Annotated in this window: 46 protein-coding genes and 1 pseudogene (1 of these 47 running past the window's edge); 23 read left to right on the forward strand and 24 right to left on the reverse strand. The window is 35.7% G+C overall.

What is annotated here, in order from left to right; genetic code table 11:
• A pseudogene (locus tag H8B04_RS09490) lies at positions 1–511 on the reverse strand (IS4 family transposase); the annotation flags it as partial.
• A 190-nt stretch (positions 512–701) separates the two neighbouring features.
• Here H8B04_RS09490 and H8B04_RS09495 point away from each other — a divergent pair.
• The 8 genes from H8B04_RS09495 to trhO all read left to right on the forward strand — a co-directional run bounded on the left by H8B04_RS09495 (position 702) and on the right by trhO (position 8,118).
• Positions 702–2,021: a hypothetical protein gene (locus H8B04_RS09495; protein WP_190302211.1), complete on the forward strand. Its 1,320-nt coding sequence runs from the start codon at positions 702–704 to the stop codon at positions 2,019–2,021.
• Positions 2,022–2,053: 32 nt separating this feature from the next.
• The gene (locus H8B04_RS09500; protein WP_190302212.1) at positions 2,054–2,797 is read left to right on the forward strand and encodes a DeoR/GlpR family DNA-binding transcription regulator; all 744 of its coding nucleotides are present in this window, start codon (positions 2,054–2,056) and stop codon (positions 2,795–2,797) included.
• Positions 2,798–2,806: 9 nt separating this feature from the next.
• Positions 2,807–4,273 (forward strand): lipopolysaccharide biosynthesis protein, encoded by a 1,467-nt coding sequence (locus tag H8B04_RS09505; RefSeq protein ID WP_190302213.1) that lies wholly within the window; start codon positions 2,807–2,809, stop codon positions 4,271–4,273.
• Positions 4,248–5,141, forward strand: coding sequence for a glycosyltransferase (locus H8B04_RS09510; RefSeq protein ID WP_190302214.1), 894 nt, complete (start codon positions 4,248–4,250; stop codon positions 5,139–5,141). Before H8B04_RS09505 ends, H8B04_RS09510 begins: the two co-directional genes overlap by 26 nt.
• 4 nt (positions 5,142–5,145) lie before the next feature.
• Positions 5,146–6,054 carry a glycosyltransferase gene (locus H8B04_RS09515; RefSeq protein WP_165292531.1) on the forward strand — a complete coding sequence of 303 codons (909 nt, stop codon included), beginning with the start codon at positions 5,146–5,148 and terminating at the stop codon, positions 6,052–6,054.
• 5 nt (positions 6,055–6,059) lie between these two features.
• Positions 6,060–6,812, forward strand: a complete 753-nt coding sequence (locus H8B04_RS09520; RefSeq protein ID WP_190302215.1) for a glycosyltransferase family 2 protein — start codon at positions 6,060–6,062, stop codon at positions 6,810–6,812.
• Positions 6,793–7,032, forward strand: a complete 240-nt coding sequence (locus H8B04_RS09525) for a DUF3820 family protein (protein WP_165292529.1) — start codon at positions 6,793–6,795, stop codon at positions 7,030–7,032. Before H8B04_RS09520 ends, H8B04_RS09525 begins: the two co-directional genes overlap by 20 nt.
• A gap of 93 nt (positions 7,033–7,125) precedes the next feature.
• The gene (trhO, locus tag H8B04_RS09530; protein ID WP_190302216.1) at positions 7,126–8,118 is read left to right on the forward strand and encodes an oxygen-dependent tRNA uridine(34) hydroxylase TrhO; all 993 of its coding nucleotides are present in this window, start codon (positions 7,126–7,128) and stop codon (positions 8,116–8,118) included.
• A 56-nt stretch (positions 8,119–8,174) separates the two neighbouring features.
• Here trhO and galE read toward each other — a convergent pair whose 3' ends face one another.
• Entirely contained in the window at positions 8,175–9,209 is a 1,035-nt protein-coding gene (gene galE / locus H8B04_RS09535) for a UDP-glucose 4-epimerase GalE (RefSeq protein WP_190302217.1), read from the reverse strand.
• 260 nt (positions 9,210–9,469) lie between these two features.
• Here galE and H8B04_RS09540 point away from each other — a divergent pair, with 260 nt between their 5' ends.
• Entirely contained in the window at positions 9,470–10,714 is a 1,245-nt protein-coding gene (locus H8B04_RS09540; RefSeq protein WP_190302218.1) for a 3-deoxy-D-manno-octulosonic acid transferase, read from the forward strand.
• A 2-nt stretch (positions 10,715–10,716) separates the two neighbouring features.
• Here the strand turns inward: H8B04_RS09540 and hemW are convergent, their stop codons facing one another.
• Both hemW and H8B04_RS09550 read right to left on the reverse strand, forming a co-directional pair.
• Entirely contained in the window at positions 10,717–11,850 is a 1,134-nt protein-coding gene (gene hemW / locus H8B04_RS09545) for a radical SAM family heme chaperone HemW (RefSeq protein WP_190302219.1), read from the reverse strand.
• A gap of 51 nt (positions 11,851–11,901) precedes the next feature.
• Complete coding sequence (locus H8B04_RS09550; RefSeq protein ID WP_149912363.1) at positions 11,902–12,927, reverse strand: helix-turn-helix transcriptional regulator; 1,026 nt, start codon at positions 12,925–12,927, stop codon at positions 11,902–11,904.
• A gap of 896 nt (positions 12,928–13,823) precedes the next feature.
• Here H8B04_RS09550 and H8B04_RS09555 point away from each other — a divergent pair.
• From H8B04_RS09555 to H8B04_RS09570, 4 genes are all read left to right on the forward strand, one after another.
• Entirely contained in the window at positions 13,824–14,912 is a 1,089-nt protein-coding gene (locus H8B04_RS09555) for a slipin family protein (RefSeq protein WP_149912364.1), read from the forward strand.
• Positions 14,913–14,986: 74 nt separating this feature from the next.
• Positions 14,987–15,751: a nucleotidyltransferase domain-containing protein gene (locus tag H8B04_RS09560; RefSeq protein ID WP_188347317.1), complete on the forward strand. Its 765-nt coding sequence runs from the start codon at positions 14,987–14,989 to the stop codon at positions 15,749–15,751.
• Positions 15,726–16,781 carry a DNA polymerase beta superfamily protein gene (locus H8B04_RS09565; protein WP_190302220.1) on the forward strand — a complete coding sequence of 352 codons (1,056 nt, stop codon included), beginning with the start codon at positions 15,726–15,728 and terminating at the stop codon, positions 16,779–16,781. The genes H8B04_RS09560 and H8B04_RS09565 overlap by 26 nt, the downstream gene beginning before the upstream one ends.
• Positions 16,782–16,794: 13 nt before the next feature.
• Positions 16,795–18,216, forward strand: a complete 1,422-nt coding sequence (locus tag H8B04_RS09570; RefSeq protein ID WP_149912367.1) for an RtcB family protein — start codon at positions 16,795–16,797, stop codon at positions 18,214–18,216.
• A gap of 237 nt (positions 18,217–18,453) precedes the next feature.
• Here H8B04_RS09570 and H8B04_RS09575 read toward each other — a convergent pair whose 3' ends face one another.
• The 5 genes from H8B04_RS09575 to H8B04_RS09595 all read right to left on the reverse strand — a co-directional run bounded on the left by H8B04_RS09575 (position 18,454) and on the right by H8B04_RS09595 (position 25,098).
• Entirely contained in the window at positions 18,454–20,196 is a 1,743-nt protein-coding gene (locus H8B04_RS09575; RefSeq protein WP_190302221.1) for a BACON domain-containing protein, read from the reverse strand.
• Position 20,197: 1 nt separating this feature from the next.
• Positions 20,198–22,225, reverse strand: coding sequence for a Kelch repeat-containing protein (locus H8B04_RS09580; RefSeq protein ID WP_190302222.1), 2,028 nt, complete (start codon positions 22,223–22,225; stop codon positions 20,198–20,200).
• A 580-nt stretch (positions 22,226–22,805) separates the two neighbouring features.
• The gene (locus H8B04_RS09585; protein ID WP_149912360.1) at positions 22,806–23,633 is read right to left on the reverse strand and encodes a nucleotidyl transferase AbiEii/AbiGii toxin family protein; all 828 of its coding nucleotides are present in this window, start codon (positions 23,631–23,633) and stop codon (positions 22,806–22,808) included.
• 1 nt (position 23,634) lies between these two features.
• Positions 23,635–24,645 carry a type IV toxin-antitoxin system AbiEi family antitoxin gene (locus H8B04_RS09590; protein WP_149912361.1) on the reverse strand — a complete coding sequence of 337 codons (1,011 nt, stop codon included), beginning with the start codon at positions 24,643–24,645 and terminating at the stop codon, positions 23,635–23,637.
• A 237-nt stretch (positions 24,646–24,882) separates the two neighbouring features.
• Complete coding sequence (locus H8B04_RS09595; RefSeq protein ID WP_190302223.1) at positions 24,883–25,098, reverse strand: cupin domain-containing protein; 216 nt, start codon at positions 25,096–25,098, stop codon at positions 24,883–24,885.
• 153 nt (positions 25,099–25,251) lie between these two features.
• Here H8B04_RS09595 and H8B04_RS09600 point away from each other — a divergent pair, with 153 nt between their 5' ends.
• From H8B04_RS09600 to H8B04_RS09610, 3 genes are read left to right on the forward strand one after another with little or no spacing between them, the layout of a single operon-like run.
• Entirely contained in the window at positions 25,252–26,400 is a 1,149-nt protein-coding gene (locus H8B04_RS09600) for an Sb-PDE family phosphodiesterase (RefSeq protein WP_190302224.1), read from the forward strand.
• Positions 26,401–26,452: 52 nt separating this feature from the next.
• Positions 26,453–29,650, forward strand: coding sequence for a SusC/RagA family TonB-linked outer membrane protein (locus H8B04_RS09605; protein WP_223815352.1), 3,198 nt, complete (start codon positions 26,453–26,455; stop codon positions 29,648–29,650).
• Between the two features lie 10 nt (positions 29,651–29,660).
• Positions 29,661–31,406 (forward strand): RagB/SusD family nutrient uptake outer membrane protein, encoded by a 1,746-nt coding sequence (locus H8B04_RS09610; RefSeq protein ID WP_190302226.1) that lies wholly within the window; start codon positions 29,661–29,663, stop codon positions 31,404–31,406.
• Between the two features lie 525 nt (positions 31,407–31,931).
• On the opposite strand, the gene H8B04_RS09615 is transcribed toward H8B04_RS09610, so the two are convergent.
• Positions 31,932–32,660 (reverse strand): Abi family protein, encoded by a 729-nt coding sequence (locus tag H8B04_RS09615; protein WP_190302243.1) that lies wholly within the window; start codon positions 32,658–32,660, stop codon positions 31,932–31,934.
• Between the two features lie 12 nt (positions 32,661–32,672).
• Entirely contained in the window at positions 32,673–32,810 is a 138-nt protein-coding gene (locus tag H8B04_RS09620) for a hypothetical protein (protein WP_190302227.1), read from the reverse strand.
• Between the two features lie 390 nt (positions 32,811–33,200).
• Here H8B04_RS09620 and H8B04_RS17335 point away from each other — a divergent pair, with 390 nt between their 5' ends.
• A complete protein-coding gene (locus H8B04_RS17335; RefSeq protein ID WP_317170653.1) occupies positions 33,201–34,238 on the forward strand; it encodes a TlpA disulfide reductase family protein in 1,038 nt (345 codons plus the stop codon).
• Between the two features lie 328 nt (positions 34,239–34,566).
• Positions 34,567–35,727 carry a Na+/H+ antiporter NhaA gene (nhaA, locus tag H8B04_RS09630; protein ID WP_165291565.1) on the forward strand — a complete coding sequence of 387 codons (1,161 nt, stop codon included), beginning with the start codon at positions 34,567–34,569 and terminating at the stop codon, positions 35,725–35,727.
• A 43-nt stretch (positions 35,728–35,770) separates the two neighbouring features.
• Here the strand turns inward: nhaA and H8B04_RS09635 are convergent, their stop codons facing one another.
• From H8B04_RS09635 to H8B04_RS09655, 5 genes are all read right to left on the reverse strand, one after another.
• On the reverse strand, positions 35,771–37,063 hold the full coding sequence (locus H8B04_RS09635; protein WP_165291564.1) for a DUF389 domain-containing protein: 1,293 nt from the start codon (positions 37,061–37,063) through the stop codon (positions 35,771–35,773).
• 197 nt (positions 37,064–37,260) lie between these two features.
• Complete coding sequence (locus tag H8B04_RS09640; RefSeq protein WP_165291563.1) at positions 37,261–37,476, reverse strand: heavy-metal-associated domain-containing protein; 216 nt, start codon at positions 37,474–37,476, stop codon at positions 37,261–37,263.
• Positions 37,477–37,510: 34 nt separating this feature from the next.
• Positions 37,511–39,730, reverse strand: a complete 2,220-nt coding sequence (locus H8B04_RS09645) for a heavy metal translocating P-type ATPase (RefSeq protein WP_190302229.1) — start codon at positions 39,728–39,730, stop codon at positions 37,511–37,513.
• 90 nt (positions 39,731–39,820) lie between these two features.
• The gene (locus H8B04_RS09650; RefSeq protein WP_165291561.1) at positions 39,821–40,384 is read right to left on the reverse strand and encodes an AraC family transcriptional regulator; all 564 of its coding nucleotides are present in this window, start codon (positions 40,382–40,384) and stop codon (positions 39,821–39,823) included.
• 147 nt (positions 40,385–40,531) lie between these two features.
• On the reverse strand, positions 40,532–41,512 hold the full coding sequence (locus H8B04_RS09655; protein WP_190302230.1) for a hypothetical protein: 981 nt from the start codon (positions 41,510–41,512) through the stop codon (positions 40,532–40,534).
• A gap of 795 nt (positions 41,513–42,307) precedes the next feature.
• Between H8B04_RS09655 and H8B04_RS09660 the strand changes: the two genes are divergently transcribed.
• On the forward strand, positions 42,308–42,457 hold the full coding sequence (locus tag H8B04_RS09660; RefSeq protein ID WP_165291559.1) for a hypothetical protein: 150 nt from the start codon (positions 42,308–42,310) through the stop codon (positions 42,455–42,457).
• 45 nt (positions 42,458–42,502) lie between these two features.
• Here H8B04_RS09660 and H8B04_RS09665 read toward each other — a convergent pair whose 3' ends face one another.
• The 3 genes from H8B04_RS09665 to H8B04_RS09675 all read right to left on the reverse strand — a co-directional run bounded on the left by H8B04_RS09665 (position 42,503) and on the right by H8B04_RS09675 (position 45,781).
• Positions 42,503–44,365: a M1 family metallopeptidase gene (locus H8B04_RS09665; protein WP_165291558.1), complete on the reverse strand. Its 1,863-nt coding sequence runs from the start codon at positions 44,363–44,365 to the stop codon at positions 42,503–42,505.
• Between the two features lie 98 nt (positions 44,366–44,463).
• Positions 44,464–44,877: a DUF983 domain-containing protein gene (locus tag H8B04_RS09670; protein ID WP_165291557.1), complete on the reverse strand. Its 414-nt coding sequence runs from the start codon at positions 44,875–44,877 to the stop codon at positions 44,464–44,466.
• A 19-nt stretch (positions 44,878–44,896) separates the two neighbouring features.
• On the reverse strand, positions 44,897–45,781 hold the full coding sequence (locus tag H8B04_RS09675; protein ID WP_223815353.1) for a helix-turn-helix domain-containing protein: 885 nt from the start codon (positions 45,779–45,781) through the stop codon (positions 44,897–44,899).
• 109 nt (positions 45,782–45,890) lie between these two features.
• On the opposite strand from H8B04_RS09675, the gene H8B04_RS09680 reads away from it, so the two are divergent.
• The 3 genes from H8B04_RS09680 (at position 45,891) to mfd (ending at position 50,851) form a co-directional block, all read left to right on the forward strand.
• On the forward strand, positions 45,891–46,442 hold the full coding sequence (locus H8B04_RS09680) for a hypothetical protein (RefSeq protein ID WP_165291556.1): 552 nt from the start codon (positions 45,891–45,893) through the stop codon (positions 46,440–46,442).
• A gap of 160 nt (positions 46,443–46,602) precedes the next feature.
• Positions 46,603–47,028 (forward strand): nuclear transport factor 2 family protein, encoded by a 426-nt coding sequence (locus tag H8B04_RS09685; protein WP_190302231.1) that lies wholly within the window; start codon positions 46,603–46,605, stop codon positions 47,026–47,028.
• A gap of 487 nt (positions 47,029–47,515) precedes the next feature.
• On the forward strand, positions 47,516–50,851 hold the full coding sequence (mfd, locus tag H8B04_RS09690) for a transcription-repair coupling factor (RefSeq protein ID WP_190302232.1): 3,336 nt from the start codon (positions 47,516–47,518) through the stop codon (positions 50,849–50,851).
• Positions 50,852–51,046: 195 nt separating this feature from the next.
• Here mfd and H8B04_RS09695 read toward each other — a convergent pair whose 3' ends face one another.
• Positions 51,047–53,545 (reverse strand): M14 metallopeptidase family protein, encoded by a 2,499-nt coding sequence (locus H8B04_RS09695; RefSeq protein ID WP_165291553.1) that lies wholly within the window; start codon positions 53,543–53,545, stop codon positions 51,047–51,049.
• Positions 53,546–53,668: 123 nt separating this feature from the next.
• On the opposite strand from H8B04_RS09695, the gene H8B04_RS09700 reads away from it, so the two are divergent.
• On the forward strand, positions 53,669–54,853 hold the full coding sequence (locus tag H8B04_RS09700) for a trans-sulfuration enzyme family protein (RefSeq protein ID WP_165291552.1): 1,185 nt from the start codon (positions 53,669–53,671) through the stop codon (positions 54,851–54,853).
• A gap of 61 nt (positions 54,854–54,914) precedes the next feature.
• On the opposite strand, the gene H8B04_RS09705 is transcribed toward H8B04_RS09700, so the two are convergent.
• From H8B04_RS09705 to H8B04_RS09720, 4 genes are all read right to left on the reverse strand, one after another.
• Positions 54,915–56,036 (reverse strand): TlpA disulfide reductase family protein, encoded by a 1,122-nt coding sequence (locus H8B04_RS09705; protein ID WP_190302233.1) that lies wholly within the window; start codon positions 56,034–56,036, stop codon positions 54,915–54,917.
• A 108-nt stretch (positions 56,037–56,144) separates the two neighbouring features.
• On the reverse strand, positions 56,145–56,909 hold the full coding sequence (locus H8B04_RS09710) for a TPM domain-containing protein (RefSeq protein WP_223815354.1): 765 nt from the start codon (positions 56,907–56,909) through the stop codon (positions 56,145–56,147).
• Between the two features lie 78 nt (positions 56,910–56,987).
• Positions 56,988–57,422 carry a TPM domain-containing protein gene (locus H8B04_RS09715; protein ID WP_165291549.1) on the reverse strand — a complete coding sequence of 145 codons (435 nt, stop codon included), beginning with the start codon at positions 57,420–57,422 and terminating at the stop codon, positions 56,988–56,990.
• 89 nt (positions 57,423–57,511) lie between these two features.
• Positions 57,512–57,671, reverse strand: partial view of a LemA family protein gene (locus H8B04_RS09720; protein ID WP_165291548.1) — the 3' portion only. It continues 419 nt past the right edge of the window; the window shows 160 of its 579 coding nt (coding positions 420–579); the start codon falls outside the window, past its right edge — the gene reads right to left on this strand; the stop codon is at positions 57,512–57,514.

Genomic DNA, 57,671 nt, shown 5'->3' on the forward strand with positions numbered 1-57,671 from the left:
AAACTTCTACTCCCGAAGGTAAAATGCCGTCAAACGAAAAACTGAATTTCACTAATTTCTTACCGCTTTTCTGGTCAATACCTTCTTTTAGCTTCGCGCAGGCATCAGCAACAATAGTGCTGTCAACTCGTATAAGATTATACTTTTCGATTTCAGTCTTCGAATAAAGCCCGGAAAACTGCTGGTACATCTGTTCATAGATTTCTTTGAAATAACGGGGGTCAATCTTGGAAAGTCTCTCGGAGATAGAACTGCTGCGAACCTTTTCTTCTTCTCCCAATCCAAACAGGGCTTTAAAGCCACTACTGTTAAAAGTATCTTCTAATGTTCGCTGACTCAATCTTTCGTTATCGAAAATACAGAACAAAAGAAGGTAAAACATCTTTTTCCCATGAAGAACCTTGCTGTAATGATCCACTTTAGTGGTTGCTGAAAGATGGCTTAAAAGGGCTTCTGGTATAAAAGCTAAAACTTGGCTGAGGGAGATTTTGTGATCTTTAAATACTGACATACCTATATAATTATCAATGATAAAGATACAAAATTAAAACAATAAAAACAAGACAACAATCTGATATTCAGATGATTATGTGGATATGCTCATCTATATAAAACACAAAAAAGTCGGAAGAAAAATCTTCTACCCATGACTAGGCATAGCCCTCTTTTTTATTATCTGTACAAAATCATTAACTTTGGGAATGCTCACGTTCGAAGAATTTTTCACAAAGAAAAAAATTGATTTAGTTGCTTTAAAAAAAGCAGATGAATCCCTATTCTTTGAATTCCAAGATCATTACCAAAAAATGGGCGAAAAAAGTTTCGACCATTCCAAAAAGTTTTGGTTCAATCAATTACGCAGGATTCATCCTTTAGCGGAAGAGGCTATTATTCCAAAGAAAGAATCCCAAGCTGTATTACCTACAGACACTTCTATTCCTGCTAGTGAGCAAAAAACAGTAAGCGAACCTGCTGTTAAACCCGCCGGATTTAAGCCAAGATTTAAGGCACCTGTTACAACAGCAACGGAGGGTAAAAAAGAAGAACCAAAAAATGCTTCTACTGAGATTCCGGCAAAACGAGAAGGATTCAAACCTCGATTTAAGCCAGGAATTACAAAAACTACTTCTACTGAAGAAGCAAAAGAAGAAACTCCTGCTTCGGAAAAAAATACAGAGACTACAAACGAACCTGCTTCTAAACCTGCAGGATTTAAACCACGTTTCAAAGCTGGAGTGACTAAAACTACTTCTACAGAAGAACCAAGATCAGAAACTACTGAAGCTGAGAACGCTACGCAAAACACTAATGAACCAGCAAATAAACCCGCTGGATTCAAACCACGTTTCAAAGCTGGAGTAACTAAAACTTCTTCTACTGAAGAACCAAAAGAAACTCCTGAAACTGAAAATGCGGAACAAAATACAGCAGAACCAGCTAACAAACCTGCTGGATTTAGACCACGTTTCAAAGCTGGGGTAACTAAAACTACTTCTACTGAAGAACCAAAAGAAGAAGCTCCTGAAACTGAGAACGCTACACAAAACACTGCTGAAACAGCGAACAAACCTGCTGGATTCAAACCACGTTTTAAAGCAGGGGTAACTAAAACTACTACAGAAAAGACAACCGAAGAATCATCCGCTCAAGAAGAAAATCCACAAAATGATGTTTCTCCTTCTTCAGAAGCGAACAAACCTGCTGGATTTAAACCGCGTTTCAAAGCTGGAGTAACTAAAACTACTTCTACTGAAGAACCGAAATCAGAAACTCCTGAAGTTGAGAACGCTACACAAAACACGACTGAACCAGCGAACAAACCTGCTGGATTCAAACCACGTTTCAAAGCTGGGGTAACTAAAACTACTACTGAAAAGACAACCGAAGAATCATCCGCTCAAGAAGAAAATCCTCAAAAGGATGTCCCTTCTACAGAAGCGAACAAACCTGCTGGATTTAAACCGCGATTTAAAGCGGGAATTACCAAAACAAAACCTTCGGGTGAAGATGACTCTCAATAATATTATAACCAATTATATATAAAATTCTAACCATGCTTAAAGAAGAAAGACAAGCGTATATTATCCATCAAATAAACCTACATAACAAGGTTTTATCTTCAGATCTAAGTATTCAATTGAACGTGTCCGAAGATACTATACGCCGAGATTTGAACGAATTAGCTGAAAATGGACAAGTCATCAAAGTATATGGTGGTGCATTATCCAAATCATTTCAATTCCCTTTTCAGGAAGGAAATGTATACGCCAAAGAAGGTAAAAAAGAAATCGCATTAAAAGCATTATCTCTTATTTCTTCAGGAATGACCATTCTTATTGGTGGCGGAACTACGATGATAGAATTGGCTCGCTTGATACCAAATGATTTACAATGTACATTCTTTACAATTAGTCCACTTGTAGCATTAGAATTAGCTGAAAAAGATAATATCGAAGTATTTTTACTAGGCGGAAAATTATCTAGGAACACAAACATTGTAACTGGATCTCAGGTAATTAACGAATTATCCGATCTTCGTGTTGATCTTTGTCTATTAGGCACAAACAGTCTTTCTATTGAAGAAGGAATTACAGATTCCGACTGGGAAGTCGTGCAAATTAAACGTGCTATGATTAAGTGTTCGAAATCCTTAGCCATCTTAAGTATTGCAGAAAAATTGAATTCTAACCAAAAAATGCGTGTAGCACCGTTGAAGGAAGTTACTTATCTTGTGACCGACTTGGATACAAAAGATAATCGTGTCAAAGATTTCTCAAATCATATAAAGGTTATTTAAACAATATAAATGTCAAGTAATAGTTCGGATTCATTAAAGTCGAAAGCGGTAAAGGGGATTTTGTGGGGAAGCATTTCGAATGGAGCGCAACAATTACTTGCTGTTTTTTTTGGCATTTACCTAGGTCGTATTCTGACCCCGCATGATTATGGATTAGTTTCCTTGATCATTGTGTTTGCTACAGTATGTTCATCCATTCAGGAAGCCGGATTTATTAACGCTTTAGCCAATAGGAAAGAAGTTGATCATCGTGATTACAATGCGGTATTTTGGATGAGTTTAATGATTAGTATCACGCTCTACATTTTACTATTTGCAATATCGCCTCTGATTGGTCGTTTCTACAATCAACCTGAGTTAGTTCCTGCAGCTCGTGTACTGTTCATAGGTTTAATATTCGGTAGTTTAGGAATTTCGCACAGCGCGTATTTGTTCAAGACCCTAAAAGTTAAAGAAAGGTCTTTAGCTACTGCATTGGGGACATTATGTTCTGGGGTAGTGGGTATCTCCCTTGTTTATTTAGGCTATGCCTATTGGGGCATCGTATTTCAGACCATTACCTATTCATTTACGTTTTCCTTAATCTGTTTTTTATATTCCGATTTTAGACCCACGTTACAGATTAATTTCGCACCTATTAAAGAATTGTGGGGTTTTAGCTCGAAGATTTTGCTCACTAGAGTGGTCGAAATCCTCAATAATAATATTTTAACGTTAATACTGGGTAAAAATTCAACCACATCTACGGGTAACTATACGCAAGCGAATGGTTGGAGTATCAAAGCTCAAGGTGTCATTGCCAATATGTCGCACGGCTTTGCTCAGCCCATGCTATCCACCATAGCAGACGACGAGGATAGACAAAAAAGAATATTCACCAAACTTCTGAATTTTATTTGTTTTGCAGCCTTTCCTACGCTGGCACTTTTAAATTGTGTGGCGGAAGAATTTATTCTTATAACTGTCAAAGAAAAATGGCTTCCTGCGGTACCAATACTAAAAATATTGTGCATAAATGCCGCCTTTTTGCCAATAATTAATTTTTACTCCAATTTTCTGCTCAGTAAAGGAAAGTCGGATTTATACATGCGTTATATCATTTCATTCGGTGTCATACAGCTTATTATTATCTATTTTCTTCATGGGGATGATGTATTGCCCATGGTGTGGGGAATTTCGCTATTCACGATGTTTTGGACATTTATCTGGCAGTTGTCAGTAGCAGCGTACAGCAAGATTAAATACGCAGAACTATCTCTTATTATAACAAAATATTTAATAACAGCCCTTTTAGCGGGTGCACTAACTTATTTTATTGGTAATTTTGTCGAAGGTAATTGGGTTTCTCTAATTGTAAAAACACTGGTATTTGGAATAACCTACATCTCCATTTTGTATGTAGCGAAGTCCGAAGTACTTTTAGAAATCATACACTATTTAAAAAATAAATATGTTTCCAAACACACAGACAACTAAAGATGGGGTAAGCGTTGTATTGCTTACATACAATTCGCCTCTGGAGCTTATCAAAAAGTGTATTGATTCTATCCTGCTACACAACGATATTGCCGAATCACTCGAAATTATCGTAGTTGATAATAACAGTGACAATCAAGCGGATCTCCAAGAGTTTATCCATACAAAATATCCTCAAAGTATATTCGTTCCCAATTCTATCAATGGAGGATATGGTGCGGGTAATAATTTAGGAATAAAGCATGCTACATATGAACATATTCTACTCATCAATCCTGATGTAGAATTGTTAGAACCGATTTTTTCGTGGGCAAAAGAAAAGTTTGACTCAGACTCTAAGTTGAATATTTTTGGTTTCCAACAAGTCAACCAATACAATAAGAAAACACACTCATTTATTCAGCGTAGACTAACCCGAAAGGACTTTATTATTAATCAGTTTTTACAGAAGATGAATATCTTTAACCCAAAATATTCCATCATTTCTGGAGCTTGCTTTTTCTTGCGGAAATCTTCCTTCGGGGCAATTGGCGGTTATGATGAGAAAATCTTTCTCTATGGTGAGGAACGTTATTTGCATGAAACCATGTTGGCCAAATTTCCAGATTGCCATATTAAAATGGATTTTGCAAAATCTTACAAGCATCCCATTACAGATAGAGCTTTTTCATTGAAGCCAGCCAAACTCGCTTTGGATTCCTATTTCTATTTGACCAAAAAATTAGGCAGAAACGCGGAACAGGTCAAAAAAGAGGTGATTAATTACCATAAAGCATTAATTTCATTCTATTCTTTCAAGAAGAAAAAACAAGAAGTCGTTAACAATCGTTCTATCATAGAAATGATTGAAAACCCACAAAACTTTTAAGTTTATGCGAGATTTAGCGCCTATTATCATATTTACGTACAATCGACCGCAACATACCCGACAAATGTTGCAAGCCTTAGAAAATGCCGAGTTAGCACAAGATTCTGAAGTATTTATATTTTCAGATGGTGCCAAAAATGCACAAGCTATCGAACAAGTAAATAAAGTGAGAGCTATTATCGCTGAACCTTGGAATTTTAAAAAGATTACAATCTGCGAAAGAGAACGAAATATAGGATTAGCACAAAATGTCATCACAGGGGTAACAGAAGTCATCAATCAGTATGGAAAAGTAATTGTACTCGAAGATGATCTAAAAATAGCTAAAGTAGGTTTACGCTATTTTAATGATGCATTGGATGCATACGAAGAGGAAGAAAAAGTCATGGAAATCAGTGGCTATATGTATCCTGTAAAAGACAGCAACAAACTACCCGAATCCTTTTTCTTTCGCGTAGCCAACAGCTGGGGCTGGGCAACCTGGGCAAGAGCATGGAACAAATACAATACCGACATTGACACACTTATTGCTGATTTTGATAATGAGAAAATCAAAAGATTTAGCATTGATCATACCGAAAACTTTTGGAAGCAAGTGCAAGAATACAAAGCTGGAAAAATCAATTCTTGGGCTATTCGCTGGTATTTAACGCTGTTTAATCACAATGGATTGGCGCTATATCCACGGCAATCCATGATTCAAAATATGGGAACAGATGGCTCGGGCACACACTCTGATGCGGACACAGCTTATCACGTAGAACTAGCCACACAACCTGTCTCCTATTTTCCCAAGGAAATCGAAGAAAATAAAGAAGCTTACGAAGCAATTAAGTATTTTTACAAACATCGTAAAGGCTCACTATGGGCGAGAGCAATACGATTTGCAAAAAAGCAGTGGAATAAAAAATAACGAACGTGACATCTCCTACCATATCCATCATCACCATTGTCTACAATAATGTCCGTGATATCGAACATACGCTTCTTTCCGTCATCAACCAAACGTATAGCCATATCGAATACATTATTATCGATGGAGCTTCTACGGACGGCACCTTGGATATTATACAAAAATACCGGGGCAGCATCGATGTCCTTATTTCAGAGAAGGATAATGGGATTTACGATGCGATGAACAAAGGTTTGGCTAAAGCGACTGGAGATTACGTGCTTTTTCTAAATTCAGGAGATGAGTTGTATGACAATCATACCATTCAGACCATTGTTGAAAAAGGTAAAGGCGCAGATATTATCTATGGTGAAACCAAACTAGTGGACGAAGAGCGCAATATTATAGGTGACCGTCGACACAAGGCTCCTGCTCATTTTGATTGGAAGTCGTTCCAATATGGCATGAATGTCTGTCATCAGGCTATTTATGTAAAAAGAGAAATAGCTGAACCTTACGATCTACAATATAAACTTAGCGCAGATGTAGATTGGGTAATCCGTGCGGCTAAAAACGCTAAAACATCCCAAAATGTAAATTGCTATGTCGCCCGCTACTTGGTCGGAGGTATGTCTCAGCAGCGCCATAAGCAAAGTTTGAAAGAACGCTATGACATTTTCAAAAAACACTACGGCACTTTTCAGAATTGGATTAATCACGGTATTATAGCGCTAAGACTTATTAAGCACAGACTCACACATGGCAAAACACGAGAATAACGATTTCTTTAATCCCGAAATATTAATAGAATTAGCAAACACCAAAATGCCATTTGGCAAATATCAGGGTTGGTTACTTTGCCGTTTGCCCGAGCCGTATTTAGTGTGGTTTCACAAGAAAGGCTTTCCTCCTGGAAAGCTAGGTACGCAACTCGCTACATTGTACGAAATCAAATTGAATGGTTTAGAGTATTTATTGACACCACTTATCAAAAAGTAATGACGCTCATTTTTGAACGGAATCTTTTTTGTACCTTTGCAGCAAATTAACAGTTAACATTAAACGCCGTTTGCAGCGGTATCAATGAAATATATGGGACAATATCAAACATTGCTGTACTATTGCTACAGCCCTATCGAAAACGCAGAACAGTTTGCTGCAGATCACTTAGAATTTTGTAAATCAATTGGACTTGTAGGTCGTATCATCGTCGCAGAGGAAGGTCTTAACGGTACAGTATCAGGCACACCTGAAGCTTGTAAAGCCTATATGGACGCTATCTATGCAGATGGACGTTTCAATCATACGGAGTTCAAAATTGATGAGGTAGAAGAACCTTCATTCATCAAAATGCACTGTCGCTACAAGCCGGAGATCGTTCACTCTGGTCTTCGTGATCCTAAAATTATTGATCCTACGAAAGAAACAGGTAAACACTTGGAGCCGAAGGAATTCATGGAAATGAAAGACCAAGAGGATGTGGTTATCTTGGACGTACGTTCAAACTACGAACATTCTGTAGGTCGTTTCAAAAATGCTGTTACTTTAGACATCGACAATTTCCGCGAATTTCCAGAGAAGGTAAAAGAATTAGAGCACCTAAAAGGTAAAAAAATTCTTACCTACTGTACAGGAGGTATCAAATGTGAGAAAGCTTCTGCCTTATTATTAAAAGAAGGTTTTGAAGATGTGTACCAATTACACGGAGGTATTATCAAATATGGAAAAGAAGCTGGAGGAAAGGATTTCGAAGGTGATTGTTATGTATTCGACAATCGTGTAACCGTACCAGTGAATTCCGTAAATCCGACGGTGATATCAAGATGTAAAAATTGTGGTAAACCGACTAAGAAAATGATCAACTGTGCGAATGCTAAATGTAATGAGCATTTCACGCAATGTGATGAGTGTGGATGGGAATTAGAAGGTTGTTGTTCAAAAGAATGTCAATCTGTTCCTGATAAGAGAGAATATGATGGTACAGGATACTATGTAAAAATTCCTCAACCTGTAAACGTTGAAAAGATTTCTAAAAGAAAACATAAAAACTTCCCTCCTAAAAACAAAGAGGAAGTACAAGCATAAAGAAATAGCCTTGACCATTGTCAAGGCTATTTCTGTTTTATTTAATTCCTTCGGTATTAATCCAAAGGCAAAGGATTCTCATTAATATATTGTTCCCAAGCCCAAGCTGAAGACATCATTTCATCAATACCCAATTGTGCTTTCCAACCTAATTCTTTTGTTGACTTCGTCACATCACCCCATACTTGGATCACATCCCCTTCACGACGAGGTCCAAATTCGTAATTCAAAGGCTTTCCTGAAGCCTTTTCAAAAGCTTTAATAGCCTCTAATACCGAATAACCGTTACCAGTTCCAATATTGAAGACATCAAACTTACCATTTGGATTTCCTTTTTCTAACAATTTGATGGCCGCTACGTGAGCTTTCGCTAAATCTACCACATGGATATAGTCACGAATACATGATCCATCAGGAGTATCGTAATCACTACCAAATACCGTTAATTTTTCGCGTTTACCAATTGCAGTCTGTGTAATGAAAGGCAACAAGTTTTGAGGAACACCATTTGGCAATTCACCGATCAAAGCCGTTTCATGCGCCCCTACTGGATTAAAGTAACGTAGAGCTACAATATTATAGTTGCCATACGCATTTGCTGTTTCTTCTAAGATTTCTTCAGCTATTTGCTTCGTGTTACCATATGGAGAAGTTGATTTCTTCACTGGCGCAGATTCTGTTACAGGAAGAACATCAGGTTCACCATACACCGTACAGCTGGATGAAAACACAAAGTTGATAGGTTTTTCACGGTAGCTATTCAACAAGTTAATCAACGAAAAGAAATTGTTATGGTAATATTTTAACGGATCCACCACAGATTCCCCAACCGCTTTGGATGCTGCAAAATGAATAATTCCCGTGATATCTGGATTTGCTTCAATGAAAGCTGTCGTCTTTGCTACATCACATAAATCAAACTGATGAAATTCTGGCTTAACACCAATGATTTTCTCAATTTGATCTAAAATTTTAATATTCGAATTCGATAGATTGTCAACGATTACTGGTGTATATCCCGCATTGTGTAATTCCACAACGGTATGCGAGCCTATGTACCCTGTACCCCCCGTTACTAAAATTTTACTCATAATCTTATATGTTACTATTTTGTTGTAAGCTTAGTGTTGAAAACGTGATGTTGGACAAATAAGGTTTTACCATCAGATTGCTGGAGTTCATGCTAAACAAATATGCATATTTTTTAACTAGAATTAAAAATATATTCAAATATCTTCAGCGTCATCCCAAATTGTTCTTTCCTTATTGGGTAGCAAATTATAGCTTGCCTCAATTCCACGTTTAGAAAAGGTTTAATATCTTTGACGAATATAAGTATTATTTTAACAATATGCGATTACTCTACGATTTAGGAATATGGCTTTATGGCGTTTTATTACACCTAATTTCCCCTTTTAACCCCAAAGCAAAGCTATGGGTACAGGGCAGAAAAGACATATTAAATCGCATAGGTCAAACGGTTGAACAGGGGCAAAAATATATCTGGTTTCACTTTGCTTCCCTTGGTGAATTTGAACAGGGAAGGTCAGTTTTAGAACAGATAAAAAAAAGATTTCCACAGGAAAAAATAATTGTAACTTTTTTCTCTCCGTCCGGATATGAGATTCGTAAAAACACCACACTGGCTGATTATGTCTTTTACTTGCCTGAAGACACAGCTTCAAATGCGAAAGCCTTTCTGGATATCATCCAACCAAGATTTGTAGTGTTCACCAAATACGAATATTGGTATCACTATTTCAAAGAGCTTAAGCAACGTAACATCCGCTTATTAATGATTTCGGCTATTTTCCGGGAGGAGCAAATCTTTTTTAAACCTTATGGTGGATTCTTTAGGTCTATTTTACAGAATGTATCTTATTTTTTTGCGCAGAATACTGATTCGGTTCATATGTTGAAATGGATAAATATCACCAAAGCTGGCTTTGCGGGTGATACGCGTTTTGACAGAGTAGTAGAACTTCCAAATCAGCACAAAACTATCGAACAGGTCGAAAAATTTTGTGCAGTGCATAAAACCGTCGTTGCTGGAAGTACATGGAAACCGGACGAGGAACTTTTAAGACAATTGGCTGCAGATAATCCGCAATGGAAATTTATTATAGCTCCACATGAAATTCATGCATCGCATATAGAAGAGATTACTAAACTATTCGGAGAAGTACTTCTCTTTTCAAAATTCGAAACTTACACCGACAAACAAATCCTTCAATCCAAAATATTAGTTATTGATAATATAGGTATGTTATCTTCATTATATCATTATGCCGAGATTACGTATATAGGCGGTGGTTTTGGTGTCGGTATTCACAATACATTGGAGGCGGCTACGTATGGTAAACCTGTTATTTTCGGTCCTAAATACGAAAAGTTCCAAGAAGCTGTGGATTTGGTGACTTTGATGGCGGGATTTTCAATATCTAATTATACAGAATTAAAACAGGTTTTTGACTCACTAAAAGATCAAAACTTCTTACACGAAGCTAGAAATTCTGCAAAGAATTATGTGCAACAGCGTGCAGGAGCTACGCAGATTATTATGAAATATTTGGAAACCGAGAAATTGTTAGGATAAAACTAATTCTCGTCCACCAAAAACAATTCCGAAGCAATATGATCAGCTAATAATTTGCCTTTAGTGGTCGCTCGGATTATGTGATTTTCAAGAATTTCCAATTCTTCATTGTCGAAGAATACTTGACTTTCTCTCAAAACATGCTGCCTATAATCGTAACCGAAGTCCTTTTCGACTTTTTGCAAATCTAAACCCCACATCGTACGAATAGACGTCATGACATATTCATTGAATTGGTCTTCTTTCGAAAGATTCTCGATTTCCTGAAAGTCCGTATTGTCCGCCAAAGCTGCTATATATTTCGCATTATTGGCTACATTCCATGAGCGGGAATTTCCATTGAAAGAATGCGCAGAAGGACCAATGCCTAAATAATGCTGCCCTTTCCAATAGTTGGTATTATGCTTCGCATACCTACCGTTTTTAGCAAAATTGGAAATCTCATAATGCTCAAAACCACTCTGAGTCAACGTATCAATCAACATTAGCATTTGGTTGGCACTTTGGGCATCACTCATCGCAGGAGTTTTGCCTTCTTTGACAAAATGAGCCAATGCCGTACGCTTCTCCACAGTCATTGAATACGATGAAATATGTGGAATATCAAGCGTAATAAGCTTCTGCATATTGGATTTCCATTTCTCATCTGTCAACAAGGGATAACCGTATATCAAATCACAAGTGATATTTTCAAAACCTGCATCCTGAACACGCTTAATCGAAGAATCTGCTTCCTCGGCATTGTGCGCACGGTTCATCCATCGTAAATCCTCCTCGTAGAATGATTGTATCCCGATAGAAAAGCGATTAATAGGTGTTTGACGAAGGGCTTTTACTTTTTCCGCGGTGAGGTCATCAGGATTCGCTTCCAGCGTAATCTCCGCTTCCGAACTGATTTCGAAGTGTTTCTCTACAGTACCAATAAGCTTTAATATATCTTCAGCATCCAAAATAGAAGGTGTCCCTCCCCCAAAATAGAGGCTGTGCACCACCTTATCTTCCAAATAATGTGCACGCTTCACAATCTCCTGCTGCATAGCTGCAAGCATTTCCTCCTTATACTTTAACGAAGTGCTAAAATGAAAATCACAATAATGACAAGCTTGCTTACAGAATGGAATGTGAAAATATATCATGGGTGCCCGCTCAGTTGTTATAGGGCAAAGGTAAGGAATTAAATAAGCGATTTAAATGTAATTATTTTCATAATTGGCCAAAGATTTTTCTAATCTTCGTTTTATAAAATTTTTTAATCGAGGAGGAGAGATAACTTTTATATTTTCTCCAAAACCTAAAATCTCACGTTCTAATTCAAAGTTCAAAACCACATCTATGCGTATAATGATACTTCCATCTTCTCTTTTTTTGAGAATTTGTTGGGATGGATGTATAGGCTTGGTTTCTACATAAGGAGCATTGTATGCATCTATTTCGAGAATGACACGTTGACCTCTGTCACGACTAGTTTTTGTAACACCGATGGTGTCTTCGAAATAACGTTCAAAATCTATTCCTTCGTAAGGTACAAATCCGGATTTTGCCATTTCTTCAATTTCAAGTATTCGATCTAAAGCCAAAGTTATTAAAACGGTTCCCTTTTTAGGTTTACAGATCAAAAACCAACGGTTTCGGTATTCCTTTAATAAGTAAGGAAAATAAACTTGTTGCGTTTCTGCTTTAGACTTGAAAGATTTGTAGGATATTAATAAGGGTATCTCGTCACGAATGGCTTTGTGTATTGCTGTAATCCACTCTAAACCTTTGAGTAGCTTATTGCTTTCTAATTGTATAGCTACTTTTTTATTTCCTTCGGATTTACTCAAATTGGACTCTAAACGAACAATCAAATCACTCATTTCTTCAAAATGAGTGAAACCATTCATATATTTCAAAAAATCTACAGCATCTTTCATTTTACCTAAATCAGCATCAGTCATTGGAGAATTATTAATACTGTAACTAGGGTCTGAGTAAGTGTAGTATTTTCTATCTACCACCACAATTGGTGCATTATAAGCAAGCTTATTAGAACGCATAAACTGTATGTCACCTTGCACCGTTCGTTTGCTGACTCCAGATGTAATACCCTCGTATTCATATAATGCATCTGCAATTTTTATCATCAAATCTTCCAATGTCCACTTTCTATGGCGCTGTCTGAGGAAGTGATCTATAGTTTTATAACGTATAAGTGCAAGTTTATTTACAGACATGGCTATTTGTGTGCTTTAAATACAGTATTAAATGTAAGGACAATTATTTTACTACGCAAAGGACTTGCGTAATTATTCACTAACAAACCTCATTTTTGTAACAAATATTGTTTTATTAAAAATTATACAACTGATTTTAAGTAAATTATCTGTTTATACGAAATTTATTTCATTAATTGTTTTACTGCGCAAAACTGTTGCGTATAGACCTTTGCATCTTTGTAATGTCAGCTAAGTTGAATGAGTTCTTTGATTATAATGAAGCGAAAAGCTTATAAAGATATGTGCACAAACGTGCACAAAGAAACCACAAAGCTCGAATGCTTGTCCTAGTCTCTTGTTTCTGTATAGCAAGATAGTGTTGATTCCATAGAATACAATATACTGACATAGCAAGAGGACAGTGGTGTTAATGCTAGGGTCGTAGGTTCGAATCCTACTTTTGTCATAGACGAAATAACTCAGTGGGTAGAGTATAGCCAAAAAAGGCGGGTTCGAGTCCCGCACACATCTGTCACATGTGTCATCGGTTGGAGGAACGAAAGTTCCATTTTTGAAGTTTAGACTTTCTTTCAAAAAGTCACCATAAGCTTTTCGTCTCTTGTTCGGTTGTTGAATTGCTTTAATTAAAGTATGAAAATAACAAATCGGCTTGCTTCTTAGCAGAATAGAACAAGTTTGTTAAACATATTCGTATGTAATCTCTAGGGAAATCTTTGGTCGTAGATCATCGAAATATAATAGATGAATACTCGTGTGGCTTAGTAAACTCCTTCTGTACTCCGTAGCGAACTGATGAGCAAGACTCGAAAGGCTTTTTTAGAAGAATTGAGGTATGAATAGTTAGAATTAGGAGTTCAACTGTTCAAATAATTAAAAACATTAAAATCAATAATATGAAAAGAGTAACTATTAACACTAATGAAGTTGGATTTGTTGTAAAAAACAATGCTGTAGTTCGCATATTGACTGCCGGGAAATATTGGTTAGGATTCGGCGAGAATATACAAAGATATGATATGGCAAAGCCATTTCATACGCCATATGATGTTGATGTATTGTTACAGATTTCAGGTTTTTCGGAATTGGTAGAAGTTGTAGATGTATTGGATCATGAAATTGGAATTGTTTATGCAAATGGTAATTTCAAGCAATCATTAGCATCAGGTAGACATGTATTTTGGAAAGGTTTGCAAAAATTAACTTTCCAAAAAGAAGATATTTCGACAATAGAAGTTTCTAATAGCATAGACAAAAATTTGTTAGAGAAATTAGCTTTCTACGTTCGTCAATATAAGATTGAGCCATCCGAGAAAGGGTTATTATTTGTCGATGGCGCATTCGTCAATGTGTTGGAAGCGGGTACCTACTACTGGTGGAAAAACTCCACTACTATTGCCGTCACACAAGCGGATATTCGCTTGACAACGATGGAAATCGTGGGCCAAGAAATATTGACTAAAGATAAAGCACAAATCCGTATCAACTTCTCGGTTCAATACCAAGTGGTTGATATAATCAAATCCTTATTGGAGAATAAGGATTTTGAAAAACAATTGTACACTTTAATGCAGTTAGCATTACGTTCTTATATAGGTCAATTGACTTTGGACGAATTGATGGAGAATAAGTCAGCTCTAAATGAGCATATATTGGCAGAAGTTGAATCTCAAGTAGAATTATTAGGTGTAAAAATCTTTAATTCCGGATTGAAAGATGTGATTTTACCAGGTGATATTCGTGAAATCATGAATCAAGTTTTGGTAGCTGAAAAACGTGCGCAAGCTAACATCATTACACGTCGTGAAGAGACGGCTTCGGCAAGAAGCTTGTTGAATACAGCCAAATTGATGGAAGAAAACGGGATGTTGTTCAAATTGAAAGAGATGGAATATGTGGAGAAAATTGCGGAAAAAATCAACTCCATTTCTGTTTCTGGCAATGGTCAAATCGTTGATCAGTTGAAACAATTGTTTGTTAAATAATTAGATTTTTAGACGGTTAGGGGTAGTTTTTGAAGAGGTTGCTACCGCTAACCAAAAATAGGGAATTAATGGAAATGAAAATAATATCAAGATTGAAGAAAATAGAAGAAAAGCACGGCATAGAAATATTGTTTGCTTGCGAATCTGGAAGTAGAGCTTGGGGTTTTCCATCAACAGATAGTGACTATGATGTTCGTTTTATCTATAAAAGAAAGAAGGATCATTATATGACCGTATTTGAAGAATCTACTGAATTGGGGTTCGCCATAGTGGATGATTTGGATTTTGTAGGCTGGGACATCAAGAAAGTGTTTTTGCTACTTCATAAGAGTAATGTGACTCCATTTGAATGGTTGCAATCGCCTATAGTTTACTGTGAAAAGAAGGATTTTAGAAACTATATGAAATCAGTTTCCCCAAATTTTTATGTGTCAAAAAGACATATACATCATTATTTGGGGATAGTTAAAGGTCGAATGGAAGCTGTATCTTTTGAAGAAATGAAATTGAAATCTTTTTTTTATATCATGCGCTCTTTGCTTTCAGCTTATTGGAATATGAAATTTGGGACTTATGCGCCTATGGAGTTTGAACCTTTGATGACTTTGCTTCCGGAGAAAATAAAAGTATCATGTAAAGAGTTGAGAAGTCTGAAGTTAGAGCTTGAAGAAAGTTTTGTTTTTAATCTTTCAGATGAAATGAGAAAATTCATCATAGAATTACAAGACGAAATATGGACTTACGCCGATACTTTGGATGCAATGATAATAAGTAAAGAATTGGCAAATGTTGGATTTTTAAAAATATTGGAAGATGACTATAGAAGCGCTTCGTGCTAATGGATTAATACTTTTTGAAGTAGTAGCTGGTAGCCATGCTTATGGATTGGCTACTAAAGATTCGGACATGGATATAAAAGGTGTCTTCTATCTTCCTAAAGTCGATTTTTATTCGGGTGAATATATAGCACAAGTTGCGGATGAAAAAAATGATGTGGTTTACTACGAGTTGGGTCGGTTTTTCGAACTCTTGTCCAAGAGTAATCCGAGTGCTTTGGAAATATTAGCAACCCCTATTGATTGTGTGAGATATAAGCATCCTTTGATGGAAGATTTGAATATTCGAGATTGCCTTTCCTTGGAAGCTGTCAAGACATTTTCGAATTATGCAATGGTTCAGGTTCAAAAAGCAAAAGGTCTAAATAAGAAAATCAATAATCCGATAGCACGGGACAGAAAAACATTGTTAGATTTTTGCTATATTCTAGAAGGTAATGATGCCAAACCTTTTGTTCAATGGTTGGAAAATAAAGGTTGGGATCAGACCAATTGTGGATTAGCTAAATTGAATCATTGCAAAGGGACATACGGCTTGTATCATGACTCAACAAATGGAAAGTATAAAGGAGTTTTAGCAAAACCTGATAGTTGTGACGTGTCCTGCTCATCCATACCTAAAGGTGAAAAATTGGAAGCTTATCTAGTGGTGAATCAAGATTCATTTGCACAGCATTGCAAGAATTATAAGGAATATTTTGATTGGGAATCTAATCGTAATGAAAAACGATTTCTTGCTAACTTGAACCATAATACTGGATACGATGCCAAGAATATGATGCATACAATACGCCTGAAGGAAGTCGCTAATGATATATTGCTTCATAAAGATTTACGGGTTAAAAGGTCAAATCGAGAAGAACTGCTTAAGATAAAATCTGGTTTATATACCTATGAAGAGTTACTAGATAAGGCTGTTACTCTGCAAGATGAAATAAATGAATTGAGTATCACAAGTGAATTAAAAGAAACTTTAAATATAGAATTGTTGCGATCTATATTGGTTGAGATACGTACAATTTTGTACAATTAATGAGTTAGTATTAATGGAAAATAAAAGAATAAATGGCAACGATTTGATTGCTTTAGGATATAAAGAAAATCATGCTATGGGAGTAGCATTGAAAATTAATAAAAAACGTTTGGGGCTCACAAAAGAAGAGATGCTTCAAAAGTTTAAAGATGTATTAGAAACTCCTGAATCCTTTTTGGAAGATCCAACTTTTGAGCCTTTGGCGAATATCTTGCTAAATATAGAAAAGATTGATGAAGAGCTGATTACACTGAATGATAAACCCAATGAATATACCGTCTATGGTGTAGAGAATATTGAGGAAGGTGCTAAAGATCAAATGAATGTAGCTATGACGCTTCCTGTAACTGTTGCAGGAGCCTTGATGCCCGATGCGCATCAAGGATATGGATTGCCCATTGGTGGTGTGTTGGCTACCAAAAATGCGATTATTCCTTACGGTGTAGGTGTGGATATTGGTTGTCGAATGGCGTTATCAGTTTTTGATTTACCTGCTAATTATTTAGATTTAGAACATCATAAATTGAAGAAAATCTTAATCGACAACACCAAATTTGGTGCAGGTCATGGTTTTTTAAAGCACGAACGCTCGGATCATGCTGTATTGGATAACTCCTTGTTTGAAACTAATGCTTTCATTCGAGAATTGAAGGACAAGGCATGGACGCAATTGGGTACTTCTGGAGGAGGTAATCACTTTGTGGAATTTGGGGTAATGGAGTTCAAAGAGAAGGATGAGGTTTTAAATATTGAAAAAGGTTCTTATTTGGCATTATTGACACATTCAGGTTCTCGAGGAATGGGAGCTACCATAGCAGATCATTATACCAAATTGGCAAAGGAATTATGTAAGTTACCTTTCAAAGCACAAAATTTGGCCTACTTAGATTTGGATTCTGAGGCAGGACATGAATATTGGTTGGCGATGAATTTGGCTGGTGATTATGCTTCTGCTTGTCATGAAATGATTCATGTTAAAATAAAATCAGCCTTAGGAGCTGAATTATTAGCCAAAGTAGAAAACCACCATAATTTTGCTTGGAAAGAGCAAATCAATGGTGAAGAAGTGATCGTACATCGTAAAGGGGCTACACCTGCTTCCAAAGACGTTATGGGAATTATCCCGGGTTCTATGGCTACACCAGGATTTTTGGTACGTGGAAAAGGTGAGGAAACTTCTATTAATTCGGCATCACATGGTGCAGGACGGCTTATGAGCCGTACAAAAGCTATAAAGACATTACGTAAAAATGATCTTAAGACATTGTTGTCAGATCATGGCATTACCTTAATCGGAGCAGGAATGGATGAAGCACCTATGGCGTATAAAGATATTCATACGGTGATGTCAGCTCAAAAGGATTTAGTGAATATTGTAGCTACTTTCTCGCCAAAAATTGTTCGGATGGCCGATGATGGTTCTCGTGAAGATTGATGACAATAAAAAAATGTTCCTGTTATATCATATGATATAACAGGAACATTTTTTTCTATGTCGTAAAGAACTTCATCTCAAACTTTCTTTCAAAATTTATAATCCAATTGTCAAAAAATACAGGAAATTCTATGTTTTCTATATGTTACTTTAAAAACACAACTCGCTGATTATTAAGACAATTAAACATTCTGGGTGCCCGTTCAGTTTTATAGGTCATTTAAAATTGGTTCTCACTTATAATACAGAAAATCTTTGATAAAAAATTTCTGTAGGGAATCGATATAGATTCCCATTGCTAGCGTGGATTATTAAATATTTAGAATCCTTGCTTAGGAAATGATTGCTTTGATATCCAGGGATTTTATTAATAACTTTCCCTAGAGAGTTTATTATTGCAAGCTCATTAAAACTATAATATCCTGTCCAATCATAAAAAACTTCACGTTCTCTATCAATTACCCTTGGTCTAAAAGGAAATGCTGATGTGATGATATTTTTTGTTTGAAAGTCTAGTAAATCATTGTTTTGATTTACAGCCCAAGATTTATGTCCAAGAAAATAATATCTATTTAAGGCAGTAGTAAATTTCTTACTACTCTCGTGCCATATGGAATGTTCATTAGAGTGAGCTTGGTTTATCAAAAAATCTATTTGGTTTGGAAGTAGTTGAACGCTTTCTGTATGACCTAGTTCGTTTAGAACTTCTATTTTATGACCATTTTTAGAATCAATGCTTTTAACCCCATTGCCAGACATTCCTTTAGCCTCAGTAACCATTATGCCATATCCATTTTTATTAAAAGCAAGTGATGCTGGGTAATTGTAAGGGTTTTCTGGATGGTCAGTAGCAGGATCAATAGGGACTTCAATTGTTTGTAAAATTGTTCCTGAATTTAAATCAATAATCCTAATTTTATTATCGCTGCCATAAGCGTAGTTGGATTTGTTGAATGAATTATAAACTATATTAGTAGGTATTGTTGGAACTTTGAAACGTCTTTTAATGACAAACTCGTTAATATCTATTTCTCCAATATGATTATTTTCGGCGTAGCCGTAGAAAATATTTGAAAGTCCAGTGTTTGTATAAAATCTACTCACTTGCTCCTCATAAGGATTCATCGTAATTAATTTGTCAAAAAATTTGACATTTAAGTCTAATGTGTCCTGTCCTCCTTTATTATTGATGTATATTTTAAAATCTAAGGGATTTGTCAGTACCACACATCCACTTGTGAAATCAATACTTTTATCTTTTACATTGTTTATCTTGATCTCAGTCAAACACAAATCGCCTAATTTGCTTATTTGAGGGGATGAAGTAATTGCATCCATTAGGTCTAGCTGAACATTTAACTTTTCACCTATAGTAGCATAGGCTGTTGTGATTTTATTTTTGCGGTATTGCAAAATGGGGATGATACGTCTACTTCCATTATTGCTAAAAACAACTTCACCTTCTCTATTTTCTGAACTGTGATTTTGAGTAGCGGTAATTGAGATATTTATTGCATGTTTAGAGATATTTGTAGTGTCTACACGAATCCAATTAGGTTTTTGGATGTTAAAGTTAGCATTACGTTTGACGTTGAAGTTAAATTTTTTGATTGAAGCGCTTGCAAATAAGGAGTCTTGAGGTACCTCCAAAATGAATTGATCATATTTCAGAACTATATTATCATTTAGCGTATCTCTGTTTGTGAAGTCAATGGTATAATCCTGTGTGACAAAGCCAGGCTTACTTATGCGTGCTTTTAATAGATTTTTGGATAAATCTCCTACTTGCGAGTTTCCTAAAGTTAATAAATGAACTGTATTCGGGTTTATGATTTCGAGTTTTACAGAGTCGACCTTTCTACTCAAAAATTCGTCCCAGAATGTAAGTTTTAATAGCGTCTTGTTTTGTTTTTCAGGATTATCTTTTACACAGCCTGAGATGATTCCTGCGATCAAAAATATGATATAGATATATTTCATCTTATTTTAGTAAATCTGTTAATTTTATTCGAATAAATCCCGATTTTGAATTGTTAAATACACAATAAGCATATTGTCCACTTTTAAAAAAAGTTGTTTTAGTGTGTGAATAGAGGCCATAAGGAAGGATATTTTCATCAATTTTTGACCATGTGTCTGAATTGAAATCGTATTTGTGAATATCATCTTTCAAAACGAAGCCAAAACCTTCATGTTCAAAAGAAGTCTGCCACATTAGAGGCGGATAATCTGCTTTTCGTATCCATTGGCCAGATTGTGTGTTATAAGCCATGACCTCGACATTACCAGTCGTTTTGGCGCCTCCTACTACTATAAAGTGATTATTGAGAGAGAGTGCAGTTGCATGTATTCGATTACCATATTCTGGAATAGTATTGATCGGGTAATCTGCTAATTGTTCCCATTTATTAGCAGATATATTGTATGCGTATAATGAATTATCGGGTTCGTTGTATACATTTTGATAGCTATTAGTTCCACCTGTAATATACAGCTTACCATTGACCATGCTCATTACCGCCCCTCCTCTTTTTAGACCAGGATAATCGTTTAATTTTTTCCATGTCTTGGTGGCAGGATTGTATTCATGAAAATTTTCAGACTCTTTGCCCGTATACAGGTAAATCAAGTTGTTATTTCCTGCAATAAGTGGAGACTCTGTCATATAGGGCACTTGAATTTCCGTAAATGAATTGGTGGAAGAGTGAAATTTCCATAAACGAAAAGGATAATTTATAAAGACATCTTTCTTGCTGGCGCCAATGTAACTCTCATTATTAATTATAACCGATCCCGAAAAGCTTGTTACTTCAAATGGAGCTTCTGATTGAACTAACTCCCATTTGTCGACTATTTCAATTTGATCTTTTATGGTGATTTGCTTGTCAAGATAATGAAGAGTAAGCTTCGGTTTTTTTGTCGTATAATAATAATCTCCTCTGGGACTGAAGGATATGGTTTGGAATCCACCTTGATTACTGACTTGATTGATGTAAACTTCTTTATCATCAAGTTTAACAATATAGTTTGTTCTAGGTAAGCCTTTGAATTTTAACGAATAATGCTGATTGAGTCTCAAATTCAAGGGAGCCTCTAAGAGTGTGGGCTCCATAAGCCTTAGCTTTTCTGGAGCTTCTATTCGATGATTATTTGCTGTTAATTCTAGTGTTAGGATTGCATTTTTAATACTGTTGGGTAAAATAAACTTCAGCATGTTTTTTGAGTAAGAAGTTAAGTTTACTGCTATATTATTTAAATATACTTTGTTGCCCTCACGCCACGGTGAAAAGTTTTCACCATGAATCGTAATTTCTTGGTCAATATCAACGTTATTAGAGATACTTAATATTTTTGGTGTTAAAAGGGAGAATTCTTCTTTAGATTTAACTGTTTGATATTCTGTGAATAAAGAAATGATTTGGCTTCCAACTGGAGTATTGGATCCAAGAATCATTTTTATTTGTTGTCCTGAATTTGTTGGAGCAAAATGCATAGAACTATCACCTACCATAATTTTGGTAAAATGATAATCCTTAAAGTTTCCATATAGAGTTAGCGTATCATTTATGTTAGCTTTTCGTGGAGAAATAGAGTCTATTTGTATCATCTTTTCTTTCCCAAAAACAAAGGATTTGATTTCTTTTTTGTTGACGGAACCATAATTAATCATGTAGCTATAATAATATTTCTGGTTTGTTTTAAAACCTGAGGAAAATGAATAACTGTAGCTTTTGATACTAAGAGGTAGTTCGAAAGGTTTTGTATGTATAACCTTGGTAAATAATGAGTCTTCACTTACAACAATTGCAAAGGTATATACATCTTGTGTAGGCACACTATTTACCTTAATGGAAAGCTTTACACCACCATCACTCATTATTTCTGGATTTAAAAGCTCAATGCTTTCTAATTTATTCTGATTTGAGATGTCAGAATCGGTGCTTTTCTTTTCACAAGAAATTAATGTTAAGATATAAGTCAGAGGAATGAATAATTGTTTTATTCTCATGTTGAATTAATACTTGTGCTTCTATTATTTGATTTTTGGTAAAATAGTTAATTTGTTTGATAATAAAGCAACTGCTATATCAAGATAGTTTGATTTAATGATGTAAAGTTGCTCATCATAAGAATTAGACTTATGTATTCTGTCATAAGCTATCCAAAAATTTCTAATGTTTTTACTTGACTTCCTCCCAAAAAACGGGATCATTTTAAATTATTTAATCTGTTACAACATAAGTCTGATAATTAACTGCAATCCTCGGTGACCCCTCAGTTTTCAGCGGCTAACTATTGGTCAAATCTGCAATCAGTTTTCTTATATCAGGAAATGAAAAGACTTGACTTCTCAATATAATTAATTTCGTTGATATAAATTAAAGTGTAGTTGCGTAGTCACATAGTTGGATAGTTTTCAAACTTTTTATAAAGCTTTATAATCAAAATGTCAAAAAACACATGTAAAACGATATTTTTCGTTTGTTACTTTACGAACACAACTTGTTGTAAATCAAATAAATTAAACATTCTGGGTGCCCGCTCAGATGTTATGAGTCAAATGTAAGGAATTAAGGACAAAAAGATATTTATATAGAATTATTAAAACCTTTATATATATCTTTTAATGCTTTTACAACACTTTCAATAGTTGAATCATCATTTAAAGGATTAACCATTAATCGAACAAATGCACTATTTTCTTCCTTTTGTATATGCTTTTCTAAAATATTATTAAGTCTTTTTACTAAACCCTCATTGCTACTTGCAATTTTTCTCATTTCTCTCCCTAATACAATTGGTCCGATGCTTTCGAAAACTATATTTTTTGTTTCATCAAATAAATCGTTATGATGTTGATATATCATTTCATCATTTAATGTAAAAAAATGGACAACTAGATTCGAGATGTCAGTAGCATCCTTTTGACGATGTTCGGGTCTATCATCGTAAGCAATAAACTTGAGTAAGGCTATTGCAGGTAATGTTGCTACTTTGAATGAATGTCCAGTCTCAAATTCTACATCTTCTATCCCATTATTATATACATCTATTAATCCATCTACACGAATACTGGTCATTCCTTGTCCATTAACAGTGACACTTCCATCATCTTCAATTTCACCAAATGGTAAAATGTCCACTTGCGTACCATCTGGAGCAATTAGAACAAATGCATTACCTCTATATGGTGTAAATTTTTCAGTATCTATAAGATACGCTCTGATCCGCTGGTACTCATCTTCATTACACACCAATACAGCATAATCAACATCTTTTGTTGTTCTAAAACTCATGTTACCTTTTTCGTACCATACTTGTCTAGCTAATGCGCCTATTAAGTAAAAGTCTATATTTAATTGATTAAAGCTGCGCTCCACTATATCAAATATATGTTTAAGTTCTCCGTGTCTCATATTAGGAAAAATCTGCTTTTAAATAACTGTCAAAAATCGATTCTGCAACCTCTATATTTCTTGGATCTTGACTAATGATTAAATCAGCATAAATTAATATTGGTGGCGCACAGTATTTCTCTAAATTATACGCTTCTTGCCAAAAATGCTGTATGATTTCAATATCACCTTTAGAGTCTGGTACAAGCATCATTTTTGTCATAAGCTCCATCTTCGATAATTTGGTGTAAAGTGTTTTTATTTCGGGTTCAATATAATTTGACATTATGTTCGCACCAGCTTCTCCTCCCCATACATCACCAGGTGCAAGTTGTTGCTCTTTCCAATATTTATTATTTTTTAAAAACCGATAGCGCCCTACCATTAGTTTTGGTTTCAAGGTCTCGCCATAGCCTGTAATCCATCGGTCTAGTAGCTCTCGTTTACGAGTTATTATATATTTATTTCTATTTTTAGCGATTAGATAACCGGCTTCTTGTAAATTATTTATAACTAAAGGAACGTTGCCTAGTGCTACATTTGCTCGATGAGCAATTTCCCTATAAGACATATTTAAAGCGTTCTTTTCAGTAAGCAATAAAAAGACTATTTTAAGTCCAGTAGGAGTAAATGCTCTGTTAGGTTTTTCTTTTTCCACTGTTGGTATTCTGTTTCCCTCAATAAAAATATAGCAGCTCTCGTTCCGGAAATAAAAATTTCCAGCTATATCTAAATACGCTATATTTTCATTTCTTAGCATTTCCTTAGCTTTAGGAAAAATGTTTTGTGCTAAGAGTAAGAACATATCATTTACGTTAGCACGAGCTTTAATTAGTTCTATATGTGTGTGGCGGATTTCTTTCTTTATGTCCGTTTTAAAACTAATTCTATTTTCGCCTAAAGAAATTGTCAATATTCCATCTATTCCTGTATTTTTAGTATGTTCTAAGAATTCCCACTCTCCATATATACCCGCTACATTTTGGAGATTGTTCAATGCTTTATTTACCGTCTTGATTTCCTGTTGAGACATTGGTTGTTCATTTTATTTCGGCGTTCACGTTACGTGAACAATCAAATTTAATGAACATTATTTAATAATCAAAGAAATATTATATGTTTAAAACTTGAATTAAATATATAAGAGTTTAGTTCGTGGATAATAAACAGATAATGGTTCTATTATCCGGATATTATCTAACTTCATATAATCGGATTGTCAAAAAAAAAGGAAATACTGTGTTTTCTATTTGTTACTTTAAAATCGTAACTAATTGATTTTTACACTAATTGAGCATTCTGGGTGCCCGCTCAGTTTGATAAGAAGCAAAGATATAGATTTATACTCTATATGCTTATGGTATTCTTCATCAGTAACTGGTTTTAACCATATAGCCCCACCGCCATTTATATTTGTGCCAATAGCGATATGTTTCATTGTATCTGTGGAAGTTGCGCCATGCCAATGTGTGATAATTTGACGCATTTTAAAATGCTCCACGATAAGAATGATATATAGTAACCTTTAAAAAAAAACACTTACCATAAACGTCTCAGAATTAATAGTTTGATTACCCACACATCATATAATCTTTACATAACTCTTATAGATTTGTCGCAATAAAGATTTATGAAAAACATGAAAAAATTATCTATTCTTTTTACTGTATTAAGTCTCCTCAATTTAGAGGGTAAAGCACAGACATCATCTGACAATGGAATAATGCGATTGGATGAATTTCGCTATCCTAAAAAACGTGAGATTATTAATATTCCGAATGTAAATGGTCTAACAGTTTTGAAATGTGACTTCCACATGCATACGGTTTTTACAGATGGACATGTATGGCCAAATGTTCGCGTGCAAGAAGCTTGGAAAGAAGGATTAGATGCCATCTCGTTTACAGAACATGTAGAATACGCCCCTCATTCGGCTGATGTAAAAGTTAGTAATTTAAGACCTCATGAGTTAGCTAAGAGCTTAGCTGAGGAGAACAATTTAATTTTGATAAAAGGTACTGAAGTAACACGAAACACGCCTCCAGGACACTTTAACGCACTATTTATTCAAGATGATAAAAATCTAATAGCTGATCGCGGGAGTGAGCTTGACGAAAAAGCAATACAAGCTGTGGTAGATCAAAAAGCATTTATTTTTTGGAATCATCCAGGATGGAAAGCAACACAGATTCAAGGTTCTTATGAATGGATTCCTTTTGTTGAGAAAATGTATCAAGACAAAAACCTACACGGCATAGAAGTAGTGAATGGCTTTGGATTTCACAAAAAAGCTTTAGATTGGGCATTGGATCGCAACTTGACAGTGATCGGGAATACAGATATTCACAATTTAATCGCACACGATTATGACATTGAACGTCAGGGTATTCACAGAACTATGACGCTTGTAATGGCTAAAGACAGATCTGCAGCAGCGATACGTGAGGCATTAGAAAAAGGGAATACGGTAGCTTGGTCAAGTAATTACCTATTTGGTAAAGAAGAAAATGTACGAAATCTGTTCAATGCATGTGTGAAAATAAGCAGTGCTTATCACGAAAAAACCAATGCTCAAGGAGTGAAAACCAAATATTATGAACTATCAAATAATAGTGATCTTCATTTTGAATTGCAGCTAAAACAAGGTAATGGAACACAAAAGGTAATATTATATCCACAATCGACACAAATTATTACTACTTCAGGCGAACAATCAAAATTAACCTATGAAGTGGTTTCTACTTTCATTCGCAGCGATAAACATCTAATAGTCGACTTAAGCTTATAATCTTTTCAATATGAAATTTTACGTACCAATATTCCTATTGGCTGGCATTACTATGTCAAATAATATACTATCAAGTAACTTACCTCTAAAGATTCAAAGCCCCAATTTCATTTTACAACAGGTCACGGGAAAAGTCGTTGATGAAAATGGAAAACCTATTTCGGCAGCAACAGTTACTATAAAGGGATCAACATTAAAAACCCAAACAAACCTTCGTGGTGAGTTCACATTTAATAACTCAAATCTATCGGATGTAGTTTTAATTATCTCCTGCATTGGATATAATAGTACAGAGATTCCATTAAAAGCAAATACAAATGCGCAAATAACCCTAAAACAAGAAAATGGTCTTGAAGAGGTAGTGGTAGTGGGATATGGAACACAAAAAAAAGCTAATCTTACAGGAGCTGTATCTCAAATTAGCGCTGAAGTATTAGAAAATAGACCTTCTCCAAGTCTTAGTAGAATGCTTCAAGGAACCTTACCTAACTTGAATCTGAAAATGGTAGATGGAAGTCCTACACGTGGAGCTACATTTAATGTACGCGGAACGACATCTATCGGCGCTGGAGGAAGTGCCTTAGTACTAATAGACGGAGTTGAGGGCGATGCAAACAATATCAATCCCAATGACATAGAGACTGTAACGGTATTGAAAGATGCGTCATCAGCAGCGATTTATGGATCACGAGCAGCGTTTGGTGTAGTACTAATTACAACAAAGAACCCGCAAAAAGGAAGTACTAAAGTTGATTTCAGCTCTAACTATTCCATTAACCAACGTACCGTCGAACCAAAATTAATTAGTAATGGCTATGAATGGGCAAAAAATTTCAATGACTCATTTAATGCATGGTACGACTACAAGTCCACTCCAATATCAGTAAATAATATTTACCCATTCTCTTTAGAATATTTAGAGGCTCTAAAAAATCATAATGAAAACCCGACAGGAGAACAGGCAATTTTTAATCCATCTAAAAATAGGTATGAATACTTCGGTAATACGGATTGGTACAATTTAATTTATAAAGATGCGATGCCAGCAACCGAACAAGCACTAAGTGTATCAGGAGGAGATGACAAGGCTTCATATTATGTATCAGGAAGATATTATCACCAAGATGGAATATTTAAATATAACCCAGATAAATTCAACAAATACAACCTACGTGGTAAGGGGGATGTGAAAATCAACCCATGGCTTACAATTCAAAACAACACCGAACTGAGCAGCCACGATTACATTTACCCTATGTTTGCGGATGGTGATGGTAATATCTGGAGACAATTTGAACACCAAGGATTTCCAATGGCTGTTACGCATAACCCTGATGGCACATACACACATACAGCTGTTTACACGGGTGTAGCTTCTTATATGGAAGGTAATAATAAATCGGATTTAAATAACACCTATATACGCAATACAACAGGTTTAATTCTAAAACCTATTTCGGAGCTTACAATAAAAGGTGACTTTTCTTACGCTAAGACAATTGAAAAGGAAACGCGGACGAATAATTTCATGAACTTCAGTAATGCTCCAAATGAAATGTCTAGATTCGGAAGAAGTCTTCTTCGTGAGTGGAGCGAAGACACTAAATATATTGCAGGAAACATTACAGCCAACTATGTCAAAAAATTCAACGACATACATGATATCAATGCATTAATTGGTTATAATGTGGAGAGCTCAAAAACAAAATTGTTGCGCGCGCAGCGTGATGGTATTTTGGTTGAGAGTAAGCCTGATTTCAATTTAATGGATGGGCTCAATTATAATATAACAGGTGGTGGTAACGAATGGGCTTATTTGGGCTTATTTTACCGTTTCAATTATGCATATGACAACAAATATTTGCTAGAGTTAAACGGTCGTTACGACGGTTCCTCCAAATTCCCCTCTCATCAGAGATATGGATTTTTTCCATCTGTATCAGCTGGTTGGGTTTTATCCAATGAACAATTCTTCGAATCAGCTAAACCAACTTTTAGCAATTTAAAGTTTAGAGCGTCATACGGTTCTTTAGGGAATGGGAATGTCGCTCCTTATAGATATCAAGAACAAATGTCTGTAAGTAGAACATCGGTTATTCTGAATGGCGTTCAAGCCAATTATACACGACTTCCCGGTGTTATACCAACTGGTTTAACATGGGAAAGATCAACAACATTCAATGTCGGATTAGATATTGGCTTGATGCAAGATGCATTAAATTTCACATTTGATTGGTATAATAGGATGACCTATGATATGTTCACTACAGGGCAGCCATTACCAAATGTTTTTGGTGCAACTGTACCCTTCGGAAACTACGCTGACTTATCTACCAAAGGATGGGAGTTAACGGCAAATTATACAAATAAATTTGATGTTGCTGGCAAACCTTTTACTTGGGGAATTAATGGCTCAGTATGGGATAGCAAATCTACAATTGAACGCTTTAATAATCCCAATAAATTACTTAGCACACACTATGTAGGGCAAGAAGTTGGTGAAATTTGGGGTTATGAAACATTAGGCTTTTTCACGTCTGATGAAGATGTATTGAATCATGCAAACCAAAGCTTCATTAAAAACTCAAACAACAATGTATGGCTTGCTGGAGACTTAAAATTTGCAGACCTGAACAACGATGGTGTGATTAACCAAGGGAACAATACCCTTGATAATCCAGGTGATCGAAAAATCATCGGCAACAATTCACCACGCTACCAATATGGATTTACATTATCTGGAAATTGGAATGGTATTGGTATTTCTGCATTTTTCCAAGGTATAGGTAAGCGTGATTGGTATTTTGCTCCTGAGGCAGGTTTATTTTGGGGACCATACAATCGACCATATGGTTACCAACCTGAAACGATGATGAACGATTACTGGACAGAAGAAACTCCAAATGCTTATTTCCCAAGATATAGAGGGTATACAGCACTTGGTACAGATAGATCATTAGGCGCACCACAAACCAGATATCTACAGGATGTGTCCTACTTACGTCTTAAAACATTAACAATTGATTATTCACTTCCAAAAGAATGGACATCGAAGATGAAAATAAATCGAGCGCAAATTTTCGTTTCTGCGCAGAATCTATTTACAGCTTCTGGCTTATTTAAAAACACTGAAAATTTTGACCCAGAGGTAATGGAAGCACCAGTTGGTGAATTAACTAATGGCTCTGGTCAAGGGTATGCTTATCCTATGCTTAAAACTACCACTTTAGGATTGAACTTAACATTTTAATGGCTACGTTATGAAATTGAGAAATATAATATTAATAGTATGCACTAGCATTGGTATGAGTTCTTGTGCTGACTTCCTAGATAAAGAGCCTTTTGACAAATTAGTTCCGACATCGTTCTTTAATACAGAAGCTGATTTGTTGTTATATACCAACTCATTCTATCAAGACTTTACTCCTTCTGCATTGAGTATAGTCCAAGCGGATGAGATGGGTGATTTTACCTCAAAAAATAATTCACCAACATTTATTGCAGGGAATTACTCCTCCGTAGATCAAGGGAAATGGAATTTCACCAATCTTCGTAATGTAAACTACTTTTTGGAAAAATACAATAACGAAAATATTTCGTTAGAAGCTAGAAACCATTACGCAGGAATTGCACGTTTTTTCCGAGCATATTTTTATTTTACTATGGTAAAAACGTATGGAGATGTTCCTTTTTATAGCAAAACCATGGCCACAGACGACCCTGATTTATACAAAGGAAGAGACTCACGCACCTTGGTGATGGATTCTGTATTAGCAGATCTTGACTTTGCTATTGAGCATATCCGCTCAAAGAAGGATAATTCATCTTCTACAATTACTAAATGGATTGCATTGGGGCTGAAGTCTAGAATCTGTTTATTCGAAGGAACTTTTCGAAAATACCATACGCAACTCGGTCTAAATTCTTCTGCTGACTTTTGGCTCGAAGAATCTGCGAAAGCTGCTAAAGAAATCATTGACGCTGGTCAATACGCATTAAATAATACAGGGAATCCGTCTACCGATTATCGCAATTTATTTATAAGCGAAAATCCAATATCAGCGGAAGTAATGTGGGCTAATGTGTACAACAATGCATTAAAAAGATGGCACGAAGTAACTTGGAAGTTTAACTCAGCAACATATGGTTCCCGATGGGGCTTAAATAAACAATTTGTTAACACATATTTAAACAAGGATGGTTCAAGATTTACAGACAGACCTAACTTTGACGAAGTGCCTTTTGTAGAAGAAATGCAGCAAAGGGATCCAAGGTTAGCACAAACGATCCGTTCTTTAGGTTATAAAAGATCAGATGGCTCGGCAGCTCCACCGAATTTCGGATATACATTTACGGGATACCATATTTTAAAATTCAGTTTGGATGACAAAAGATTAGATGGTGTAACTGAAAGTTACAACTCTGTTTCAATGATGCGATATGCGGAGATTTTACTCAACTATGCAGAAGCTAAAAGTGAACTTGGCGAGATGAATAGTGAAGTTTGGACACAAACAATCGGAGCTTTACGCATAAGAGCAGGAATTAATTCTCAAGAACCACAAATTGCAGATGATTACCTAAAATCAGTATATTTCCCAGAAATATCAGACAAATATCTTCTTGAAGTGCGCCGTGAAAGAGGTGTTGAATTAGTATACGAGGGGTTTCGCTACGATGATTTATTGAGATGGAGAAAAGGTAAACTTTTGGAAATGGATTGGAAAGGCATCTATGTCCCTGCCCTAAATACAGAAATGGATTTGGATGGAAATGGTACACCAGACGTATCTTTTGTTAAATCTATTCCTCCCAAGACAACTCCAAATGTGTCATACGTAGTAATCGACGGCAAGGCATCCATATTATCAAATGGCGAATATGGACATATAATATGGCGCGCAGATGAAAATAGAGAATTTACTGACAAAAAATACTTTAGACCTATATCAAATGCTGATATTGTTGACAATCCCAACTTAACTCAAAACCCTGGTTGGGAATAATAAAATTATATTTTATTTAAATTAATAGGAAACATTAACTAAAAGCAGATTAAAATCAACCTGCTTTTAGTTAATGTAATAGTTGAATTATCTGATAAACTCAATATCTGCTATCTATAAATTGGATCAAAAATCACTTTCACTAATTATATATCTTAGCCAAACCTAGATTAATAAGATTTATAAACATATTCGTCTTATACAAAAAATAGTATCAATCAATTGTTACAATTAAGAATTTATTTGTGCAGTCGGCTAGTCTCGCAGTTGGCTTATTTTCAAACTTTCTATAAAGATTTATAATCCAATTGTCAAAAAGTAACTAAAAATCAATGTTTACTATCTGTTACTTTTAAAACATAACTGCTTGATATTTTGTTTAATTAAACATTCTGGGTGCCCGTTTTGGGTTAAAAAAGCAAACCCAAAGCCTAGGCTTTGGGTTTTAATTTCTTATTTTTACGTGCTGCTTTAAAAGCATATTATGTCTAAAGGGGCACAAATGTACTACAAATATAGATAAAATTATAAATCAAAACAAATGTGAGAATTAATTATTTTTGATACAAAAGGGCTATTGTTAGCCTCAGTAAAAATCTTTTTTAAAGATGCTTCTAATTCATCAGTTCTATTTTGAGAAACTTTACTCAAAATAAAAAGGATTAGCCTAAACGAGGCATTGAGATTAGTTTGATTTCTTGTCTTCAATTTGAACTTTTTGCACGGTATTTTTTTTATACCTAAAGGCTGATTGAAATCAAATAATACTGCACTGTGGGAACAAATATTTCTAATATTTATTATAGATGAAATATGATTCTCAAATACACTTACATCCTTAATACCGTATTTTACGGCAATTTCGCTTTTCAATGTTTGATCTTTTAAATTTTTATACAGCGAAAAAATTTGACCAAATGTAAAAAACTCTAGTGTTTTCCATGCAGGCGCATATTTGTCATTTATATATTTCTGATGGTGTCTTTTTATAGGTGTATTATACTTTTTAAAACTATAATTATAGATATCATCCAATTTATCTAAAAATCCTCTGTCTACTAATTTTGGATCAATAAACCATGTGGGCGAAGAGTGGTGTTTGTTTGAGGCGTAATAAACTATTTGGGTTCTAAAATGAACTTCAATTCTATATAAATATTTCGATAGTAAATTTCTTAAATCAACATCCAAATAATATAATTCAATTACACTACTTAGCGAAGTGTTTGGTTCAAAATTATGGTTTTTATCGATTTCAAAATAATGCTAATAGAAACCCAATCGGTAGTATCCAATATCAAGTAAATATTCTTTTATTTTTTCGATTTGGTCATCAGGGATTGACATCCCTCGGCTTCTTAAGAGAGTAATTTGTTCATCAATAGTTGTTGCTTTATTTCCCATAATTTAAGTTCAATTGTAAAAATAAGAATTATTTGTTTTTATTAAAACTATTGAACTAGCCACTATATATGTATATGAGAAATTTTTAAATTTGTTAGTTGTACAACTCTCTTTATAATCCAATTGTCAAATAACACAGAAAATTCAATGTTTTCTAATTGTTATTTTAAAATTATAACTATCTGATTTTTAACTCTATTGCACATTCTGGGTGCCCCGCTCAATTTGTTACTACGCAAAGGTAAATGTTGAGATTTAATATTTCTATTTCTTCGCATTTTATTATATTCAATTAATGTTAAACTATTTATTATGAGGGTTATTGTGTTTTTCATGGCTATACTGCCGTATTTTTGTGGTGCGCAAATAAAAATTTCTATTCAATGAGACATCGAAGAGCTTAAAAGTCATCATAAAGTATATTTAATCTCTCCTAACATTAATGATTCCACTACCGTGGAAGACGGTAAATTCAAGTTCGTTGGAACGGTAGATCGACCTACTCTTGTTACTTTAGGTTTTTTTGATACGACTATTAATAATTCATTAGCACCTCCAAGATTACTTAGTTTCCGACAATTATATTTATCTACATCAAGAATTTCAATAAAGGGAGGAACTTTAAATAATGCTATCATAGAAGCAGATAAACTAAATTCTATTTACTCTAAATATTGGTTTGAATCGGATAGTTTAAGAACGTTGGCAGCTCAAAGGGATAAGGAATATTTTGACAAAATAGTGAAAGGCATTTTGACGGATGATGAAGCACTTGAACATCAAGAACAATTTCAGAATTTCATAAAAAAGCATGAAGCTTTTGATATAAACTTTTTGGAGAATAATGATTTAACGCAGTTTTCTGATGATTTAATAGATAGATATTTAAATCAATACAATGTTATTAAGTTTAAAAAGCTTTACGAGATTATTCCAGATAATTCTATTGATACAGATCAAGATTCAAGGATTAAATCCAAAATCAGTCGATTTGAGAAATTAGCCTATGGAGCTATAGCTCCCAATTTCACACTGCTTGATACTTTGGGAAGGGAAGTTTCTTTAGAACAATTTAGAGGCAAGATTATTTTACTTGAGTTTTGGGCATCATGGTGCATTCCGTGTCGTAAGGAAAATCCTATTTATTTGGATATCTATAAAAAATATAAAGGTAAAAACTTTGAAATTCTAGCAATATCATTTAATAAAGACAATGAGAAAGCAGAATGGTTGAAAGCCATTCGAGATGACAAAACTCAAGAATGGGTACACTTGTCTGATTTGAAAGGATATCAATCTCCAATATATAAATTGTATGAAATTGGAGGTTTGCCGCACAGCTATTTACTTGATGCTAATGGTGTTATCGTAGGTCACAATCTAAAAGGAAAGGATTTGGAAGATAAGCTAATGCTATTACAAAATTAGCCTGCATTTATAATCAAATCTTCACAATTGGAAATTAACGTTTCCTATTTGTTACTCTTAAAAAAAGACAAATGCTGCTGTTTCTTAAAGAATACACTTTTAAGAAACCTTTTCATACAATACTAAAAATACTTACTAAACTATTAATCCTCCATAACCCAAGCCATATACTATAGATAAAATCTATGCAATAATCCATAAGCCCTATTACTTAAAACTATATTTTAGTAAGCATTGGCTTCTTTTAATGTTATACTGAAGCATGTATCTATTGAATAATATATAACCAGATACCAGTTAATAAATACTGGAACTAACAAACTAAAACATGGCAAACTTGATTAATTTAAATGTATTCAAAGACTTTTTCAAATCCAGTAATGCGGGAGGTATACTGTTGTTTATTTGCGTAATTATTTCTATGATTATTGCGAATACTCCAGCCGCTCCCACCTTACAGCAAATTCTAGACACCAAATTTGGATTTGAAAATGAAAGTATACATCTCAATTATTCCATTCTCTTATGGATTAATGATGGACTGATGGCTATATTTTTCCTTTTAGTAGGGTTAGAAATAAAACGCGAAATAGTAGAAGGGGAATTGTCCTCTCCTAAAAAAGCTTCCTTGCCAATTTTATGTGCTATCGGAGGGGCCGTTATACCAGCAATTATCTATTTGAGTCTGAACGCAGGTCAAGAAACAAGTTCGGGATGGGGTATTCCTATGGCAACTGATATTGCTTTTGCATTAGCTGTCATTAATTTATTAGGCAATAAAATACCGGCTAGCTTAAAAATTTTCTTAGCAGCATTAGCGATTGTTGATGATTTAATAGCCATACTAGTAATTGCATTATTCTATTCTTCTGGCATTGAATTGAGTTATTTAGGTTATGCAGGAGTATTAATGTTAGTATTAATTGTCATGAATAGAATGAATGTACTAAATCCTTATTTATACCTGATTCCAGGAGTATTTATATGGTATTTTGTTCATCATTCGGGGATACATGCTACAATAGCAGGAGTTTTGGTGGCGATGACGATTCCTACAAACGATACGAATATTGAATCTCCATTGGAACGTCTCGAACATGCATTAGTAAAACCTGTAAATTTTATCATCATTCCGCTGTTTGCTTTTGCGAATACCAATATCACGTTAGAGAGCGAAATGATTGCAGGCTTAACTTCTAATTTGGGTTTAGGTATTACTTTAGGCTTGTTATTAGGGAAGCCGGTGGGCATCCTTTTGACCTCATTTATTTGCAAAAGTATAAAATTAAGTACACTTCCAGAAGGCGCAAATTGGTTTCATATATTAGGGGTAGGATTACTTGCGGGTATTGGCTTTACGATGTCTATATTTATAGCCATCTTATCCTTTGCAGATCCCATGCATATTGCAGAAGCAAAATTGAGCATTCTATTGACTTCATTAGCCGCGGGTGTAATAGGATATCTTGTTTTAAGAATCAAAAAATAATAATACTAAAAGAGCTAGATGATATCATCTAGCTCTTTTAGTATTATTCGCTTTTCAGAAACCTAATCGATCGGGTATTTAATTTCTCCTTTAACCAATTTTCCAACGATCTTTTACGGTTATCTTCCAATGTCGATGAATAAATAAGATAGTAATCAAATCTTGAGCTATCCTTACTCACATAGACACTTTGCTTACCTAACGAATATGGCTTTAACTCTGGAAATAACAAATCGATTTCTTTCAATAATCCATCATTATCCAGTTTATAAGTCGATAATTCCTTTCTTAAATTTTGAATCATCACATCTCTTTCGTCCACATGAGCGCTATTTTTGCTAAGTTCGGCTAAAATATCTGCTTTTAAATCAGTACTATCTTGCCGGATAACCAATTGTGTGTTCCGCAATTTATACACCTCCATCTTATCATTAAGTTCTTTCAACTCATCTCGAGAAAACTTCTTATCCAAAAAGGCTAACTCTATTTTCTTGGGTCTCGCATTAAATTGCGTACGTTCATAGATTAACGTATATCCTTTTCTAGTAAGTTCATTTTCAATGAAAGTATTCACATTCTGACTAAATTTTCTCTCCTGCAATAGCGCATACGCCAAATAAGAGCTTGGAATAAGCATGACGAGAATAAGAAAAGTAATAGTCCTTGTAATACGTGACTCTCGTTTAGGATCCACAAATTTAATTTTAGGATACCTTAAAAACTTGACAATTAGAAAGGTTGAGATACATATAAAAAAGCAGTTGATGGTATACAGATATAATGCACCAAAAAAATAGGATATATTTCCTATGGCTAAACCGTAGCCAGCGGTACACAATGGAGGCATTAAAGCTGTTGCAATAGCCACTCCTGGAATAGGATTTCCCTTTTCCACACGAGTAATAGCAATCACACCAACGAGTCCACCGAAAAATGCAATCAGAACATCATAAATATTTGGTGATGTGCGCGCTAACAATTCAGATTGAGCTTCCTTAAATGGACTTAAAAGAAAATAAAGAAACGAAACTAATAGGCTGACTAACGTGGCAATCAATAAATTTTTCCCTGATTTTTTTAATAAATCAAAATCATAAATTCCTAAAGCGAAACCAGCACCTACTATAGGTCCCATTAATGGGCTAATCAACATAGCTCCTATAATGACTGCCGTAGAATTAACATTTAATCCTATAGAAGCAACTGCAATGGCACAAGCTAAGATCCATAAGTTTGCTCCCCGAAAGGAAATATTGGACACCACATTTTCTAATACTTTGTCTTTAGTTTCTTCACCATCATGAAGATTGAAGAATTTGTAAATACTTCGAAGCATGAATATGATTTATTGGTTTAATTGTTTAAGATAACAATATAATTCTATTGGGAAATGAAAAATATGTTCCGCGAAGCAATAATTCTACAAGAATTATCAATTTTTCCTTAGAAGAAGAATGCTAAAGACCACTGATCCATTAGAAAAGGCTTAGCAATATCCACCAAGCCTCTTGTTTAAAGTTTTCCTGTAAGAGATTAAACTCTTTCTATATTAAAGCCTTTAGCTTTTACAATTTCTATTACTTTTTCTTCTGAAATTCCTTCTGTTGATACAGTCAAGATTTTGTCTGCATTATCCGTGTCTACACCCCAATTATTTACGCCTTCGGCACTGTCTAAAGCAGGTTTAACTTTTGCCACACAACCTCCGCAGTTGATATTCGTTTTAAATTTTAATTCTTTATTTTCCATGGTTACTTGTTTTAATTTTTATGATATTTACGTGTTACTTCTTCCATTTTAGTCTCAGACTGTTGGTTACTACTGACACGCTACTTAACGCCATTGCAGCCCCAGCCAACATAGGATTGAGCAAAAATCCATTGATAGGATACAATATCCCTGCGGCAATTGGAATGCCAATTAAATTGTAGATAAAGGCCCAGAACAAATTTTGTTTTATCGTAGCTACCGTTTGTTTGGACAGTCGAATAGCTTGAGGAATTTTAATTAAGTCCGAAGATATTATGGTCATTTTCGCGACATCCATCGCAATATCGGAGCCTTTGCCCATCGCAATACTGACATCCGCTGTAGCCAATGCCGTGCTGTCATTAATCCCATCACCTACCATAGCTACGACTTTACCTTGTTGCTGTAAGTCTTTGACAAAAGTTGCCTTATCTTGTGGCAATACTTCTGCTTTATAATGTCTAATACCTGTTTGATGTGCTATAGCTTGGGCTGTTGCTTCATTATCTCCAGTCAGCATATATAATTCCACGCCCATCTTTTGTAGCTCATCGATCGCTTGTACGGAAGTTGGTTTGATTTGATCTGAAATCGCCAGCACAGCTAATGCAGTCCGTTCGCTTGCAAACCATATCACGGTTTTACTTTGTGACAACCATTCTTTAGCTTTTGTTTCTAATGCGGTCGAAATTTCTACTTCCCGCTCTTCCAACAACTTCTTGTTTCCAACGAAATAGCTTAACCCATTATAATTAGCTTGCGCACCTTTACCCGTTATACTTTCAAATTGGCTCAATTCAACGACATGGGCTTGATTCAAATAATTAACCACAGCTTCCGCCAATGGATGTTCTGACTGTTTCTCTATACTGAATAGAATAGCCTCTTGGGATGAATTATATTGAGCCCAAACAATGTCATTTACTTCAGGTCGGCCAGCCGTAATTGTGCCGGTTTTGTCTAGAATAATCGCATCAATGTTGTTTGCTAATTCCAGACTTTCAGCATCCTTAATCAATATTCCTTGCTCTGCTCCTTTGCCCACGCCGACCATGATTGCCGTTGGCGTAGCCAACCCCAAGGCGCAGGGACAAGCAATAACCAATACCGTCACAGCAGCCAATAAAGCCTGAACTATCGCATGTTCTCCACCAAACACAGTCCACAGTATGAAAGTCAGAATTGCTATACTAATAACTACAGGCACAAAAATACTTGCTATTTTGTCCACAAGCTTCTGCACTGGAGCTTTACTGCCTTGTGCCTCCTGTACCATTTTAATAATTTGAGCCAATAGTGTTTCCTTTCCAACTTTTGTAGCCTCAAATTGAAAACTTCCCTTTTGATTGATTGTACCCGCAAAAACCTTCTCCCCATGCGATTTGGCAACAGGAACCGGTTCACCACTTAGCATACTTTCATCGACATAGGAATTTCCGAATACGACTATGCCGTCCACGGCAATTTTCTCACCAGGCTTCACTAACAAACGATTTCCAATTTGAACTTGCTCTATCGGTATCACCACTTCTCCTTTATCCTCTTGGACTAATGTCACTGTTTTAGGTTGCAACCCCATCAGCTTTTTAATAGCCGTAGAAGTACTACCCTTGGCTTTTTCTTCTAAGAGTTTTCCCAATAAAATAAAAGTGATAATGACGGCTGCAGCTTCAAAATAAACATGTGCATGCAATCCCCTTCTCATCCAGAAATCCTCAAAAATCATATTGAAAATACTGAACAAATAGGCAATACCCGTACTTAAAGCTACGAGCGTATCCATATTGGAGGTATGGTGTTTGGCTTGCTTCCACGCTCCCACAAAAAAATCTCTTCCTAGCCAAATGACCACAGGTGTTGCGAAAGCAAACATGATTTCATTGGCATATGGGATATTCATAAAGAACATACCTATCAGCACAACAGGCAAGGATAAAAGGATTGCCCAAATGGTTTTCGATTTCAGCTGTTGGTATTTAGCGACATGTAATGCTTCCAACGTTTCTTGCTGTTTGCTTTCCTCTTCCAACAACAAGTCATAACCGCCAGACTGCAGTGCTTGTTGCAACTTTTCGGAGGAAGTAAGACTTGATTGATACGCTACAGAAAGATTTCCAGTAGCAAAATTGACAGAAGCATCTACCACACCTTCTTGCTGCTTAATAATATTTTCAGCACTACTAGCGCAGGCTGCACAAGACATGCCAAGCACAGGATAGCTTTCTTTTATAATATTTTTATCTTGCTTTGCCATTTTTATTTATCTCCGATTCTACCCTACAAAGATGACAAAACAAAGCAGTTTTAGTGTTATGTAATTATGCAAAGAATTTGTAAGATTTACTTATATCTGGTCTAAAGGTTTTCTTTTTTCCAAACCTATTTGTTTGAAATGACTTGGAGAAAGCCCGGTTACTTTCTTGAATTGATTGCTCAAATAAGCCACGCTTGAGTAATTTAGACGATCCGCAATTTCACTAAGCGATAATTCATCATATACCAATAGCTCTTTGACTTTTTCTATCTTTTGAGCGATATAATACTTTTCAATTGTTGTTCCTTCTACCTCAGAAAACAGATTAGACAAATAATTATAATCGTGATTCAAATGGCTACTCAACACTTCAGAAAGATTAATTTTAGAAGCATTGTATTCGTAATGCACCAAATGAATAATCTTATTCTTAATCTGCTCAATAATACGGCTTTTCTTATCATCAATCCGCTCAAAACCCAATGATTCAATCGCAGAAGTAAATTGCTGCAACTCTTCCTCGGTTGGCTCTTTCTCTAAAACTACTTCACCCAATTTAACCAACGAAGCAATGATTCCTGCTTTATTCAATTCGCTTTCAACCACCATAATACAGCGGTTACAAACCATATTTTTGATATATAATGTAGGCATGATGATTTCGTGCTTTATAACAAAGTTAACTTTTAAAGCATTCGGAATTGTAAGAAGGATGTTAAAATGAGTAATAACCTATTTACCATCCTCCTTAAAAAAAAAGCATAGAATATCTATACTTTCCTAATTAAATATGAATCTATGCTACAAATTAATAGCCTCATTCGTCTGTATTAAGCGTTGCGAGCCTGTATTAGCAGGACATGCAATATCATCCGTAGCATCATAAACCAACTCTTTACCATTTAGCTTCGCAATAGTTTCTTCTGGAACATAAATCTGAACTTTAGTTTTACTATATCCATTTGGGAAATAACGAACATAATATCCATCAGGATGAAGTGTCCAAATACCACTTGGCGTATCCGCACGCGGTTCAGCCATGCCAGCTAGAATAGCCAAACTTTCAAATTCTGCAAAAGAATAGTTGCCTGACGCGACTAAACCTCTGATTTTATTCTCCGCCTCAAATACTAACTTTACCTCATCAGGGAGTTGATCTTTAGCTTTGTTTACCACATCAAATGGTAAAATTCCTAATGCACCACCTTCCAATTGCAGCAATTGCTTTGCAGTCAATAATCGGATAGCGGTAGCTTTTACGGAACCTGAATAATCAGCGAATTTTGTTCGCGCAATAATCGTCCACAACAACATTTGAATATCCGACTGTTTCACTTCTGGATGCTTTTCTGCACTCTTCAAAATCGCAATCACAACATCTCTTTTCTTGCCATCCACAGGAGCATACATATAGCCATCACCTGAAGAGGGGGCATGTGTCCCCGCCTTAAGACAATAACTTTTATTAAAGATTTCATAATGCCCTGCTTTTAAAATATAACCGCCATCAGCATGTTTAGGCAAATTAGTCAGTGGAGTAAAAGTTTGATCATTATGGAAATCTGGAAATTGTTCACCCGTTCTATTGACATCAGCAAATTTCGTAGAAATGGCATCGGGCTGTTTTAGTATATTATCCAATCCCAATGCCTTTGCTCCTTTAGAAGCGGCGGCTTTGGAAGCTTTATTTAATAAATCACCAAATTGAGCATTTGCGCTGTTTGACTGTAGATATAACGAGAAAAGAAATAAAAACCCAAGTCCTATAATTAGCTTTTTCATTTAAAATATTGATTAGTTTAAAAACAAGTTTAAGTTAAAAATAAAATATAAATTCTTTAATAGGATTTTGAACTGTTTTTCTATTAACGTAATATAACATTAATATGCTACAAAACGACTTTTTACGTTTTAAGTAAAACCGACACCTTTACCAGACATTTTAAAAATCCATTAGTTAATACGCATCAATTCTTAATAATTGTTACAATCTTTTGCTATCAAAAAACAATTATTTCTTACCAAAAAACACCCTCATCTTAAATAATTTTAATACCCCAAAAAACAAAATTTCATTCATTTAATAGGTTTAATGCAGGATTAAAACAGAAAAACAAATAAATGCAAAACTATTATATGATAGAAATATCGATGACAAATCGATATAAATTATTCCCTAACATAATGATTATCAATACTACTATTTGTAAATTAATAGAATCAAATTAGTAAATTTAGGTAAACATAATTTTTTTAAGCGTAGTACGCTGATTAACAAAACGCCAAAACGGAAACATTATAACAATTTTATTATCTAAAACTAGGGAGCAAAACCCATTTTAAATCGTTTTTAAGCAAGATTTATAAAATTTAACAAAATAACAACAGGGATCTACCGAATTCTAAAATTTTTGGCACAATAATTTCTTAAAAGCAATATATATTATGCTATTTTTTATGAGAGAGATGTAACTATATATAGCTATTTATAAAATACGACCATATTTTATGAAAAACAATACGTAAATTTGAAGTAAACCTTTAACAATCACCACAATTACTAAAATAAATTAAAATATGAAACAATTTCTACTCTGTTTAATTATGCTAATTTGTTCCATTTTCATGTATGCAGTAGTGACATTCTTGGAAGAGAGTACGTTTACACCAAATGCATTAAGTACTGAAGAAGGAAATATAAACAACCTTGGTTTATATCAACAATAAAAGGAGCCTTCTTGGAAAGACTCCTTTTGTTTTATCTAATTTTTTCTAGTTTAATTCCTTCTTATTATCTGAGGATTCTATATCTGCTAATCGTAACGTAGGATCAATATATACTTTAGAAACTTTCTTATCCACCGGAATTGCATAGGTTGGTTTTGTCCAAAACCAGTCTTCCAACACCGTACGTTTTACGTTTTTATACATTTCAAATCCTTCTGCTGGTTTTTCACCACGCATCTCACGTAATGGAATATAAAACAATTCTTTGCTACCATCAGTATACTCTACTAATATATCCAAAGGCATAGCTAAATTTGATTTGTTGCGAATCAAAATCTCCTTATCCGAGATGCTATCTATTGCATAGTCAATAGTACGAGTGGTATTAATAAACAAATTGAAATACCATTTCAAGTTAATTCCTGAAACTTCTTCCGCTACGCGTTTGAAATCGTTTGGCGTAGGATGCTTAAATTTCCATACCTCATAGAACTTTAAGAATGTCTTCTCCAGGTTTTCCTGTCCAATGATATAACCCAATTGCTCCGCCATGACAGCGCCCTTGTTATACGCTTGATTGGAATACCCATAGTTCGTATTATAATAATCAGCCAATAAGCTCATTGGTTCTTCCTTACCTGATAAAGCCAATTTATAATAAGCACGGTAAGGCTCGATAACTGGATTGGTAGCTACGGCACCCTTTTTCTCAAATATGTGGTGCATACCTAATTCTTCTACATAGGAAGTAAAGCCTTCGTCAAACCATTCATCTACTGTTTCATTAATACCAAATAAATGCTGGTACCACGAGTGTGCAGCTTCGTGGAAAATCACATTGACCAGGGATTTCAAATTACGACCGCCAGTCACCAAAGTAGCCGTTCCATACTCCATACCTCCATCACCACCTTGTACAATGGTATAAGTCGGCCATGGATAAGCCCCAAATCGTGAGGACGTAAAATCAAAAAACTCCGAAGCAAAGCCTAAAGCTTGTTTCCAATTTGAAATTACCTCCGAATTCGTAGGCAAATAAACCGTGTACAGTTTGACGCCTCCTTTGGTGGTAGTAGAATCTACCACAAATTTTGAATCTGCAGCCCATGCAAAATCATGGATATTCTTTGCTACAAAACGCCAAGAGGCTTTGTTATTTTTAGCTTTTACTTTTGCTTTTTCCGAATAACCTTTTACTTCTGTTGGGTTTTGCAACACCCCTGAAGCACCTATAACATAATCTTTATTTAGATGAATAGTCACATCAAAATCCCCAAATGGGGCAATAAACTCACGTCCAACATATTCGTCTAGATGCCAACCGAACTCATCGAAATGTGCCATTTTTGGATACCATTGTGTCATGGATAAGGCTACTCCTTCTTTGGAATTACGACCACTGCGACGGATTTGCTCCGGAACCTGTGCCATCCATTCTAGCTCAAAAGTTGTTTTCGAGCCATCCACAATAGCCTTAGGCAATACGACCTCCAAAATTGTTCCATCCACTTTGAAATTAGCTTTGACGCCATTCACCTTTACGAAAGAAATTTTTTGATAACCAATCTGATCTGTTGTCAATTGCGATATACGGCTTTGGTATTGTGGATTTTCTTTGGTTCCTAAGTTTTTGACCATACGCGCATCAGGATCGGAAATAGATACTAGTCTATGATCCATCATACTTCCAGGTTGAAACGCATTGAAATATAAATGAAAGTAAACTTTGGATAACGATTGTCCAGAATTATTACCATATACCAAGCTCATTTTGCCATCGTATTGGTAGTTTTTTTCGTTGACATCAATATCCATTTTGTATTGAACATTCTGTTGCCAATACCCTTTACGCTGTCCAAAAACTAGCGTAGATAAGGCCATACATAGTATAAATGCGAAGTATCTCATATTAGAAGTAATAGAAAAAAATAAAATTAGGGATTTATCTCTCTTCAGAAATTAATCCCTATTATATTGTTACAAAAACAACATTAAGCTTGTAGAAATTACGCTTCTTTTCCCTTTAAAAAGTATTTTTCTTGAAATTTGAATTGCGGAGTAAGCCAATACATCAATACGACACGAGAATATCGGTAATTGAATGGTGCTAAAATAATGGATACAGCAATCGCTACTGAAAGATATAACCAAGGAGATTCTAGGTTTCCTGTCAAAATATAGGTTGCAACACAGGCAGTAACCAACTCAGCTACCACAAAGGCATAACTTACATACATCGCTACATAGAAATAGCCAGGTTCTTTTTCATATTTCAAGTTACAATGCGGACATTGTTCATGCATTTTCTTGGATTTGAAACTCAATAATGGCGCTTTGAACATATTTCCAGTGCGACATCTTGGACATTTGCCATCTACTGCACTTTTAAATTCCCCAGGTATGGTATATTTTGTAGACATAATATTGTATAATTTCTAGTTATTTATTCTTCCGAAACTCTTCTGGCGTCACACCAACTACTTTTTTAAAAAATTTCGTGAAATAAGAATTATCATTAAAATTCAAATCATAAGCTATTTCAGCTACCGAATAATCTTTGATGACCAATAATCGTTTTGCTTCCAAGATTACACGATCTCGAATAATTTCGCCTGCAGACTGACCCAACAATTCTTTGCACAAAGCATTCAAATGGTTTGGTGTAATATACAACAGCGCTGCATATTCTTTCGGTAGATGTAAGGACTTGAAATTCGCTTCGATAAGATTCAAAAAATTGCGTAATAACGTATGGTTGTACGCATTAGACTCTACCGAAAGAGAGGGTACACGTTGTTGGTTCAGTAGATTAAAAAGATACAACAGCGTACTCGTTACAAAATCCTTTTCTCCCTCAAAGTTACGAATTCGCTCCAGCAATTCGACCACCAATTCCCTATCGTTCTCTGCTACTTCAAAAACACCATCACGCACCAATCCTGAGAAAAAAGATAAAGTATTTAGATAGTCGGGACGCAAAAGTAAATTCTTAAACAAATCCTTATGAAAGTTCACCACATAGCCCTGCATCTCCCCTTCAAATTCCCATGTGTGGATTTGTCCCGGAGACATAAAGTAAATTTGCCAAGGTGCGATTTCAAACTTTTCAAAGTCAATGGTATGACTACCACTCCCTGCCGTAAATAATACGAAATGGTAAAAATTATGGCGATGTGGAAATACAAGATTCACATTACGCACCAAATAGTCCGCTAAGCCCTCAATCATAATCTCTTGATTAAGACCGTGAGAAACCACACATTGCTCTATTACAGGAACTTTTGCCATCGTATACAAAGGTACTTTGAATATACTATTAAACATGGTAGTATTATTAGAATTAATGGTACTTTTTATGGATAAGTAAATATTACCATACAATTCAGTACATATGCGGGAATTAGAATTGCTTATTTCTTCCTAACTTTAACCCATGTCGTTACACAAAGATCCAGAACTCAAAGAAGCTGTACTAAATCTTTCACCCAAAGAGAAAGACAAACTACTTGTTCGTTTGATAAGCAAGGACAAAATGCTAATGAAACAATTGCATTATCAATTGTTAGAAAACGAATACGATTTGGAAGACCGCATTAATGCGTTACGTGAAAAGTTGCAAGATCTTTTGAGTCCCAATCGTTCGGGAATAAAGAATACAGCCATGTATTCTCATTACCGTACGCTGACTGCATTACTGAGACAAGCCAGTGGTATGATTAACGAGCATGAGAAAGTGACCAAAGACAAATTCAGCGAAGCTGAATTCCGATTGCTTATCCTTCAATTAGCTTTCGAACATTATCCCATCCTTTTCCAAAAAAGCTATGTGGCTGCTTCCGATAAATTGCATCGCTACGCTGCCGCACGCCTCAAATCCACCATTAGTAAGTACGACAAACTCCATGAAGATTTACAGTTTGATCTAAAAGAATCCTATGATAAAGTGATGGAGTTTGCTGAGAAGCATCATCTACTAATACATTAATCTTCGCAGAAACGGCGAAAAGCAATCCAATTTTTTCACCGATTACACTTCCATTTTCACCGAAATTCTACCTCCGTTGGTCGAAAGGTCATTCTTCTGCCTCCAAAACCGCTATACCTTTGTCATAACAAAACACCAGAAAATCAAAAATATTACAGTTATGAAAACAAATATCAAATTATTCGCAGTAGCAGTTATCGCTTTAGTAGCAACAGTTTATACAGCAAACGCAGAGATAAAACCTTACAAAGAGTTAGATAGCAAAGAGGTCGTAATGAATTATGTAGGCGCTTCATTATTAGAAAACGCAAACTACACCAAAGAAATGTTTACAGAAGATTTTGAGTACAGCAACACGTCAAACAAAGAGAAATTCGGCAAAAAAGAATACGTAAAGCACTTAAAATCGCTTAAGAACTTAAAATATAATGCGACACAATCTTTTGAGATAATGGATCAAGTAGGCAACACCGCAGTAGGAAAAGTAATCATGAATTTCGACAATTTCACGCGCGTAGACTACATTACCTTATCCCAAACTACTGAAGGCTGGAAGATCAGTAAAGTCGTAACGACTTATCCATAATTACTGGGTAATTTTTGTTTAGTATGAAAGTCTGCAGCGTGCAGGCTTTTTTTGTTTGTATAATTCTCTCCAAATTTTGTTACAAAAGAAATGTAAATCTAGCCCAAAAACACAAATGGTCAACATTGTCCTAAATTGTCTCAAAATGATACACATTTGGCAAGATTTGGCACAGATTGTCCATTGTAGACAAACCTACCTTTTCAGCAGGTTTGTTCGGGTCATCTTCGGATCGGCTTCGGAAAAATGGCATTTTTTCCGAACAACTACCGAACAAAACCCAAATAAAGCCCTAAACTGATTTGAATTTGAGAAAAGCTGTCAGAAATGTGAGATTTGGAAATTTGGGATATTTATGTTTATTTTTAATAAACTGCGAATTCTACGCTCCGAGTAAAACATTTCGTCAAATACCTCAAGCTATAGAAATCTACAAATCCCCCTCTCCCATATTTTTACTAACTTTGGTGAAAACATTGGGACTTAAGTGAATATTCAGGAAATCTTAGCACAATACGGAAAAACAACACAAGTCACTACACTTGTAAAAGCAATTCAAAGTAAAAATCCTAAAATCCAGCTCAAAGGACTTATTGGGTCATCGGACGCGATGGTCGCTGCTTCGGCGTATCATATGCAAGAACGACCGTATGTCTTTATATTGCCGACACACGAAGATGCTTCTTACTTTTTGAGTGATTTGGAAAGCATGTTTGAAAAACAGATTTTGTTTTTCCCAGCATCTTACCGTAAAGCCTTTGATTTCACCCAACTGGATAGCGCCCATGTGTTGCAACGTGCCGAAACATTAAGCTCACTGAATCACACTTCTGGACTTCCTAAAATTGTAGTAACCTATCCTGAAGCTATTGCGGAGAAAGTTATCAATCGTCAGGACTTGGAGAAAAACACGTTACCCATCACGCAAAACACCAAACTCAGCATTGATTTTATCAATGAGTTCTTGTACGAATATGATTTTGAACGCGTGGATTTTGTATATGAGCCTGGGCAATTTGCAATTCGGGGAGGTATTGTCGATATTTTCTCGTTCTCCAACGACTTGCCATATCGTATAGAGTTTTTTGGTGACGAGATCGAGAGTATACGAACGTTTGACATCGAAAGTCAGCTTTCGGTTAGTAAGATACATACGGTTACCATTGTACCGAATGTTCAAGCTAAATTTTTGGCAAACAACCATATTTCTTTGCTGGAATACATCGACAGGGATTCAGTAATTTGGATCAAGGACGTACAATTCACTTTTGATATAATAAAAGAAGGCTACAAAAAAGCATCTCAACTGTGGAAGGCATTGTCTGAAGCCGATTTGAAAAGCAATCCAGATTTAGTGGATCCGCGTTTTACCTTTACGGATGACAAGAATTTCGGATCAATGATATTTGATTTTCCGAATGTAGAATTCGGAAAACAGTTCTTCTTCAATGCAGATGAGGTTATTACCTTTGATACCCATCCCCAGCCTTCTTTCAATAAGGATTTCAACTTGTTGATTCACAATTTCAAAGAAAACGAAAGCAAGAAAATAAAGAATCTGATTTTTTCGGATTCAACCAAACAGGTAGAGCGTATCTATGCTATTCTTGATGATATAGATAAGTCTGTCACATTCACACCTATTTACAAAGCATTGCGAGAAGGTTTCCGCGATGACACTATACAGTTGGCATGTTATACAGACCATCAAATCTTTGATCGATACTATAAATACAAACGTATAAAAGCATACGAGCGTTCTCAAGCTATTACCTTGAAAGAATTGCGCGACCTTAAGCCAGGGGATTATATTACGCATATTGACCACGGTGTAGGTAAATATGCAGGATTGGAAAAGGTCGATGTAAACGGTAAAACTCAAGAGATGATTCGTCTGATTTATGCAGACAATGATTTGTTGTACGTTAACATCAATTCTCTAAATCGTATTTCTAAATATTCTGGCAAGGAAGGCACTATTCCTAAAATGAATAAGTTGGGAACAGATGCGTGGGATAAGCTGAAGAAAACAACCAAGAAAAAGGTCAAAGATATTGCGCGTGACTTGATTAAACTGTACGCCTTACGTAAAGCACAAACGGGTAATGCATTTAGTCCGGACACGTACTTGCAAAAAGAATTAGAAGCTTCGTTTATTTACGAAGATACTCCAGACCAAGAAAAAGCAACCAACGATGTGAAGCGTGACATGGAATCACCACATCCGATGGATAGATTGGTCTGTGGAGATGTAGGTTTTGGTAAAACAGAAGTCGCGGTTCGCGCCGCTTTCAAAGCTGTAGCGGACAGCAAGCAAGTAGCGGTTTTAGTACCGACTACCATTTTAGCCTTACAACATTACCGCACCTTTTCCGAACGTCTGAAAGGTCTTCCTGCAAACATTGACTATATCAATCGTTTCAAGACTTCCAAACAAATCAAAGAGACCCTTAAAAAACTCGAAGAGGGTAAAATAGATATTATCATCGGGACACACCGATTAGTCAGCAAGGACGTCAAGTTTAAAGACTTAGGCCTGATGATTATCGACGAGGAACAAAAGTTCGGTGTATCGGTAAAAGAGAAATTAAAAGTAATGCGTGCCAATGTGGATTCGTTGACCTTGACCGCAACACCTATTCCACGCACGTTGCACTTCTCTCTAATGGGTGCTCGCGATTTAAGTATTATTTCGACGCCACCACCAAACAGACAACCTGTACAAACGGAATTGCATGTATTTAATGAGCAATTAATCCAAGAAGCAGTTTCGTATGAGATTGATAGAGGTGGTCAAGTCTTCTTTATTCACAATCGTGTAGCCGACTTGAAGCAATTGGGCGGCATGATTCAGAAACTCGTTCCTGGAGCACGCGTAGGTGTGGCACATGGACAGCTGGAAGGCGATGACCTAGAAGATGTAATGTTGAAGTTCATCAACCATGACTTTGATGTCTTAGTCGCAACAACGATTATCGAAGCTGGTTTGGATATACCTAACGCTAATACGATTATCATCAACCATGCCCATATGTTTGGCTTGAGTGACTTACACCAAATGCGTGGCCGTGTGGGACGTTCTAACAAGAAGGCTTTTTGTTATTTGTTGAGTCCACCAATGTCAACTTTGACACCAGAGGCTTATAAACGTCTTTCGGCGATAGAGGAGTTCTCGGAGCTTGGTTCAGGTTTCAATGTGGCGATGCGTGACTTAGATATCCGCGGTTCAGGTAACTTGTTGGGTGCTGAGCAATCCGGCTTTATTGCAGAGATTGGTTTTGAGATGTACAACAAGATTTTGGATGAAGCGGTTCAAGAGTTGAAAGATGATGAATTTGGCGATTTGTTCGCGGACGAACAGAACAGAAAATACGTTTCGTTTACACAGATAGACACGGACTTAGAAGTATTGATTCCAGACGAGTACGTAACTAATATTGGCGAACGTTACAATTTGTACAACGAGATAGCAAAATTAGAAAACGAGTCCCAGCTTCAGGCTTTTGAGAAAGAATTGGAAGACCGTTTTGGTCCTATTCCTGCCCCAGTATTTGAATTGTTTAATACGCTTCGTCTACAATGGCTAGGTAAAGAAATTGGCTTTGAAAAGATTTCTTACAAGAAACAGACCCTGAAAGGTTATTTTGTCAATAACGCTAAATCTAGCTATTACGAATCTGAACAGTTTGGTAAAGTATTGGCTTTCGTAGGAGCAAATCCTTCCATTAGCAATCTAAAAGAAGTAAAAGGACAACTCCGCTTAGCTTTAAGCAATATCACAACAATAGATTATGCTTTACATCTGTTGAAGCAGATGATTTAAAATATAACAGGAGCTTAAAAGCTCCTGTTATATTTTAAACTAAATTTCACAGTAACCTGCTTGACAAATTTTAAAGATAAAAATATTCATATACACGAGTTACGAGAATATAAATTATTACACCACCTAATGCCCCCAACAAATACTTTTTACTGTCCTTAATATTTTTATAGTTAATTATTAATAATATTCTTTTTAATCCACTTGAAACAAAGCATTCGCCATTATTAGCTTTCCTGAATCCCAAAAATTACGGAACAAAACATTGTCTGCTAAATATACTATAGAACCAGCCCCCAGAGACTCCGTCCCAAAGACTAAACCATTCTTAATTTGCTTACTCAGGTTCTGTCCCACAAAGCCACTCATTAAGGCATTTTCCTTGATATAACCAACATTCCAACCTGCCCCATCTTTAAAATATTGGTATAACGTACCATTAGTACGAAGTGTATAATATTCTTTTGCCCCATACATTAACGGATGAGTAGCATCAAAATCTACTTTATAGATAGCTCCCGCAGTATATTCTTTCAACGATTCACGCTCACGTTCCGCATAAGGTTTCAATGGATTTTCTTTGGCTCTTAGCGTCGTGTCTTGCTTCATCGGTTTCAATTTTATCCAAGGTTGAGCCGACAATTGCGAAACTGAACTTTCCAAGGCTATAACTTTTCCACCCTTACGAATCCAATTCGCAAAACTTTCCGCTTGCGTCTTATCACGCAAGAAAGTATAGGTACTACTCGGCATAATAAACGCATCTATTTCAGACCAATCAATGCGTTCCATTTCTTTCGGGTTGACTAAGACTATTGGATATTGAAGATCTTTATCAAAATAATGCCACACTTCTCCTACATTTAAGGCACGCATGCCTTCTCCCGCTAACATCAAAACTTTAGGAGCTTTTATCGTTTTCACATCAGCACTTCCAAAATCTTTTGCCCCCTCAATTATTCCAGAACTAATAGTATGCACTTTGACCGCATGTTGATCCGCTATTTCTTTTAACGATTTCTTGATATTAACAGATTTATTATTCGAAGACATAATAAGCAAAGAACCACTAGGAAAGTCTTCTCCATTCAATTTGAAAGCATGCTCTGAACGTTTAACGGTAATTTTCTTTTGAAGAAGCGCTGCAAGTGTCTTTGCTGAAGCAAAACCATCCCATTTTATGGCGTAGCCAAAGCTATCCCCAATAGTATTGCTCACTTTATCCAACTTATAAGGGATAGTAGCACCAACTTTTGTAGAGCTCGCTATCGCCGGTAATCCGTAGACATAAGGTAGGGACCAACCTGTGATATCATAAGTCAATGAATCCACCAATTTAGCTTCGGGCTCAAATAGTACACGAACTAATGCCGCCTTAGGCTGGTTTCCCGGCACGACCAAGTCTTTATCTTTTGCGTTATAAGTTGTGCTCTTTTTAGTAGCGTATTCTATACCCTTAAATGCCCCCTGTGCAGTATAATAACGAATCTTATTTTTATCCAAAAGCTCCATTAACGAACGAATCTTTGCCTCATTCGCGGGCTCGTGCTTGATGACATAACTCTGATAAGAAGCTAAGGTTCCGTCATTGGCTTGTTTATAGAATTTCTTAAACTCTTCAACTACTTTTGACGCATTTTGCGATACGACTTCCACTAAATTCATTCCCGAAGCATGATGCTGAATTGCTCTATCCACTAGCGTAAGGGTATCCTTTTGGTCAGTGTATACTCCTAGACCCGCCGAACTATTTCCAGCCTTTTCATACGTCATTCCGATAGAACCCGAATAAATAGGATAGGTATCACCATACGATGGATAAAATAAATCGAAACGTTCTTTGGTAAAGTACAACCAACCTTGTTGGTCAAAGTATTTTGCATTGTGCTTACCAATTGTTCCTTGAAATTCACGTTGCCATGGTGTAATGACCTCATGTAAAGGCTCTGCCGCTGGCGGAAAATAATATGGGGCATTAATACCCATTTCATGAAAATCAATATGAATATGCGGTAACCACTCATTATAAATCTTAATTCTTTGTTGACTTTCACTTTGCGTCTGCCATGCCCAATCACGATTCAAGTCAAAATAATAATGATTTACACGACCTCCTGGCCACGGCTCACTGTGTTCTCTAGCATACAAATCGGGATTATATGTCACTCCTATGATTCCGTTCTGCCAATTGTTATAACGCTCTGTTCCGTCAGGATTCAAGCAAGGATCAATTATTATCAGAGTATTTTCTAACTGTGCCTTAGTCGCAGTATTATTGGGATTCACTAATTGATATAATGTCATCATCGAAGACTCCATGGAAGATGTCTCATTCCCATGTACATTATTACTCATCCAAACAATTGCAGGCATATCCACAAGTTCTGCATTGCCTGTTTCTTCTCCAGCAAGCTGTAAGTTATTTTTACGAATCGCTTCCAGTCTAACTATGTTTTTGGAAGATGATACAAAAAACACATACATAGGTCTGCCTTCTACTGATTCCCCATATTGTTGATATTTTACTTGTTGGGGAACTTGCTCTGCAACATATTTATAATATTCTAGGACTTTCCAGTGTGGGGTAATCTTCGTTCCAATTTTTCTTCCAAGATATTCTTCTGGCGATTTAATTTGCGCCCAAGATGTAGTAAAAAGACAAATTGCTAAGGCTAAGGTTAGTATATTTTTCATATCAGAATTAAGATATGTGCAATATATAAATAATTATTTTATAATTTTTAATGCTGCTATAGGTGAAAATACTCTATCAAATTCATAGATATTTTATTAGCTTTGGGGAAAGACCTATACGAAATGAGACAAACAGAAACTAACTTAATACATACGGGCGAAGAATTTAATAAAACCAAAGCTGTAGTCACTCCAATATATCAAACATCCACTTATTTTGCTGACGAAAATTTAGATGAGTATATAGCCGCAGCCACAGAACCAAAACATCCAGAATTTTATCATAGACACGGTAATCCAACAAACAGTCAGGTAGCTGCGATTATTGCCAAACTCGAAAAAACAGAAGATGCACTTGTGCTTGCTACAGGCATGGCAGCCATTAGTACAGCTATTTTAGCGGTTGTAAAAGCGGGGGATCATATTCTAGCACAAAATGCACACTACTCTGGAGCAACGCTTTTCTTAAAAGAGTTTCTTTCGGAATATGGTATAACGGTAACACATGTGGATCAAACAAACAATCAAGCTTTTGCGGAGGCTATCCAGCCGAACACCAAGCTTATTTATATTGAGACACCTTCTAATCCAAACTTAGATATTACAGATTTAGAATTTGTTGGTCAGTTGGGTAAAGAAAAGGGAATCTTAACGATGGTAGATAATACCTTTGCCTCTCCCATCAATCAAGTGCCAGCAGAGTTTGGCATAGACGTAATACTGCACAGTGCGACTAAATATTTGGGTGGACATTCGGATTTGACAGCGGGAGTTATTTGCGGAAGCAAAGAATACATTCAAAAAGTATGGAGACGCTCCATCACTTTAGGCGCAAGTTTGAGTCCTTTTGATTCCTGGCTATTATTGAGAGGTTTGAAAACCTTGTCACTTCGCGTCAATCAGATAAATTCTAATGCTTTGGCTTTGGCCCAATGGCTTGAAGAAAATCCTGCAATAAAAAAGGTTTCCTACACAGGCTTGCCTTCGCACCCCCAACACGAATTGGCGAAGAAACAACTAAAAGGCCACACAGGAATGCTGTGTATTGAGGTTGCTGGGAAAGACGAAGCTGACGAATATAAAAATGCGCAGACCATCTTGAGTCATTTACAACTCTTTGCTAATGCAGCCAGCTTGGGAGGAGTAGAATCATTAGTTGTGCATCCTGCAAGTATGTGGGGTTCGCATCATTCTTCGACGCAAAAGAAGGTTTCGGGAATTACACGAGGCATGTTACGTATTTCGGTAGGTATTGAACATATTGATGACATTATAGCCGATTGGGAACAAGCTATAGCTAAGATATAAAAGCAACAAAGCCTTTAGATTTTTCTAAAGGCTTTGTTTGTCTAGTATTATTTTCTGAAAACTAATTTAAAATCTCAGCTAATTTATCTTCTAAGGCTTGTCCTCTCAAATTAGAGGCTACAATTTTACCATCTTTATCCAATAAGAAGTTTTGAGGAATACCGCGCACAGAATATAATTTTACTACATCTGACTGCCATCCTTTTAAATCCGAGACGTGTGCCCATTGCCCTAATTGGTCATCTTCAATAGCTTTAACCCAAGCCTCTTTTTTACCAGGATTGTCTAATGATACACCTAGAATAGTAAAACCTTTATCTTTGAATTTGTTGTAAGCAGCTACAACATGTGGATTTTCCTGACGACAAGGACCACACCATGAAGCCCAAAAATCTAACAAAACATATTGACCTCTCAACGACGATAAAGCAATCTCTTTACCATCTGGATTTGGCAAGGTAAAATCAGGAGCTACTGCACCAATTGCTACACTACGAAGGTTGTTAATTTTCTCTGCAATTGCTTTACCTTTCGGACTATTTTGCAAATCAGCTGGAAAACCTTTTAAGTACCCCTCATATTCTATAACATTTTCAGCACTTAAACCTTGATCAATTATGTTTAGAGCGATATAACTTTTAGAGCTTTTTACATAATCCTTTTCAATCTCTTCCATTTTGTCATATAAAGGCATTATTTTATCACGCAAACCATTTACAAAGTTTTCGTCTTTTTTCTGCTCTTCAGTCGCTTGTTCGAATTCTTTATTAACCGCTGCAATTGCTTTTTCAGTTTCTTGCTTTAAGGCTTTAAATTTTACATATTCCTCATTAACAGAATTTCCCGATAACTTTGCAGTTTTGATAGTCTCACCTTCAAGATTAATAACACCTTTCGAAAGGTAAACGGTTCCATAATCCGGAGATCTTAATTCTCTAAGACTCTTTCCTTCAGGAGAAAGAATTACGTAAGCTTCTACGGGAGAAGCTACAGACCCATTAAGCGTGAATTGTCCATTTTTTACTTCTGCAGAATCTAATTTTCTAGCAGAACCATCTACATATTGTAGATAAACTTTAGCAGGTGCATTATGTGTTCCTATCTTTCCTTTTAGGGTATAATCTTCCTGAGCAAATGCGAATGCTGGAATACCAGCAAGTAATGCGAATAAAATATTTTTCATTTTTTAATTAGAATACGTTCTAAAAATCTGTTTAATAACCAAATATATACTTTTAAAATAAAAATTAAATTAGTGTATCAACAATTTTAACAACTGTTAACTTTTACACTACCACCGACCGCTAGCGCCACCACCGCCAAAGCCTCCTCCTCCGAAACCTCCAAAGCCACCGCCCGAGCTTCCGCCGCCAAAACCTCCGCCGAAGCCACCAAATCCACCACCACTACTTCTTTTAGAGCCACCGCCCATACCATTTAGTAGCATCCACCAGAATAAATCATTAGAACCCTTTCCATCAATCATCTTGCCTCCACGATTATTACCGCCACCTCCTTTGGATATTAAAGCAAAAATGATAACGATAATAATGATAACCATTATACCGCTAATTCCTCCACCTTCATTAGATGCAGAATCCTTTCTTGTTTTCTCTTTGTATTCTCCTTTGGTATAAGAAATAATAGAATTCGTCGCATTATCCAATCCTTTAAAATAATTTCCTAAGCGGAAGGCTGGTTTAATGTCGTTTTCGATAATACGATACGCAATAGCATCAGGCAAAGCTCCTTCTACACCATATCCTGTCTGAATGGTTACGGCACGATCGCCAATAGCAGCCAGTAACATTACGCCGTTATTATATTTCGCTTGTCCCACGCCCCATTTTTGAGCTAATCGAACAGCATAATCTGCAACGTCATACCCATCAGTGCTATTCACTAATACCACGGCTATTTGCGTAGACGTCGTATCATTAAAAGCTACTAACTTACGCTCCAAAGCATCCTTTTCTGTCGGAGACAAAGAATTGGTATAATCTGTAACAATAGTTCGTGATACTTCGGGCAAATCCTGCGCTTGTACACTTCCCAAAATACAAACGCTTAACACTAATGCTAGGATTAAATGGTAATAGAACTTTATTTTCGAAATTGTAAGCATATCTAAATATTAGTTACCAAAGTGTATTTCATTAGGTAATTCGTTAATGTCATCTTCTTGACGGGGGAAATAATGATGAAGTTGTTCTCCTGCATCATGTATCCCAACGACTAGTCCCGAAGCATAGTTTCCCTGTCTAAAATAAGCAAGCATCTTCTCTTTAGTAGTCTCCCAAAAATTTTCCGGCACAACTGAGTTAATTCCTGCATCACCGATTATGGCAAACTGATGATCCGCGACAGCCAGATAAAGCAATACGCCATTGCGAAGTTTAGTCTTGTGCATTTCGAGCTCTTCAAAATATTTTTTTGCTTTATCAAAAGCTTCAATACCTTCCCCTACTACATTTTCCACCACGACACGAATTTCACCAGAGGTCATGTTTTCGGCGACACTTACAGCGTGCACTACACGCTCTTGCTCTTCTTCATTTAAAATAGCCATCTTAGCTTATAAATTAAAAAAGATGAATACAGTCACCGAAGCTGCTGCTATATTCATCTTTATGTGTTATGTATTAAGGATAGAATATTCTAGAAAGAAACTTCAGGTGCTTTATCTGAACCAGCTGCTGCCTGGAAAGTTCCTTTAGCTTTGAATCCAAAAATTCCCGCCATAATGTTATTCGGGAAGCTACGAACTGTAGTATTATAATCCTGAACAGCTTCGTTGTATGCTCTACGCTCTACCGAA

The organism is Sphingobacterium litopenaei, assembly GCF_014692495.1.
GTDB classification, from domain to species: domain Bacteria; phylum Bacteroidota; class Bacteroidia; order Sphingobacteriales; family Sphingobacteriaceae; genus Sphingobacterium; species Sphingobacterium litopenaei.

Excerpts from the sequence above, each read along its gene's own strand:
- H8B04_RS09675 (WP_223815353.1), bottom strand. The coding sequence starts at position 45,781 with ATGTTTAATAGTATATTCAAAGTACCTTTGTATACGATGGCAAAAGTT.
- H8B04_RS09685 (WP_190302231.1), top strand. The coding sequence starts at position 46,603 with ATGAAAACAAATATCAAATTATTCGCAGTAGCAGTTATCGCTTTAGTA.
- H8B04_RS09550 (WP_149912363.1), bottom strand. The coding sequence starts at position 12,927 with ATGTCTGTAAATAAACTTGCACTTATACGTTATAAAACTATAGATCAC.
- H8B04_RS09660 (WP_165291559.1), top strand. The coding sequence starts at position 42,308 with ATGAAACAATTTCTACTCTGTTTAATTATGCTAATTTGTTCCATTTTC.
- galE (WP_190302217.1), bottom strand. The coding sequence starts at position 9,209 with ATGAGTAAAATTTTAGTAACGGGGGGTACAGGGTACATAGGCTCGCAT.
- H8B04_RS09525 (WP_165292529.1), top strand. The coding sequence starts at position 6,793 with ATGGCAAAACACGAGAATAACGATTTCTTTAATCCCGAAATATTAATA.
- H8B04_RS09495 (WP_190302211.1), top strand. The coding sequence starts at position 702 with ATGCTCACGTTCGAAGAATTTTTCACAAAGAAAAAAATTGATTTAGTT.
- H8B04_RS09560 (WP_188347317.1), top strand. The coding sequence starts at position 14,987 with ATGAAAATAATATCAAGATTGAAGAAAATAGAAGAAAAGCACGGCATA.
- H8B04_RS09580 (WP_190302222.1), bottom strand. The coding sequence starts at position 22,225 with ATGAGAATAAAACAATTATTCATTCCTCTGACTTATATCTTAACATTA.
- H8B04_RS09570 (WP_149912367.1), top strand. The coding sequence starts at position 16,795 with ATGGAAAATAAAAGAATAAATGGCAACGATTTGATTGCTTTAGGATAT.
- H8B04_RS09680 (WP_165291556.1), top strand. The coding sequence starts at position 45,891 with ATGTCGTTACACAAAGATCCAGAACTCAAAGAAGCTGTACTAAATCTT.
- H8B04_RS09635 (WP_165291564.1), bottom strand. The coding sequence starts at position 37,063 with ATGCTTCGAAGTATTTACAAATTCTTCAATCTTCATGATGGTGAAGAA.
- H8B04_RS09540 (WP_190302218.1), top strand. The coding sequence starts at position 9,470 with ATGCGATTACTCTACGATTTAGGAATATGGCTTTATGGCGTTTTATTA.
- H8B04_RS09575 (WP_190302221.1), bottom strand. The coding sequence starts at position 20,196 with ATGAAATATATCTATATCATATTTTTGATCGCAGGAATCATCTCAGGC.
- H8B04_RS09595 (WP_190302223.1), bottom strand. The coding sequence starts at position 25,098 with ATGCGTCAAATTATCACACATTGGCATGGCGCAACTTCCACAGATACA.
- trhO (WP_190302216.1), top strand. The coding sequence starts at position 7,126 with ATGGGACAATATCAAACATTGCTGTACTATTGCTACAGCCCTATCGAA.
- H8B04_RS09670 (WP_165291557.1), bottom strand. The coding sequence starts at position 44,877 with ATGTCTACAAAATATACCATACCTGGGGAATTTAAAAGTGCAGTAGAT.
- H8B04_RS09600 (WP_190302224.1), top strand. The coding sequence starts at position 25,252 with ATGAAAAAATTATCTATTCTTTTTACTGTATTAAGTCTCCTCAATTTA.
- H8B04_RS09700 (WP_165291552.1), top strand. The coding sequence starts at position 53,669 with ATGAGACAAACAGAAACTAACTTAATACATACGGGCGAAGAATTTAAT.
- H8B04_RS09705 (WP_190302233.1), bottom strand. The coding sequence starts at position 56,036 with ATGAAAAATATTTTATTCGCATTACTTGCTGGTATTCCAGCATTCGCA.
- H8B04_RS09500 (WP_190302212.1), top strand. The coding sequence starts at position 2,054 with ATGCTTAAAGAAGAAAGACAAGCGTATATTATCCATCAAATAAACCTA.
- H8B04_RS09510 (WP_190302214.1), top strand. The coding sequence starts at position 4,248 with ATGTTTCCAAACACACAGACAACTAAAGATGGGGTAAGCGTTGTATTG.
- H8B04_RS09585 (WP_149912360.1), bottom strand. The coding sequence starts at position 23,633 with ATGAGACACGGAGAACTTAAACATATATTTGATATAGTGGAGCGCAGC.
- H8B04_RS09655 (WP_190302230.1), bottom strand. The coding sequence starts at position 41,512 with ATGAAAAAGCTAATTATAGGACTTGGGTTTTTATTTCTTTTCTCGTTA.
- H8B04_RS09665 (WP_165291558.1), bottom strand. The coding sequence starts at position 44,365 with ATGAGATACTTCGCATTTATACTATGTATGGCCTTATCTACGCTAGTT.
- H8B04_RS09555 (WP_149912364.1), top strand. The coding sequence starts at position 13,824 with ATGAAAAGAGTAACTATTAACACTAATGAAGTTGGATTTGTTGTAAAA.
- H8B04_RS09610 (WP_190302226.1), top strand. The coding sequence starts at position 29,661 with ATGAAATTGAGAAATATAATATTAATAGTATGCACTAGCATTGGTATG.
- H8B04_RS09590 (WP_149912361.1), bottom strand. The coding sequence starts at position 24,645 with ATGTCTCAACAGGAAATCAAGACGGTAAATAAAGCATTGAACAATCTC.
- H8B04_RS09515 (WP_165292531.1), top strand. The coding sequence starts at position 5,146 with ATGCGAGATTTAGCGCCTATTATCATATTTACGTACAATCGACCGCAA.
- hemW (WP_190302219.1), bottom strand. The coding sequence starts at position 11,850 with ATGATATATTTTCACATTCCATTCTGTAAGCAAGCTTGTCATTATTGT.
- H8B04_RS09640 (WP_165291563.1), bottom strand. The coding sequence starts at position 37,476 with ATGGAAAATAAAGAATTAAAATTTAAAACGAATATCAACTGCGGAGGT.
- H8B04_RS09715 (WP_165291549.1), bottom strand. The coding sequence starts at position 57,422 with ATGGCTATTTTAAATGAAGAAGAGCAAGAGCGTGTAGTGCACGCTGTA.
- H8B04_RS09605 (WP_223815352.1), top strand. The coding sequence starts at position 26,453 with ATGTCAAATAATATACTATCAAGTAACTTACCTCTAAAGATTCAAAGC.
- H8B04_RS09650 (WP_165291561.1), bottom strand. The coding sequence starts at position 40,384 with ATGCCTACATTATATATCAAAAATATGGTTTGTAACCGCTGTATTATG.
- H8B04_RS09645 (WP_190302229.1), bottom strand. The coding sequence starts at position 39,730 with ATGGCAAAGCAAGATAAAAATATTATAAAAGAAAGCTATCCTGTGCTT.
- H8B04_RS09505 (WP_190302213.1), top strand. The coding sequence starts at position 2,807 with ATGTCAAGTAATAGTTCGGATTCATTAAAGTCGAAAGCGGTAAAGGGG.
- H8B04_RS09620 (WP_190302227.1), bottom strand. The coding sequence starts at position 32,810 with ATGGGAAATAAAGCAACAACTATTGATGAACAAATTACTCTCTTAAGA.
- H8B04_RS09695 (WP_165291553.1), bottom strand. The coding sequence starts at position 53,545 with ATGAAAAATATACTAACCTTAGCCTTAGCAATTTGTCTTTTTACTACA.
- H8B04_RS09565 (WP_190302220.1), top strand. The coding sequence starts at position 15,726 with ATGACTATAGAAGCGCTTCGTGCTAATGGATTAATACTTTTTGAAGTA.
- nhaA (WP_165291565.1), top strand. The coding sequence starts at position 34,567 with ATGGCAAACTTGATTAATTTAAATGTATTCAAAGACTTTTTCAAATCC.